Source organism: Streptomyces arenae (assembly GCF_022343545.1).
Classification (GTDB): Bacteria; Actinomycetota; Actinomycetes; order Streptomycetales; family Streptomycetaceae; genus Streptomyces; species Streptomyces humi.
This window is the reverse complement of sequence record NZ_JAKQYH010000094.1, coordinates 1-52,690: the sequence shown is the minus strand read 5'-3', so window position 1 is coordinate 52,690 and position 52,690 is coordinate 1. Positions and strand designations below refer to the sequence as shown.

41 protein-coding genes, 1 tRNA gene and 1 pseudogene are annotated in these 52,690 nt (G+C 73.3%); 21 read left to right on the top strand and 22 right to left on the bottom strand.

The genetic code is table 11. The features are described 5' to 3' along the window. The 4 genes and pseudogenes from MB828_RS44880 to MB828_RS44865 form a co-directional block, all read left to right on the top strand. Positions 1-1,229, top strand: a pseudogene (locus MB828_RS44880) (NAD(P)/FAD-dependent oxidoreductase); the annotation flags it as partial. Further along, on the top strand, positions 1,221-2,621 hold the full coding sequence (locus MB828_RS44875) for a cytochrome P450 (protein ID WP_343236254.1): 1,401 nt from the start codon (positions 1,221-1,223) through the stop codon (positions 2,619-2,621). The pseudogene MB828_RS44880 and the gene MB828_RS44875, both read left to right, overlap by 9 nt. A gap of 346 nt (positions 2,622-2,967) precedes the next feature. After that, a complete protein-coding gene (locus MB828_RS44870; protein ID WP_301653191.1) occupies positions 2,968-4,671 on the top strand; it encodes an MFS transporter in 1,704 nt (567 codons plus the stop codon). A 283-nt stretch (positions 4,672-4,954) separates the two neighbouring features. Continuing rightward, positions 4,955-5,806 carry an endo alpha-1,4 polygalactosaminidase gene (locus MB828_RS44865; RefSeq protein WP_301653190.1) on the top strand — a complete coding sequence of 284 codons (852 nt, stop codon included), beginning with the start codon at positions 4,955-4,957 and terminating at the stop codon, positions 5,804-5,806. A gap of 89 nt (positions 5,807-5,895) precedes the next feature. Here MB828_RS44865 and MB828_RS44860 read toward each other — a convergent pair whose 3' ends face one another. Next, a complete protein-coding gene (locus tag MB828_RS44860) occupies positions 5,896-6,519 on the bottom strand; it encodes a TetR/AcrR family transcriptional regulator (RefSeq protein WP_301653189.1) in 624 nt (207 codons plus the stop codon). A 190-nt stretch (positions 6,520-6,709) separates the two neighbouring features. On the opposite strand from MB828_RS44860, the gene MB828_RS44855 reads away from it, so the two are divergent. From MB828_RS44855 to MB828_RS44840, 4 genes are all read left to right on the top strand, one after another. Further along, positions 6,710-8,200 (top strand): APC family permease, encoded by a 1,491-nt coding sequence (locus MB828_RS44855; protein ID WP_301653188.1) that lies wholly within the window; start codon positions 6,710-6,712, stop codon positions 8,198-8,200. Continuing rightward, positions 8,200-9,300 carry a Zn-dependent alcohol dehydrogenase gene (locus MB828_RS44850; RefSeq protein WP_301653187.1) on the top strand — a complete coding sequence of 367 codons (1,101 nt, stop codon included), beginning with the start codon at positions 8,200-8,202 and terminating at the stop codon, positions 9,298-9,300. Before MB828_RS44855 ends, MB828_RS44850 begins: the two co-directional genes overlap by 1 nt. A gap of 39 nt (positions 9,301-9,339) precedes the next feature. Next, entirely contained in the window at positions 9,340-10,674 is a 1,335-nt protein-coding gene (locus MB828_RS44845; protein WP_301653186.1) for an NAD-dependent succinate-semialdehyde dehydrogenase, read from the top strand. A gap of 368 nt (positions 10,675-11,042) precedes the next feature. Next, positions 11,043-12,206, top strand: coding sequence for a serine/threonine-protein kinase (locus tag MB828_RS44840; RefSeq protein WP_301653195.1), 1,164 nt, complete (start codon positions 11,043-11,045; stop codon positions 12,204-12,206). 38 nt (positions 12,207-12,244) lie between these two features. Here MB828_RS44840 and MB828_RS44835 read toward each other — a convergent pair whose 3' ends face one another. The 3 genes from MB828_RS44835 to MB828_RS44825 all read right to left on the bottom strand — a co-directional run bounded on the left by MB828_RS44835 (position 12,245) and on the right by MB828_RS44825 (position 15,414). Further along, on the bottom strand, positions 12,245-13,090 hold the full coding sequence (locus tag MB828_RS44835) for a class II fructose-bisphosphate aldolase (protein WP_301653185.1): 846 nt from the start codon (positions 13,088-13,090) through the stop codon (positions 12,245-12,247). A 60-nt stretch (positions 13,091-13,150) separates the two neighbouring features. Continuing rightward, entirely contained in the window at positions 13,151-14,041 is an 891-nt protein-coding gene (locus MB828_RS44830) for an SIS domain-containing protein (RefSeq protein ID WP_301653184.1), read from the bottom strand. Between the two features lie 131 nt (positions 14,042-14,172). Next, positions 14,173-15,414 (bottom strand): Gfo/Idh/MocA family protein, encoded by a 1,242-nt coding sequence (locus MB828_RS44825; protein WP_301653183.1) that lies wholly within the window; start codon positions 15,412-15,414, stop codon positions 14,173-14,175. Between the two features lie 376 nt (positions 15,415-15,790). On the opposite strand from MB828_RS44825, the gene MB828_RS44820 reads away from it, so the two are divergent. The 6 genes from MB828_RS44820 to MB828_RS44795 all read left to right on the top strand — a co-directional run bounded on the left by MB828_RS44820 (position 15,791) and on the right by MB828_RS44795 (position 22,762). Further along, complete coding sequence (locus MB828_RS44820; RefSeq protein WP_301653182.1) at positions 15,791-16,609, top strand: endo alpha-1,4 polygalactosaminidase; 819 nt, start codon at positions 15,791-15,793, stop codon at positions 16,607-16,609. Positions 16,610-17,258: 649 nt separating this feature from the next. Beyond that, positions 17,259-18,587, top strand: coding sequence for an ABC transporter substrate-binding protein (locus tag MB828_RS44815; RefSeq protein WP_301653181.1), 1,329 nt, complete (start codon positions 17,259-17,261; stop codon positions 18,585-18,587). A 12-nt stretch (positions 18,588-18,599) separates the two neighbouring features. Continuing rightward, entirely contained in the window at positions 18,600-19,538 is a 939-nt protein-coding gene (locus MB828_RS44810) for a carbohydrate ABC transporter permease (RefSeq protein WP_301653180.1), read from the top strand. Next, positions 19,535-20,428, top strand: a complete 894-nt coding sequence (locus MB828_RS44805) for a carbohydrate ABC transporter permease (protein WP_301653179.1) — start codon at positions 19,535-19,537, stop codon at positions 20,426-20,428. The genes MB828_RS44810 and MB828_RS44805 overlap by 4 nt, the downstream gene beginning before the upstream one ends. A gap of 70 nt (positions 20,429-20,498) precedes the next feature. After that, the gene (locus MB828_RS44800) at positions 20,499-21,455 is read left to right on the top strand and encodes a carbohydrate kinase family protein (protein ID WP_301653178.1); all 957 of its coding nucleotides are present in this window, start codon (positions 20,499-20,501) and stop codon (positions 21,453-21,455) included. Next, the gene (locus tag MB828_RS44795; RefSeq protein WP_301653177.1) at positions 21,452-22,762 is read left to right on the top strand and encodes an alpha-glucosidase/alpha-galactosidase; all 1,311 of its coding nucleotides are present in this window, start codon (positions 21,452-21,454) and stop codon (positions 22,760-22,762) included. Before MB828_RS44800 ends, MB828_RS44795 begins: the two co-directional genes overlap by 4 nt. Positions 22,763-22,818: 56 nt before the next feature. Here MB828_RS44795 and MB828_RS44790 read toward each other — a convergent pair whose 3' ends face one another. From MB828_RS44790 to MB828_RS44745, 10 genes are all read right to left on the bottom strand, one after another. Then, a complete protein-coding gene (locus tag MB828_RS44790; protein WP_301653176.1) occupies positions 22,819-24,006 on the bottom strand; it encodes a vWA domain-containing protein in 1,188 nt (395 codons plus the stop codon). Positions 24,007-24,016: 10 nt separating this feature from the next. After that, on the bottom strand, positions 24,017-25,261 hold the full coding sequence (locus MB828_RS44785) for an AAA family ATPase (protein WP_430381522.1): 1,245 nt from the start codon (positions 25,259-25,261) through the stop codon (positions 24,017-24,019). Then, positions 25,258-26,964, bottom strand: a complete 1,707-nt coding sequence (locus MB828_RS44780; protein WP_301653175.1) for an ankyrin repeat domain-containing protein — start codon at positions 26,962-26,964, stop codon at positions 25,258-25,260. The genes MB828_RS44785 and MB828_RS44780 overlap by 4 nt, the downstream gene beginning before the upstream one ends. A gap of 83 nt (positions 26,965-27,047) precedes the next feature. Next, complete coding sequence (locus MB828_RS44775; protein ID WP_301653174.1) at positions 27,048-28,181, bottom strand: gala protein; 1,134 nt, start codon at positions 28,179-28,181, stop codon at positions 27,048-27,050. A 107-nt stretch (positions 28,182-28,288) separates the two neighbouring features. Continuing rightward, positions 28,289-28,361 (bottom strand) — tRNA-Arg (locus MB828_RS44770). A gap of 52 nt (positions 28,362-28,413) precedes the next feature. Then, positions 28,414-29,004: a TetR/AcrR family transcriptional regulator gene (locus tag MB828_RS44765; RefSeq protein ID WP_133023110.1), complete on the bottom strand. Its 591-nt coding sequence runs from the start codon at positions 29,002-29,004 to the stop codon at positions 28,414-28,416. Positions 29,005-29,019: 15 nt separating this feature from the next. Beyond that, positions 29,020-31,035: a discoidin domain-containing protein gene (locus tag MB828_RS44760; RefSeq protein WP_301653193.1), complete on the bottom strand. Its 2,016-nt coding sequence runs from the start codon at positions 31,033-31,035 to the stop codon at positions 29,020-29,022. 179 nt (positions 31,036-31,214) lie between these two features. Further along, the gene (locus MB828_RS44755) at positions 31,215-32,441 is read right to left on the bottom strand and encodes an aminotransferase class V-fold PLP-dependent enzyme (RefSeq protein ID WP_301653173.1); all 1,227 of its coding nucleotides are present in this window, start codon (positions 32,439-32,441) and stop codon (positions 31,215-31,217) included. Positions 32,442-32,535: 94 nt separating this feature from the next. Next, on the bottom strand, positions 32,536-34,014 hold the full coding sequence (locus MB828_RS44750; protein WP_301653172.1) for a glutamate-cysteine ligase family protein: 1,479 nt from the start codon (positions 34,012-34,014) through the stop codon (positions 32,536-32,538). A 172-nt stretch (positions 34,015-34,186) separates the two neighbouring features. Beyond that, on the bottom strand, positions 34,187-35,674 hold the full coding sequence (locus MB828_RS44745; RefSeq protein WP_301653171.1) for a PucR family transcriptional regulator: 1,488 nt from the start codon (positions 35,672-35,674) through the stop codon (positions 34,187-34,189). Positions 35,675-35,824: 150 nt separating this feature from the next. Here MB828_RS44745 and speB point away from each other — a divergent pair, with 150 nt between their 5' ends. Genes speB through MB828_RS44725 form a run of 4 tightly spaced genes read left to right on the top strand, consistent with a single transcriptional unit; the run spans position 35,825 to position 39,421 of the window. Then, positions 35,825-36,793 carry an agmatinase gene (gene speB / locus MB828_RS44740; protein WP_133023106.1) on the top strand — a complete coding sequence of 323 codons (969 nt, stop codon included), beginning with the start codon at positions 35,825-35,827 and terminating at the stop codon, positions 36,791-36,793. Then, entirely contained in the window at positions 36,790-38,358 is a 1,569-nt protein-coding gene (locus tag MB828_RS44735; protein WP_301653170.1) for a purine-cytosine permease family protein, read from the top strand. The genes speB and MB828_RS44735 overlap by 4 nt, the downstream gene beginning before the upstream one ends. 5 nt (positions 38,359-38,363) lie before the next feature. After that, on the top strand, positions 38,364-39,017 hold the full coding sequence (locus MB828_RS44730; RefSeq protein ID WP_301653169.1) for a cyclase family protein: 654 nt from the start codon (positions 38,364-38,366) through the stop codon (positions 39,015-39,017). Next, the gene (locus MB828_RS44725) at positions 39,014-39,421 is read left to right on the top strand and encodes a YybH family protein (RefSeq protein ID WP_301653168.1); all 408 of its coding nucleotides are present in this window, start codon (positions 39,014-39,016) and stop codon (positions 39,419-39,421) included. Before MB828_RS44730 ends, MB828_RS44725 begins: the two co-directional genes overlap by 4 nt. A gap of 46 nt (positions 39,422-39,467) precedes the next feature. Here MB828_RS44725 and MB828_RS44720 read toward each other — a convergent pair whose 3' ends face one another. Beyond that, a complete protein-coding gene (locus MB828_RS44720) occupies positions 39,468-40,706 on the bottom strand; it encodes a 4-hydroxybenzoate 3-monooxygenase (RefSeq protein ID WP_301653167.1) in 1,239 nt (412 codons plus the stop codon). A 63-nt stretch (positions 40,707-40,769) separates the two neighbouring features. On the opposite strand from MB828_RS44720, the gene MB828_RS44715 reads away from it, so the two are divergent. Then, the gene (locus MB828_RS44715) at positions 40,770-42,020 is read left to right on the top strand and encodes an acyl-CoA dehydrogenase family protein (protein ID WP_343236253.1); all 1,251 of its coding nucleotides are present in this window, start codon (positions 40,770-40,772) and stop codon (positions 42,018-42,020) included. A gap of 35 nt (positions 42,021-42,055) precedes the next feature. Here MB828_RS44715 and MB828_RS44710 read toward each other — a convergent pair whose 3' ends face one another. Then, a complete protein-coding gene (locus tag MB828_RS44710; protein ID WP_301653166.1) occupies positions 42,056-43,816 on the bottom strand; it encodes a PE-PGRS family protein in 1,761 nt (586 codons plus the stop codon). A gap of 525 nt (positions 43,817-44,341) precedes the next feature. Here MB828_RS44710 and MB828_RS44705 point away from each other — a divergent pair. Then, positions 44,342-45,145, top strand: a complete 804-nt coding sequence (locus MB828_RS44705) for an aminoglycoside 3'-phosphotransferase (RefSeq protein ID WP_301653165.1) — start codon at positions 44,342-44,344, stop codon at positions 45,143-45,145. Positions 45,146-45,174: 29 nt separating this feature from the next. On the opposite strand, the gene MB828_RS44700 is transcribed toward MB828_RS44705, so the two are convergent. The 5 genes from MB828_RS44700 to MB828_RS44680 form a co-directional block, all read right to left on the bottom strand. Further along, entirely contained in the window at positions 45,175-45,555 is a 381-nt protein-coding gene (locus MB828_RS44700; RefSeq protein ID WP_133023099.1) for a toxin Doc, read from the bottom strand. Further along, positions 45,555-45,794, bottom strand: coding sequence for a hypothetical protein (locus MB828_RS44695; RefSeq protein WP_046727032.1), 240 nt, complete (start codon positions 45,792-45,794; stop codon positions 45,555-45,557). The genes MB828_RS44700 and MB828_RS44695 overlap by 1 nt, the downstream gene beginning before the upstream one ends. Before the next feature lie 68 nt (positions 45,795-45,862). After that, entirely contained in the window at positions 45,863-46,774 is a 912-nt protein-coding gene (locus MB828_RS44690) for a GlxA family transcriptional regulator (RefSeq protein ID WP_301653164.1), read from the bottom strand. Positions 46,775-46,784: 10 nt separating this feature from the next. Then, the gene (locus MB828_RS44685; RefSeq protein WP_301653163.1) at positions 46,785-47,384 is read right to left on the bottom strand and encodes an isochorismatase family protein; all 600 of its coding nucleotides are present in this window, start codon (positions 47,382-47,384) and stop codon (positions 46,785-46,787) included. 69 nt (positions 47,385-47,453) lie between these two features. After that, positions 47,454-47,897, bottom strand: a complete 444-nt coding sequence (locus tag MB828_RS44680; protein ID WP_301653162.1) for a helix-turn-helix domain-containing protein — start codon at positions 47,895-47,897, stop codon at positions 47,454-47,456. 428 nt (positions 47,898-48,325) lie between these two features. Between MB828_RS44680 and MB828_RS44675 the strand changes: the two genes are divergently transcribed. Further along, complete coding sequence (locus MB828_RS44675; protein WP_301653161.1) at positions 48,326-51,259, top strand: AfsR/SARP family transcriptional regulator; 2,934 nt, start codon at positions 48,326-48,328, stop codon at positions 51,257-51,259. 113 nt (positions 51,260-51,372) lie between these two features. On the opposite strand, the gene MB828_RS44670 is transcribed toward MB828_RS44675, so the two are convergent. Beyond that, the gene (locus MB828_RS44670) at positions 51,373-52,365 is read right to left on the bottom strand and encodes a PP2C family protein-serine/threonine phosphatase (RefSeq protein ID WP_133023220.1); all 993 of its coding nucleotides are present in this window, start codon (positions 52,363-52,365) and stop codon (positions 51,373-51,375) included. Between the last annotated feature and the right edge of the window lie 325 nt (positions 52,366-52,690).

The window sequence follows — 52,690 nt, the reverse complement described above, 5'->3', positions numbered from 1 at the left end:
CGGGCCGCGGAGTGCCTGCGTGACGAGGGGTTCACCGGGTCGCTGACGATGATCGGCGACGAGCTGGGTGAGCCGTACGACCGGCCGCCGTTGTCGAAACAGGTGCTGACGGGGTGGGTGCCCGCCGACGGCACCAGGTTGCCGCGGCGTCGTGACGTCGACGCGAGTGGCTGCTGGGAGTGCCGGCGAGCGGGCTGGATCTGGCCGGCAACCGGGTGTGGCTCGCCGACGGCCGCGAGGTGCCCTTCGACCGGGTGCTGATCGCCACCGGGGTGCGGGCCCGGCCGTGGTTCGTCGAGTCGGAGGCCGCGCTGGACGGGGTGTTCGTGGTGCGGACCCGCGAGCACGCCGAGGGCCTGCGACGGGCGCTCGCCGCGGGGCCGTCCCGGGTGCTGGTCATCGGGGCGGGGTTCACCGGTTCCGAGATCGCCTCCGTCTGCCGGGAGCGGGACATCCCGGTGACCGTCGCCGAACTCGCGCCGTATCCGCTGGTGGGGGCGCTGGGCGCGCTGGTCGGCGAGGTGGCGGCCGACCTCCAGCGGGCGCACGGCGTCGACCTGCGGTGCGGGGTCGAGGTCACCCGGCTGGAGGGCGACGCGCGGGGCCGGCTGCGCAGGGCCCACTTCGACGACGGCAGCACGCTCGACGCCGATGTCGCCGTGGTGGCGCTCGGCAGCATCCGCAACACCGAGTGGCTGCGGGAGTCGGGGCTGGCGGCGGGCAGTTGGGGGATCACCTGCGACACGGGCTGCCGCGCCCTCGACGTCCATGGCCGTGCCCGCGACGACGTCTTCGCCGCCGGGGACGTGGCGCGCTGTCCGAACCCGGTCTACGAGTACCGGCTCATCTCGCTGGAGCACTGGGCCAACGCGGTGGAGCAGGCCGAGGTCGCCGCCCACAACATGGTCCACGGCCAGGCGGACCGCCGGCCGCACCTGTCCGTCCCGCTGTTCTGGTCGATCCAGTTCGGCGTCAACATCAAGTCCGTCGGCGTGCCGGCCTTCGCCGACGAGGTGGTCGTCACCCAGGGCTCGGTCCCCGACCACCGGTTCGTCGCCGCGTACGGCTACCGGGGCCGCGTCACGGCCGCCGTGAGCTTCGACAACGGCAAGTCGCTGAACCACTACCGACGGCTGATCGAGAGGGCCGCGCCCTTCCCGCCGCCCTCCCCGACGCCGGACCGGCCCGTCGACATGAAACCGGTGCCCGCCGGGTTTCCGATGCCCGCCGGGTTCCCGGTAGCCGCCGGGATTCCGGTACCCGCCGACTTCCCCAGCCGCACCCCGGTCGCTCGGGGCGCCGCCACGGTCGTCACCGGCGATGATCCGGATGAGCCCCGCCGCACGACCGCGCACCGGCACCGGGATCCGCGGGTGCCGGGCCGGACGGTCGCGCCCGGGACGCCGCCGGGCACGCTGCAACGGATCTACGATCAGTCCTCCCGGGCCGACCCGTACCCGCTCTACGCCGAGCTGCGGCGGACGCCGGTGGCCCGTCAGGAGGACGGCAGTTACGTCATCAGTACCTATCGCGAGATCACGGACGTACTGAACGACCCGCATCTGAGTTCCGATGTGCGCAACCTGTCGAGTCCGTCGCCCCCGGCTGAGGGCGGAGCGGCGTCCTCGTTCATCCACATGGACGCTCCCGAGCACGACCGGCTGCGGCGGATGGCGATGCGGCACTTCGGTCCCCCGCACACCCCGGGCCTGGTGACCGGGTTCGAAGGGTTCCTCACCGCCACCGTCGGCAACCTGGTCGACGGTCTCGCGGAGAGGGAACGGATCGACGTCGTCGACGATTTCGCCTTCCCGCTCCCCGTGACCGTGACCTGTCACCTGCTCGGCGTGTCACGCGAGGACGAGCCACGGTTCCACCTCTGGGTGAACGACATCATGAACTCGGTCGACTACGACCCCGAGACCGACCCGAAGGAGAAACTGGACCAGGGCGTTCAGGCCCGCGAGGACCTGCGCCGGCGCCTCGGTGAGCTGGTGGCACAGCGGCACGGCCGGCCGGCGGACGATCTGCTGTCACGGCTGGCCAACGACGACGGGCCCGACGGCCGGATGACCGACGAGGAAATCGTCGCCACCGCCAAAGTGCTCCTCGTCGCGGGTCACGAGACCACCGTCAACCTGATCGCCAACGGGATGCTGACGCTGCTGCGCCACCCGCGGGTGCTGCGGCGGCTGCGCGACGAACCGGAGCTGGCCGTGCCGCTGGTCGAGGAACTGCTGCGCTATGAGCCCCCGGTGCAGATCATTCCCTGGCGGGCGGCGTACAGCGACATCGGCGTCGCCGACACCGTCATCCCCAAGGGCTCGGGGATCACGCTGATGCTGGCCTCCGGCAACCGCGACCCGGACCGCTTCCACGATCCCGACCGCTTCGACCCCGACCGGCCCGACAACCAGCACCTCGGCTTCGGCAGCGGCATCCACCACTGCTTCGGCAGCCCTCTGGCCCGCCGGGAGGCCCAGATCGCCCTGACCGAGCTGGTACGACGGCTCGACCACCCCGGCCTGGTCGCCGACCCGCCGCCGTACCGGCGCAGCCCCGTGCTCCGGGGCCCGCTCCATCTGGACGTCGAGCAGGGCGTCGAGCCGGGTGACGGTTGACGCGGTGTCCGAGGGCGGTCGGCGGCGCAGCGGTGCGGTGACCAGCCCGGCGAGCTGCTTCCCTGCCCTGCCCGAGGTGATGCGCCGGACTCCCGCCTGGCGTAGGGCACCGCACAGCCACTGGTGGACGCCGCCGGTGGCGTGACGCGGGTGCCGGTCCGGGCGCGGCCCCGGTGCTCGTGTCGGTGGCGGTTGGGGTGGTGCGCGTGAATGACCTCGTGCAGACCTCTAGGCGTACCGACCAGTCGGTACTAGCCTCTGGCCACGTTCTCGGAGCCGGGCCGCCGCGCACCCTCGGCGCGCCGACGCAGGCACCGGTTTTCCGGGTTTCCCTGGGAGGAGCCGTATGTCCGCCACTACGACGCCGTTCGACGCCAACGGACCTGCGCCCGACGCGGCCACCGCGTCCGCCCGCGGCCCGCTGGCCCGGCTGTACCGCCGCGAACTGGCGGACTACCCGCCCACCGGCCGCCGCATGGCGTACCTCGCGATCGTGGTCGTCACCACGGTCGTCCTGTACTACATGCTCTACATCCAGTACGCGGTGGCGACCTCGATCATCACGCACTTCGGCATGACGTACCGCTACTTCATCTGGGTCTCGGTGATCGGCAACGCGATCGGGGCCTTCGCCTCGCTCGTGGCCGGTCTCGCCGACCGCTGGGGCCGGGCGAACCTGGTGGTCTACGGGCTGCTGACCGCCGCGGCACTGGTCTTCTTCGGGCTGCCCCACGCCGCGAACAAGACCACCTATCTGGTGCTCTTCGCGCTCGTCAGCTTCATCGAGGGCATCGTCCTGGTGGCCACCCCGGCGCTGATCAGGGACTTCTCCCCGCAGCTCGGCCGGGCCACCGCGATGGGGTACTGGACGATGGGTCCGGTCATCGGCTCCCTGGTGGTCACCACCGTCACCAGCAACACCCTCGACAGCGCCACCTGGCAGGACGAACTGCGCTACTCGGCGATCGCCGGGTTCGTCGTCTTCGTCGTCGCCGTCTTCGCGCTGCGCGAGCTGTCCCCGGCGCTGCGCGACCAGATCATGGTGACTCTCCGGGACCGGGCGCTGGTCGAGGCACGCGCCAAGGGGCTGGACACCGAGGCGCTGCGCCGCGGCGAGTGGCGGCAGATGATGCGCCTGGACGTCCTGGGCTCGGCCTTCGCCATCGCCGTGTTCCTGCTGCTGTACTACGCGGCGGTCGGCAACTTCGTCGTCTACTTCGCGACCGTCTTCGGCTACAGCGAGCAGCGCACCAACGCGCTGGCCAACTGGTACTGGGCGGCGAACGCCGTCGCCCTGGTCCTGGTCGGCCTGCTCTCGGACCGGCTGAAGGTGCGCAAGCCCTTCATGATCGTCGGCGGTGTCGGCTCCGTGGTGGTGACCGCGGTCTTCGCCACCCGGGCCACCCATCTGACGACCGACTACTACACCTTCGCCTGGCTGTTCGTCGGCATCGGCGTCTTCAGCGGCATCGCCTACGCGCCCTGGATGGCGAGCTTCACCGAGACGGTCGAGAAGCACAACCCGGCGGCGACCGCGGCCGGTCTGGCGGTGTGGGGGTGGACGGTGCGCATCGTGGTCGCCGTCTCCGCGGCCTTCATCCCGGTGCTGGTCACCTCCGTGACCCCGCTCGTGGAGCACGGCGCCGAGGTGACGGCCGCCTCGGCGCAGGCAGCGCCCGCGCTGGCCGTCGTCAAGGCACACCCGGAGCTCTTCGCCGAGCTCGACAAGTACACCCCGGCCACCGTGCCGCCCGCCCTGCAGGCCCGCGCCGTCCAGGAGGTCGGCGCCGCCGACCTCGCCGTCGTGCGGAAGGCGGCGCCACAGCTGAAGGTGCTCGACGAGTACGGCGCCACAGTCCAGAAGGCGTCGAAGGACGGGCCCGGCGAGTGGCGCACCTGGTGGTGGATCTGCGTCGGCGGACAGGTGCTCTTCCTCCCCTTCGTCTTCGTGATGGCGGGCCGCTGGAGCCCGCGGAAGGCGCGCATGGACGCCGAGGAGCACGAGGTCGCGGTCAGCCGCGAACTGGCCGCCCTCGCCGCCGAGAAGTGACCGACGCGTCCGGCCGTCCGTGGACAGGGCGGCCGGACGCGGCAACGGCCGCGAACGACGCGCGTGCCGCCGGCGCCCCTGATGCCGGCCCAGGGCGCTCAGTGATCAGTGGCGGCGGCTTTGGTATCGTCGGCCCGTCGGACCGCCCAGCGCCGCCGCGGTCCGCGGAACCACGGCATTCCCAGCCGGTGACACGGGACTTCGAACCGTCAGCCCGGCCCCAGTCGCCAGGACCACGCGTGTCCGAGGCGGGGCATGCTCTCTCATCCAGAGGCAGACCGTCATGCGCAAGTCCCGGACCGGCTCCCGCCGTGCCGCCGTACCCCTCGCCGTCGTCCTCGCCGCGGCCTCCCTCTTGGCCGTCGGCTGCTCGGGCACCGGCGCGGGTACCTCCCCGAAGGCCAAGGCGGCGAAGGTGGCCGCACCGCCCGTCCACGCCGGCGTCGACTACCAGCTGGGCGGCGCCTACACCCCGCCGAAGGGCGTCTCGGTGGTCTCCCGCGACCACACGGCGTCGCCCGCCGCGGGCCTGTACAACATCTGCTACGTCAACGCGTTCCAGGCCCAGCCCGACGCGGAGCGGGACTGGGACGCCGATCTCCTGCTGCGGTACCGCTCCGGGAAGGTCGTCATGGACGAGGACTGGGGTGAGGCGATGCTCGACATCAGCACCCCGGGCAAGCGCGCGCGGATCGCCGAGAAGGTGGACGACTGGATCGACTCCTGCGCCGACAAGGGATTCGACGCCGTGGAGCCGGACAACTACGACAGCTACACGCGCGCCCCGCGCGGCCTGCTGACGGCCGCCGACGCCGAGGCGTTCCAGACCCTCCTGGCCCGCCACGCGCACGCCCGGCACCTCGCGATCGCCCAGAAGAACACCCTCGAACTCGCCAAGGACCGCAAGCGGGTGGGTCTGGACTTCGCGGTGGTGGAGGAGTGCGGTCAGTACGGCGAATGCGGGTCCTACGTCGACGCGTTCGGTGACCACGTCATCGTCGTCGAGTACACCGAGAAGGGCATGGCGAAGGCCTGCGCAGGCTGGGGCGACCGGATCAGCGTCGTACGCCGGGACCTGGACGTCACACCGTCCGGCCACGACGGCTACGTACGCGAGACCTGCGACCACCACTGACCACGACCGGTCAGGGGCCGTCGGGCCGGTCGGCGGGCGGGTGCGCGCCGGGACCGCAGGGGGCCGGGGGCGGCGGGCGGCCGGGACGTTCAGTTCGTGAGCAACGTGCCGTTCGGCAGGCCGAGTTCGGTCTCGGCCACGGTGCGTGGCATGTCCGCCGTGGGTGTCCTGCGGTGATCGGCGCTGGTGTTGATGTACGCGCTGGCGCCGTCGATCGCGACGAGGATGCGGGTGGCCGCGCCCCAGGGGTCCGCGCAGGTGAAGGCGCCGGCCGCGGTCCCGGCGGCGATGAGCTCCTCCAGCCGCCTGCACCAGAGCAGTTCCTGCTTGATGACGTGCTCGCGCAGCACCGGACGGTAGCGCGAGAGGTGCCGCGCGTTGAGCCAGAGCCTGCTGACGTCGTCGAACTCGACGCTCGACGTCTGCCCGAAGAAGCTCCGGAAGGCCGGTAGGGGGCCGTCCGGCTCCGGCGGCAGCAGGCCGTCGAGCTCCATCATCGTGGCGTGGGTGAACGCCTCGGCCACCAGTTCGTCCGCCGCGGGGAAGTAGTGGCCCACGAGTCCGGGCTGCACACCGAGCTCGTCGGCGATGCGGCGCAGGGTGATGCACTCCAGTCCCTCGGTGAGCCCGATCAGCGCCGCCGTGGCGACGATCTCGTTGCGGCGTTCGGCGGGCGCCTTGCGGACGCGCTTGCCGGGAGCTCTTGACGTCATGGGGTGAATGCTATTGAGTGGGCGACCAATAAAGCAATTGGTCGCCCGACCAATAAGCGGGATCGGCCGGAGAACCACACTTCGCGGTGCGCGGCGGCGGCGGCCGATCCGCGCCCGGTCCCCGGCGGTCCGGGCCCGGCGGTCTCCGCGGGCCGGGCCGCCCGCGCGGCAGCATCGTCAGGAGACCCATGTGAACGACTCCCCCACCGATGCCGGTGAGCTCGCCGAGTACGGCTACGAGCAGGAGCTGAGACGGACCCTGTCCGCCTGGGCCGTCTTCGCCATCGGCTTCGCGACCATCTCCCCGGTGGTCGGCATCTACGCCGTCGTCCAGCTGGGCTTCGTCTTCGCGGGCCCCGCCTGGATCTGGGCGGTGGTCGTCGCCTTCCTCGGCCAGCTGCTCGTCGCCGTGGTCTACGCGGAGCTGTCCTCCCAGTTCCCGATCACCGGCGGCGTCTACCAGTGGGTGCGCCGGCTGGCCGGGCCCCGGCTGGGCTGGCTGGTCGGCTGGATCTACCTCGCCTCGGCGGTCGCCTCGCTCACCACGGTCGCCTACCTCGGCGCGAGCTGGCTGTACCTGCTCTTCGCCGACGGCGCGCCCTCGGCGGCCGTCCACGTCCTGCTCGGCGTGGTCTTCGTCGCCGTTGCCCTGGGGATCAACCTGGTCGGGGTCGACCCGGTCAAGCACTTCCTGAACGCCGGGATCATCGCGGAGGGTGTCGCTTCGATCGCGGTCAGCGTGTTCCTGCTGCTCTTCGCCCACCACAACGGCTTCGGCATGCTGTTCGACTCCCTCGGTGCGCAGGGCGCCTCCGGTGGCTCGGTGACGGCGGGCTTCCTGACCTGCGTCGCGGTGGCCGGCTGGGCCTTCCTCGGCTTCGACGCCACCACGCAGGTCGCCGAGGAGACCGAACAGCCCCGGCGCAGTGTCCCGCGCGCCCTGCTGCGCGCGTATCTGTTCGTCGCCTTCACCGTGCTGCTGACCGGGCTCGCCGTCACCCTCGCCCTGAAGCGTCCCGGCGACGCGGTGTCCGGCGCGGTCGTCGACCCCGTCTTCGAGGCGGTGACCTCCGGGCTCGGCGGCTGGAGCGAGAAGCCGTTCATCGTCGTCGTACTGATCGCGTTCTTCGCCTGCGCGATCTCCATCCAGACCTACATCGGCCGAGCGGTGTACGCCTTCGCCCGCGACCGCCAGCTGCCGTTCTCGCCGGTGCTGGCCACGGTCGGGGCCCGGCAGATCCCGTACGTCTCCCTCGTCGCCACCGCCGTCCTCGGCGCACTCGGGCTGCTGCTGGGCCTGAACGGCAACGCCGCCGCCACCTTGATCGCGTTCGGCTCCGGCGGGTTCTACTTCGTGTTCCTCGCCGTCGCCGTGGTGGCGCTGGTCGCCCGGCTCAGCGGCCGCTGGAATCCGGCCGACGGCCAGGTACGGCTGGGACGCACCGGGCTGGCGGTGAACGTGCTGGCGGTGGTCTGGCTGCTCTTCGAGGCCGTCAACATCGCCTGGCCGCGCACCGAGCTCGCCCCGGTCGGCGGCAGCTGGATCCAGGTCTGGGCCGTGGTCCTGGTCTTCTCGGCCCTCTTCCTCCTCGGCCTCGGCTACGTCCTGGTCGCCCGGCCCCACACCAGGCTCGCCGCTCCCGCCCCGAGCCCCCGCACCGAAGAAGTGAAGGCCTCCTGATGCCGTCGCAACTCTCCCCGGCCGTCGTCCTCGACCCCGAGACGGGACTGGACCTCCGTGAGGTCGCGGTGCGGCCCGCCGGACCCGGTGAGGTCGAGATCGAGGTCCGCGCGGCCGGTGTCTGCCACTCCGATCTGCACGTGGTGTCCGGCGACTGGCCGGCCGACCGGCCGCTGGTCCTCGGGCACGAGGCGGCGGGCGTGGTCACCCGCGTCGGACCCGGCGTCACCTCCGTGCGGCCCGGCGACCACGCCGTGCTGTCCTGGTTCGCGCCCTGCCGCCGGTGCCGTCGCTGCGTGGCGGGCCAGGCCTGGCTGTGCACCGGCACCAAGGCCGTCGCCAACACGCTGCCCGACGGGACCACGCCGTTCACCGGAACCGACGGCGCGCGGGTCTGGCCGTACCTCGGCCTGGGTGCCTTCACCGGCCGGCTGACGGTCCCGGAGAGCGCCGTGGTACGCGTTCCCGATGAACTTCCCTTCGGTATCGGTGCGTTGCTCGGATGTTCGGTGACCACGGGGGTCGGCGCGGTGGTCAACACGGCCGGGGTCCGGCCCGGCGAGTCGGCTGTCGTGATCGGCACCGGCGGGGTGGGGCTCTCGGTGGTGATGGGTCTGCGGCTGGTCGGTGCCGATCCCATTGTCGCGGTGGACCTCTCCCCCGAACGCCTCGCCGTGGCCCGCCGTTTCGGCGCCACCCACACCCTCGACGGCGCACATGACGATGTCGCGGCCTGGTGCCAGGAGCAACTGGGCGGCGTGGACTACGCGTTCGAAGCCATCGGCAGTCCGAGGGTGATCGAGACACTGCCCCGCATGCTCACCTCGGGCGGCGCCGCCGTGCTGGTCGGCATGGCCGCGACCGGTGCCACCGGCTCCTTCGACCTGTTCGACCTGGCCGACCAGGGCAAGCGCATCCTGGGCTGCAACTACGGCTCCAGCGTGGGTGAGATCGACATCCCGAAGCTGGCCCGCCTCTACCTGTCCGGCCGTCTTCCCCTGGACGAACTGGTCGGCAGGAGCCGCCCGTTGAGCGAGGCCGCGGAGGCCTTCGACGACCTCAGGTCCAACACCGGGGTGCGCACGATCCTCGAACCCTGACCGACTCTCCCGAAGACACACCCCCCACCTGGAGGAACCATGTACGCCGTCACCGACCCGACCACCGGCGAGGTCGTCGAGACCTACCCGACCGCCACCGACGCCGAGGTCGCCGCGGCCGTCGACGCCGCCCACGCCGCCACCGCCTGGGGGCGGTCCGGCTCCGTGGCCGAACGCGCCGCGCTGCTGCGGCGGCTGGGCGACCTGCACGCCGAGCACAGCGCCGAACTCGCCGCGAGCATCGTCCGGGAGATGGGCAAGCCGCTCGCCGAGGCGGAGGGCGAGATCGGCTTCTGCGCCGACATCTACCACTACTACGCCGACCACGCCGAGGAGTTCCTCGCCGACGAACCCCTCGACGTCACCTCCGGCCCCGGCACCGCCGTCGTGCGGCGCGGTCCGGTGGGTGTGCTGCTCGGCATCATGCCGTGGAACTTCCCGGCCTACCAGGTGGCCCGGTTCGCGGCCCCGAACCTCGCCGTCGGCAACACCATCGTCCTCAAGCACGCCCCGCAGTGTCCGGGTACGGCGGCGCTGCTGGAGCGGCTGTTCGCGGAGGCGGGCTTCCCGGCGGGCGCGTACGTCAACGTGTACGCCACCAACGAGCAGATCGCCGACGTGATCGCCGACCCGCGGGTGCACGGCGTCTCCCTCACCGGCTCCGAGCGGGCCGGGGCCGCGGTCGCCGAGATCGCCGGACGGCACCTGAAGAAGGTCGTCCTGGAACTCGGCGGCTCGGACCCGTTCGTGGTGCTCTCCACCGACGACCTGGACTCCGTCGTCGAGGCGGCGGTGGCGGCCCGCCTCGACAACACCGGCCAGGCGTGCAACGCCGCCAAGCGGTTCGTGGTCGTCGCGGACCTGTACGACGCGTTCGTGGAGCGGTTCACGGCCCGGCTGCTCGACTCGGCCACCGGGGCGCCGCTCTCCTCTGCGGCGGCCGCCGAGACCCTGGCCCGGCAGGTCGGCGAGGCCGTGGCGGAGGGTGCCGTCCTGCACGGCTCCGGTGAGCGGAAGGGCGCGTTCTTCCCGGCGGGTGTGCTCACCGGGCTGACCACCGAGCACGCGGCGGCCCGCCAGGAGCTGTTCGGACCGGTCGCGATGGTCTTCCCGGCCGCCGACGAGGACGACGCGGTCCGGATCGCCAACGACACGCCGTACGGCCTCGGTTCCTACGTCTTCACCACCGACCCGGAGCAGGCCGCGCGCGTCGCGGACCGCATCGAGGCCGGCATGGTCTTCGTGAACGGTGTGGGCGCGGAGGGTGCCGAGCTGCCCTTCGGCGGAGTCAAGCGGTCCGGCTTCGGCCGGGAGCTCGGGCGTCTCGGCATCGAGGAGTTCACCAACAAGAAGCTGATCCGCACGGTGGCCTGACCGGCACGGTGGATCCGCGAGCCGTCCGCCCGCGGATCCACCGTCCCCGGGTCCCCCTCCGCGGATCCACCGTCAGCGGATCCACCGTCAGCGGATCCACCGTCGGCGGCCGCGACGGCACAGGCGGCCGTCCGTACACGTTTGGTCAGCCACCCCGGTGTGCACGTCGGTGCCGAGGTCCGCGCGGCGGCCCGCGGGGAGCCCACCGGCGCCGAGCCCGTTGCCGGCGGGCGGTGGTGCGGACGTGGTCTCGGCGGGGCGGCGCGCCAGTAGGGTGGGGAGGCTGTCGTCGTCTCCCAACACCTGGTCTTTCACGGGGAGATGGTGACAGCGGTCACTCGACTCACCGGGTAAGGATGAAGCAACAGGTGCGAATAGCGGGACGGTACCGGCTGATCAGCGTCATCGGGCGGGGCGCGATGGGAGAGGTCTGGCAGGCGTACGACGAAGTGCTCGGCGGCCCGGTGGCGGTCAAGCTCCTGCTCGCCCAGAACTCCGACCCCACCGCCCCCGCCCGCTTCCGCCTGGAGGCCCAGACCGCGGGCCGGCTCCGCCACCCCCATGTGGTCGGCGTCGTCGACTTCGGCGAGCACGAGGGCGGCCTGTTCCTGGTGATGGAACTGGTCGAGGGCGACAGCCTCGCCCGTGTGCTCGCCCACTCCGGTTCCCTGCCGGCCGGGGAGGTGGCTCGTATCGCCGCCCAGTCGGCCGCGGGCCTGGCCGCCGCGCACGAACACGGCATCGTGCACCGGGACATCAAGCCCGGCAACCTGCTGCTCGACGCCGACCGGTCCGTCAAGATCGGCGACTTCGGCATCGCTCGTTTCGTGGACGACCCGGGCGCCCTCACCGCGGCCGGCCAGATCGTCGGGACGAGTCTGTACATCGCCCCCGAGCGCGCCCTCGGCAAGCCGGCCGGGCCCGCGTCCGACGTCTACTCACTGGGCTGCGTGCTGTACCAACTCCTCACCGGACGCCCGCCGTTCCATGCCGAGAGCGCCATCGCCGTCCTCCATCACCACCTCGACACGCCGCCCGTGCCACCGCGCGAACTGGGCGTCGGGATTCCCCCCGCCTTCGAGAACTACCTGCTCGCCCTCCTCGCCAAGCGCCCCGAGGACCGGCCCACGGCGGCTCAGGCGGCCCAGTGGTTCGCCTCGGACGCCTGGCGGGGGCGTCCCGAGCCGCTGCCGGCGGCCGCACCGCGTCCCGTACCTAACTCGCGTGAAGCCCCCTCGGGGGCACTCGCGGCGATGCGGGCCGGCACGGGCGTGCCGCTGGGTTCCGCGACCACGTACGCCTTCCCGGCCGGCGGTTCCGCCGCCGTCCACCGGACGCGGCGGCGACAGCGAAGCGGGCACCGTAGCCTCGGCGTCCCCCGTTCGAGGCTGGTGGGCGCCGTCGCCGCCGTGGCGGTCTTCCTCGCGGCGCTGCTGGTCGGCCTGGCATGGCTGTCCCCCGATCACAGTTCGGCGGACACGCCGTCGGGTGACGGGCCGGGCGGCACGACCTCGGCCCCGGCCACGCCGTAGGCCGTGCAGATCCCGCGGCCCCGGCGGTCGACGCGTCGTCAGCGCGCGCCGGGTGCGCCCAGTGCCGTGAGGCAGTCGGCGACGGCGTCGGTCATGGCGTCCCGGGCCGGGGCCAGATAGCGGCGCGGGTCGACCAGGTCCGGGCTCTCGGCCAGGGTGGCCCGGACCGCGCGGGTGAACGCGACGTTGAGCAGGGTACCGATGTTGATCTTCGTCATGCCGTGTGCCAGGGCGGCCCGCAGTGTCTCGTGCGGCACACCTGACGAACCGTGCAGGACCAGCGGCACGGGCACCGCGTCCCTGATCCGGGCGATCAGTCCGAGGTCGAGCGCGGCGGTCCTGGAGACCATCGCGTGGCTGCTGCCCACCGCGACGGCCAGGGCGTCCACGCCGGTCTCGGCGACGAACCGGGCGGCGTCCCCCGGGTCGGTGCGCACTCCCGGGGTGTGCGCCGATCCCTTGCCGCCGATCTCGCCCAGTTCCGCCTCCACGAACAGGCCCCGGCCGTGCGCCCAGCGGACGGCCTCGCGCGTCGCCGCGATGTTCTCCTCGTCCGGCAGCCGGGACGCGTCGAACATCACCGAACTGGCCCCGCACTCGGCGGTGCGGTGCAACAGGGCGACGTCCTCGACGTGGTCGAGGTGCAGGGCGAGCCGGGCGTCGCTCCTGCCGGCCGCGGCGGTCGTGGCGGTCGCCAGCGGCATGACGTCGCCGCCGTGGTGGCGTACGGCGTTCTGGCTGATCTGGACGATCGCCGGCCGGCCGGTGCGCCGCGCGGCGTCGGCGACGGCCTGGACGTGCTCCAGGGTGATGACGTTGAAGGCGGCTATGCCGGAACCCGACGCGTGGGCTTCGGCGATCAGGTCCGCGCTGCGGCAGAGCATGACGTCCTTTCGGAGTGAGGGGCCCCGGACGGCCGGGGCCGCTGTGTGCCGGGCGCGCGGTCAGGGGGCGGGGCGGTCCAGGATCACGGAGCGGGTCAGGGCGCGCGGCCGGTCCGGATCCAGCCCCTTGCGCACGGCACTCGCCTCGGCGAGCCGCTGCACGCGCACCAGGTCGGCCTGCGGGTCCTCGGGGTGGTCCACGAACAGCGCGCCGGTGGCGTCGACGTCCGCCCGGAGTCCGGCCTCGTCCGGGCCGAAGTGCCAGACCAGGCGGCCGGGCGCGGCGATGGCGATCGGACCGTGCCGGTACTCCAGGGACGGGTAGGACTCCGTCCAGCTCTGGGTCGCCTCACGCATCTTCAGGGACGCCTCGCGGGCGATGCCGTGTGCCCAGCCCCGGCCGAGGAAGGTGATCTGGTCGGCGGTCACCCACTCCTCGGGCAGCGGTGTCTCCAGCACCGTGTGCGCGGCCTCCGCCAGCGGCTCGGCCGGCTCGCCCAGTCCGGCACGCAGGGCGGTGAGCGCGGTGGTCGCGAACACGGTCTGCACGACGGACTTCTCGTCCGCGAAGGACAGGTCGAGGACATGGTCGGCGACCTCGACGACCGGTGTGGAGGTGTCGGCGGTCAGGGCGACCGCGGGGTACCGGCCGCGCCGCCGGTCGAGCAGTTCCAGGATCTCGGTGGTGGTGCCGGACCGGGTGATCGCCACCAGCCGGTCGTAGGCGCGTTCGTGCGGGAACTCGGAGGCCGCGAAGTGGTCCGTCTCGCCGAGGCCGCGCCGCTCGCGGAGCGCGGCGTAGGCCTCGGCCATGAACCAGGAGGTGCCGCAGCCGACGACGGCGACCCGCTCGCCCGGCCGGGGCAGCAGATCCGCGGCGTCGGCCGCCACGGTCGCGGCCTTGAGCCAGGTCTGGGGCTGGCGGGCGATCTCCTCGCCTATGAACGACATGCCGGTGCTCCTCGGTGTCTTGGTGTCTCGGTGTCTCGGTGTCTCGGTGTCTCGGTGTCTCGGTGCGCGGAAGGGCGCGCGTCGGCCGCGTCGGCGGCCTCGGTGGGCTGGATTCGATCGGGACGGGTGGGTCAGGGGGTCCGGGCGGCCGGTCCGCGGGAACCCGGCTGGTGGTGTGCGAAGTAGTCGGCGAGGTCCGGGGCCAGGGCGGGCACCTGTACGGCGGTGCCGCCCGACCGCAGCGAGGTGGTGGCCGCGATGCCCGTGGCGACCGCCTCACGGGCGGCGACAGGCGAGGTGTCGGTGGCTCCGCCGTGCGCGACGAAACGCAGGAACTCGTCGACGAGGGCCTGGTCCGCGCCGCCGTGGCCGGCGTCGGCGGTCTCGAAGGTCCCGGCGTCGAGGGTACGGTCGGCCTCGGGCCGGTAGCCGGAGCGGCGCCGGTTCCACACCTTGACCACCGGCTGGTCGCCCTCGATGCCGTCGCCGAGGTTCTCGATGCGGCCCTCGTCGCCGATGACGGTGTAGTTGCGCCAGTAGTCGGGGGTGAAGTGGCACTGCTGGTAGCTGGTGAGCACCCCGTTGTCGAGGCGGGTCAGCACCATGCTGATGTCCTCGACGTCGACGACGGGGTTGAGGTCGCGCAGTGCGGACGGCGGCCAGACGCCCTCGTCGAACCAGTCCTGCACCCGCCGCGCGCCCTGTGGTCCGGAGCGGCGGTGCGCGTTGGCGCCGTAGACGGCGAGGTCGCCCAGGGCGGTGACGGTACGGGCGGTGCCGCCCGCCAGCCAGTGGATCGCGTCCAGGTCGTGGGCGCCCTTCTGGAGCAACAGGCCGGTGGTGCGGTCCCGTTCGGCGTGCCAGTCCTTGAAGTAGTAGTCGCCGCCGTGGCCGACGAAGTGCCGGCACCACACCGCTCGTACGGTCCCGATCGCGCCTTCGCCGACGAGCCGGCGCATGGTGCGCAGCACGGGCAGGTGCCGCAGGTTGTGCCCGACGTAGAGCCGGGTGCGGGTGCGGGCGGCGGTGGCCAGTACCCGGTCGCAGTCGGCCAGGGTGACGGCCAGCGGTTTCTCGGCGAACACGGCGACGCCGGCTTCGAGGAAGTACCGGGCGGGTGCGGTGTGCAGGTCGTCGGGGGTGAGGACGAAGACGGCGTCGAGGCCGTCCGCGAGCATGTCCTCGTACCGCTCGTGGACCCGTGCGCCGGGGCCGAAGAGCGTGCGGGCGTCGGCACGGCCGCGCGCGGCCGGGTCGGCGCAGGAGACCACGCGGGCCGTTCCCGGCCGGTCGGCCAGGGTGGCCAGTCCGGCGCGCTGGCCGACGCCGACCACGCCCAGGCGCAGTTCGGGAGCGGGCGGCTGATCGCTCATGGGGCATCCCTTCGTCTTCGTGCCGGACCGGGAGAGGTGCTCGGTGCCGTGGGACGCAGGGTCCCGCCGTGGCACCCCAGACGATAGATGCTCGAAACTGCTCGATCAATGCCCCTACCGAGCATCTTCATGCATTCCGGGACGTGGGCTCGTCCGGTGCGTGACGCGTCGGCGCGGCTCGAACCACGGGACACTGCGCGTTCGTTGACATCCTCGTCGGCGCTCGCTTTACTCCCGGACTACGCAGGAGCCCCGCTCCGCGTCAGAGGTACGCCCAGCCGGTATGCGGGCCCCGCGCCGCGAGCCCGGCCCGAGTCGCCAGGACGCCCCAGGCGTCCGAGGCGGGGACGTGCCCTCTTCCCATGGAGCTCGATTCATGAGCCACCTGATGAGCACCACTCCCCGGAAGGCCGTCGGCACGGCCGTCGGCGTCGTCGCCCTGGCCGGCGCCCTGCTCGCGCAGGCGAACCCGTCACAGGCCGCGGCCGTCACCCTGCCGCCCGCCCACGTCGGCTTCGACTACCAGATCGGGGGCGCCTACACCCCGCCGTCCGGCGTCAAGGTCGTCACCCGCGACCACAGCGCCGCGCCGGTGACCGGGCTGTACAACATCTGCTACGTGAACGCCTTCCAGGCCCAGCCGGGCGCCGAGGGCGACTGGGCCCCCGACCTGCTGCTGCGCGACTCCGCGGGCAAGGTCGTCTACGACGAGGACTGGGGCGAGGCACTCCTCGACGTCGGCACCGACGCCAAGCGCAAGCGGATCGCCGACCGGATCGGCGCCCTGGTCGACGGCTGCCGGGACAAGGGCTTCCAGGCCGTCGAGCCGGACAACTACGACAGCTACACCCGCTCGGGCCAGCGCCTGACCGCGAACAACGCGCAGGCGTTCATCAAGCTGCTGTCCGCCCGCGCCCACTCGGACGGCCTGGCCATCGCCCAGAAGAACACCGCTGAACTGGCCGCGAACCGCACCGCCAACGGCCTCGACTTCGCCGTGGCGGAGGAGTGCGGCGCGTACGACGAGTGCGGCGACTACACCAGCGCCTTCGGCAACCACGTCATCGTCATCGAGTACACCGACTCCGGCCGCTCCAAGGCGTGCAGGTCATGGGGCGGCACGCTGAGCATCGTCCAGCGCGACGTCGACGTCTCACCGGCCGGCAGCGGCGGGTACGTCCGCAAGACCTGCTAGCGGGGTTCCACCGGATCCCGCGGCCCGTGGCGGCCCGTGGCGGCCCGTGGCGGCCCGTGGTGGCCCGTGGTGGCCCGTGGTGGCCCGTGGCGGCTCACCCGAGCCGCCACGGGCTGGATGCTCAATCATGCACGTTTCCTCGGTGTTTCGCGCAGATCCAAGCACACCAACCCCTTGACAGGGCAACGGGACGGTCGGTTGACTCCTGGCCAACGCCGCACGCGGTACGCGGCGTCAGAGGTACGCCCAGCCGGTAGCTGACCATGTGCCAGGAGCCCGGACTGAGTCGCCAGGAGCCTGCGGGCGTCCGAGGCGGGGCCGTGCCCACCAGGCTCGGGAGTCCGGCCATGAACCGAACCCGCGTGACCCGCCGCGGCCGGCCGGCCACTGCCGGCGTTCCGTCGACCACGAGACGGACGGCAGTACGACGACGGTTCCGGCACCGGCGCTGAGCACACCCGCCGCCGCGCCGGGCCGACCTGCCGGCCCGTCTCCCCTCCTGCCGGCCTGTCCCCGCTCCTGCCGCACCGGGCCCCTCGCTTCGCACCGCGCGGCCACGGCCGCAACCGCGCACGCCGGCCGCGACCGCACGCCGGAACGCGTCCCCGCACTGACCTCGCCTGTCCCACAGCTCCAACCGGAGGTACCCATGCAAGCGGTCTCCCGCAGCGCGCGGCCCGCCCGCCGCGACGTGCTGCGTGCCGGCGCAGGTTTGGCCACGGCACTGGGGGCGGGTGCGACGGCCGCCGGCTGCGCGGCGGGCCGCGACGACGGCGTCGCCGCCGACGGCACCGTGACCATCGAGATGTGGCACGGGCAGACCGACACCGGCAAGAAGGCCCTGGAGTCCCTGGTCGCCGCCTTCGGCCGCAGCCACCCCCGGATCCGCGTCGAACTCGGCGGCGGTGTGCTCGCCGACGCGATGCTCCAGAAGGTGACGGCCGCCCTCGCCGCCGGCTCCTACCCCGACATCGCCTACGTCTTCGGCTCCGACCTGGCCAGCGTCGCCCGCAGCCCCCAGGTCGTCGACCTCACCGACCTGGTCAGGGCCGCCCCCACGCCGTGGAGCAGCTACTGGGCGCCCGCCCGCAAGGCCGTCACGGTCAACGGCCGGGTGCGCGCCGCACCCGCCGTGCTGGACTCCCTCGCCGTCGTCTGCAACAAGAAGCTCTTCCGGCAGGCCGGCCTGCCGCTGCCCGAGGCGGGCTGGCGGTGGGACGACTTCGTCGCCACCGCCAAGGCCCTCACCGACACCGGCGGCGGACGCTTCGGCACCGGCTGGCCCGGCGTCGGCGACGAGGACACCGTCTGGCGGCTGTGGCCCATGATCTGGGACCTGGGCGGCGACGTGGTCGCCGACGACGGCAGGCACATCGGCTTCGGCGACACCGGCACCCGGGCCCTGGAGGTCGTCGCCGAACTGGCCCGCGACAAGAGCGTCTACGTCGACCCGAAGCCCGGCAGCGAGCAGATGTACCAGGTCTTCATGTCCGGCCGCATGGCGATGGCCGTCACGGGCCCCTGGCAGCTCCCCGACATCCAGCAGGCGAGGATCGACTACCACGTCGTGCCGCTGCCCACCTTCTCCGGCCGGCCGATGACCATCAGCGGACCCGACACCTGGACCGTCTTCGACAACGGCGACGCCCGCAGGAAGGCCGCCAAGACGTTCGTCAGCTGGCTCGCGCAACCCGCCCAGGACGTGCGCTGGGACATCCGGGCGGGCAGCCTGCCGCTCAGCCGCGGCACCCGCGACCTGCCCGCCTGGCAGCACAAGGAGGGCACCACCGAGGGCCTGGGGGTGTTCACCAAGGCCCTGGACTCCGCCCGGGTGCGCCCCGTGCACGCCGCCTACCCGCAGATCTCCCAGGCTCTCGGCCAGGCCGTCGTCGCCGTGCTGCTCGGCCGGAGCAGTCCCGCCAAGGCGATGCGCGCCTGCGCCGCCGACGCCAACGCCGCACTGCTCATCCCGCGTTGAGGAGCCTCCTTCATGTCGCGACTGCCCACCCCGATCACCGTGTCCCGGCCCCCGGACCAGCGCCGCGCCCTGCGCCGCAGACGGGCCGGCGAGGCCGCCATGGCCTGGTCGTTCGTCTCGCCCGCGGTGGTCATCATCCTCGGGCTGAGCGTCGTACCGATCGTCTGGTCGCTGCTGCTGTCCTTCCAGGCCGACGACCTGGTCACGCCGAGCCGTTGGGTCGGGCTGGACAACTACCGGGCCCTCGCCCAGGACCCGCACTTCAGCCAGGCCCTGCGCAACACCCTGCTCTACACCGCACTGTACGTGCCGGCCAGCATGGTGATCGGCCTCGCTCTCGCCCTCGCCCTCAACCGGCGCATCCGCTTCGTCGGTCTCTACCGCACCCTGTTCTTCGTCCCGTTCGTGGTCTCCGCGACCGCTCAGGGCGTGCTGTTCTCCTTCATCCTCGACCCCGAGTTCGGCGCCGCCAACGCCGTGCTCCACCACCTCGGCATCCCGTCCCAGGGCTTCCTCACCGACCCCTCCCAGGCACTGCCGGTGCTGGTCGCCGTCAGCCTGTGGAGCGGCACCGGGTTCTGCCTGGTCATCTACCTCGCCGCGCTCCAGGACGTGCCCGTCTCACTGATCGAGGCCGCCCGGCTGGACGGCGCCGGCCGCGGACAGCTCCTGCGCCACGTCACCCTGCCCGCACTGCGGCCCGTCACGGTGTTCCTGCTGCTGTGGCAGGCCATCCAGTCGCTCCAGGCCTTCGACCTCGTCTACGTCACCACCAAGGGCGGCCCGCTCGGATCCACCACGGTGATCGTCTACTTCATCTGGGAGCAGGCCTTCAAGAACGCCACCGCCGGATACGGGGCCGCCTCCGCCTATGTCCTGGCCGTGGCCCTGGGACTGATCGGCCTGATCCTCCAGGTCGTCCGCCGCCGCCTCCAGGGAGCCTCCGCATGACCGCCGTCTCCGCCCGGCCCGACACCGCGCCCGCGGCCTCGTCCGCCGCCCGCCCCGGCACCCGACGCCACCGGTCCCGGCTGCCGTTCAGCCCCTGGCACCTGCTGCTCGCCCCCATGGCCCTGCTCTTCGCGGTGCCGCTGATCTGGCTGGCCCTCAGTTCGGTGATGAGCAACGCGGAGATCAACCGCTTCCCGCCCGCGCTCTGGCCCTCGCGTCTTGATCTGGGTGGCTACCGCTACGTGCTGGGCAACGCGATGTTCCCGCGCTGGTTCGCCAACTCCCTCGTCGTCAGCCTGGTCACCGTCGTCGCCAACCTGGTGCTCGGTACCCTCGGCGGCTACGCCTTCGCCCGGATGCGGTTCGCCGGCTCCCGGCTGCTGCTCGGCCTGATGCTGGCGACGATGGCGATACCGTTCCAGCTGACGATGATCCCCACCTTCCTGGTGATGAAGCAGCTCGGTCTCATCGACACCCTCGGCGCGCTGATCGTGCCGTCCCTGGTCACCCCGTTCTCGGTGTTCCTGCTCCGCCAGTTCTTCCTCTCGCTGCCCCGGGAGCTGGAGGAGGCGGCCTGGATCGACGGGTGTTCGCGGCTGCGCGTGCTGTGGCGGATCGTGCTCCCGCTGTCCCGGCCCGCCCTCAGCACCGTCGCCGTGCTCACCTTCCTGAGCACCTGGAACGACCTCACCTGGCCGCTGATCGCCATCAACCACGACACCCAGTACACGCTCCAGCTCGGTCTGACGACGTTCCAGGGACAGCACCACACCCAGTGGGCCGCGGTGATGGCCGGGAACGTCATCACCGTGCTGCCCGTCCTGCTCGCCTTCCTCGGCGCGCAGAAGGCCTTCATCCAGTCCATCACCTCCACCGGTCTCAAGGGCTGACCCCGCGGGCCACCCCGGCACACCACAGCGAGACACCACAGCGAGACACCACCAGGCAGGAACCTCCGCGATGCCGCACACCTTCGACCTGCTCGTGATCGGTGACGCCAACCCGGACGTCGTCATCGGTCCCCTCGACACCCCGCTCGCCTTCGGCCAGCGCGAACAACTGGTGCCCTCCGGCACCCTCACCGTCGGGGGCTCCGGCGCAATCGTCGCCTGCGGGGCCGCCCGCCTGGGCCTGCGGGTCGCCTTCGCCGGCCGGGTGGGCGACGACGACGCCGGCCGCTACATGCGCGGCCGCCTCGACGCCCTCGGCGTCGACACCGGGGCGCTGACCCTCGATCCGCACCGGCCCACCCCGCTGACCGTAGCCGTCACCCGCGGTGACGACCGGGCCATCCTGACCGCCCCCGGCACCCTGGCCGCCACCACCGCGGACGACGTGCCGCCCGCCTTGCTGGCCGCCGCCCGGCATGTCCACTCCACCTCGTACTTCCTGCTGCCCCGGCTCGCCGCCGCGCTCCCGGACCTGCTGCGCACCGCACGCCGGCACGGCGCCACCACTTCCGTCGACACCAACGACGACCCGGCCGGCCGCTGGGAACCCACCGGTCTGGACGCCGTGCTGGCCCACACCGACTTCCTGCTGCCCAACGCGGCCGAGGCTCGCCGGCTGGCCCGGACCGACGCCGCGGACCCGGCCGAGGCAGCCGCCCGGCTCGCCGCCCGAGGGCCGGTCACCGTCGTCAAGAACGGCGCCGACGGTGCGCTCTGTCACGACGGCGAACGCCTCGTCAGCACCCGGGGCATCGCGGTCGAGCCCGTCGACGCGGTCGGCGCCGGCGACAGCTTCGACGCCGGTTTCATCGCCGGTCTGCTGCACGGGATGTCCCTGCCGGACGCGCTCCGCCTCGCCGCGGTGTGCGGCGCCCTGTCCACCCGGGCCAGCGGCGGCACCGGCGCCCAGCCCACCTGGGACGAAGCCCTCACCCGCCTTCCCGAGACCGAGGAAACCCCCGTATGACCACCCCCAAGATCGTCTTCGTCGGCGCCGGCAGCGTCGTCTTCACCCAGGGTCTGCTCGCGGACCTGCTCGCCTTCGAGGAACTGAAGTCCGCGCACGTCGCACTGCACGACATCGACGCCGAGCGCCTGGCCACGGCGCACGCCGCCGCCGTGCGCATCGCGGACACCCTGGGCGCCCGACCCACGGTCACCGCGCACGCCGACCGCCGCGAGGCCCTGGCGGACGCCGACTTCGTCATCGACATCGTGCAGATCGGCATGGCCGAGGCCACCCGCACCGACTTCGAGGTGCCCGCCCGCTACGGACTGCGCCAGACCATCGGGGACACCCTCGGCATCGGCGGCATCTTCCGCGCCCTGCGCACCTTCCCGTTCCTCAGGGAGCTGGGCCGCGACATCGCCGAGGTCTGCCCACAGGCCTGGCTGCTCAACTACACCAACCCGATGGCCATGAACGTCCAGTACCTCACCGAGGCCACCGGCCTGACCCGGGTGGTGGGCCTGTGCCACTCGGTCTACTGGACGATGCGTGACCTGGCCGACCTGGTCAAGGTCCCCTACGAGGAGATCAGTTACCACGCAGCAGGGGTCAACCACCAGGCGTGGGTGCTGCGTTTCGAGCACCAGGGCCGCAGCCTCTATCCGAGGCTGGACGAACTGATCGCCGCCGACGACCAGTTGCGGCGCCGGGTCCGCGTCGACATGTACCGCAGGCTCGGCCACTACCCCACCGAGACCAGTGAGCACTCCTCCGAGTACGTGCCCTGGTACCTGCACCACACCAGCGAGGTCGAGCGGCTGCGGCTGCCGGTCGGCGAGTACCTGAAGATCGTCGACGAGAACACGGCCGAGTACGGCAGGACCCGCGACGCGCTGGCCGCCGGCGCCCCGATCACCGTCGAGGGCACGATGGAGTACGCGCCCCAGATCATCCACAGCATGGTCACCGGCACCCCGCGCACGGTCTACGGCAACGTCCCGAACCGCGGTCTGATCGACAACCTGCCCGCGCACGGCGTCGTCGAGGTGCCGTGCCTGGTGGACTCGATGGGTGTGCAGCCCACCCGGGTGGGCTCCCTCCCGCCCCAGCTGGCGGCGCTCAACCGCACGTACCTCAGCGCGAACGACCTGGTGGTGCGCGCGGCGATCGAGGACGAGCCGCGGCACGTCAGGCATGCGGCGATGACCGACCCGGCCACCGCCGCGGCCCTGACGGTCGAGGACATCTGGCGCCTGTGCGACGACATGGTGACCGCCCACGGCGACCTGCTCCAGCCGGGGCTGCGGGTCCGCCTCGGCTCCTGAGGACCGGTGCCCGGCGGTCCGGCGGCCGCCCCTGGCCGCACGGCGGTCTCTCCGCGTCAGCCGGGGACGCGGACCGTCTCCACCCAGTCCGGCGGCTGGGGCGCGTCGGTGCCGATCAGGGCCGCGACGAGGCGGCACGGCGGGCTCTCGTCCGGCCACGGGGTGTACCCGTCGGTGAGGACGACGACGACGCCCGGGCGGTCCGGAGCCGCCAGTGCCGCCTCGATGCCGACCCGCATGTCGGTGCCGCCACCGCCGCCCAGGGTGATCTGCTCGGTCGCCGTCACCCGGGACACCGCGTGCACGTCGGCGTCGCACGCGAGCACGCTCACCCGGTTGCCGCGGATGCCCACCTCGCGCAGCACGCCCGTCACCTCCGCGAGGGCGGCGCCCAGTTCGGCCTCCCCCATCGAACCGGAGGTGTCGATGACGACGGCCACCCGGGGCAGCGGTCGGCGCAGGCTGGGCAGGACCACACCGCGCAGCGCCGGAGTCCGGCGCGAGGGGCGGCGGTAGGTGTAGTCGACCGCTCCGGCGGCCCAGGCGGCGGCTTCCCGGACCGCGCCGGTCAGCGCCCGCCGCCAGTCCACGGTGGGTTCGAGGATCTCCTCCGCCCAGCGCTGCCAGCCCGCGGGCAGGGTGCCGCGGCCGCGCCGGTGGGCACGCATCGCCTCGGCGGTCCGCCGGCGCAGGGCCTGTGCCTCGACCTCGCCGATCCGCGCGGGACCGGCGGAGTCGGACAGTTCCCAGGGCACGGGCCTGCCGTGGGCGCCCGATCCGCAGTCCGGTGTCCGCACGTGCGCGGGCAGCGCGTCGACGTACGCCTCGAACAACTGCCCTTCGGGGAGTCCGAAGAGACGGGGTTCCACGCGGCCCTCGGGCAGCCGCAGGCCGTCGGCGAGCAGGTCGTCGTTGATCTCGCAGTCCTGCGCGACGTTGACGCGGTGCGGGTCGCGCTGGGTGGCGGCGGGCAGCCGGTCGGCCCGGCCGTGGTGGTCGCGCAGCAGGTGAGCCGCCTCGTGCACCCAGACACCCGCGAGTTCGGGCACCGGAGTCGCGTCGACGAAGGCGGGCGACACGTAGCAGCGCCAGTGCCGGTCCACGCCCATCGTCGGCACGCCGTCGCTCGGGACGACGGTCAGGGCGTACAGCGCGGACGCCAGGTAGGGCCGGTCGGTGGCCGCACGGTAGCGGGCGGCCAGCAGTCTGGTCAGGTCCAGGGCGGCGCGGGGGTGCTGTGTCATCCCCGCGCCCTCACCGGCCGGCGCCGGGCAGCGCCCCGGACATCCGCAACAGGTCCAGGAAGGCGTCGATGCCGGGCGGTACGGGCCAGTCCAGGTGCCGCATCAGGGCGAGGTCGGTGGCGGCGCGGGCGGCCACGTCCGGTACGCCGGCGTCCACGGCCTTCGCCAGTACCGCCCAGCCCGCCTCCCAGCGGGGCCGGGTGAGGTCGTCCTGGATGGCGGCGACCACGGCGATGAGGAAGGCGAGTTGGCGGTCGCCCCGGTCGGGCAGGGCGAAGGAGTCCGGGTCGGCGAGGACCCGGTCGGGGTCGGGCAGGTCGAGGTGTTCGAGGTAGGACAGCAGCTCGATGCCGGCGCCGTCGCCGACGGCGCCGGTGAGCGCGGCGGCAAGGGCCTCGCGGCCGGCGCCCGCCGCGTACCCGGTGGCGAGCAGCCTGAGGGCCATCTCCCAGGTCCGGGGCGACGGCCAGGACCGGCCGCGGCTCTCGGCGTCGCCGGGGATGTGGTGGACCAGGCCGGGCCGTGCGGTGAGGAACCCGGAGACCGCGCCGCGCGCCCGGGCGACCGCGCCGGGCACCCGGCCCGCGTCGACGACGGGTACGGCCACCTCCGGCCAGGTGCCGGCCATGCCGCGGGCGACCGTGCGGGGGTCGTGGGTCCATTCGAGGTGGACGAACCGGTTGGCGAGCGGCGGGCTGAGGTGCCAGCCGTCCGCGGCGCTGGAGGGCGGGTTGGCGGCGGCGACGATGCGCACCGCGTCGGGCAGGACCAGGCTGCCGACGCGCCGTTCGAGCACCACGCGCAGCAGGGCCGCCTGTACGGCCGGCGGCGCGGAGGAGAGTTCGTCGAAGAAGAGCAGGCCCTGTCCGGCGCGGGCGAGGCGGACGGCCCAGTCCGGCGGTGCCATCGGCACACCGGTGACGGCGGGGTCGTCGCCGACGACGGGCAGTCCGGCGAAGTCGGAGGGCTCGTGCACGCTGGCGATGACGGTCTCCAGCGCCAGGCCGAGTCCGGCGGCGAGCTGTTCCAGGGCGGCCGACTTGCCGATGCCAGGTTCGCCCCACAGCAGCACGGGCTGATTGGCCGTCACGGCGAGGGCCAGGGCCTCCAGTTGCGGGTTCGCGGCGGGCTCGGTGCGCCGCGTGCGCAGCCTGCGGTTGAGGTCGTCGGCGGCCGCCAGCGGGCCGGCGGACGCGCCGGGGGCGGGGGCGGAGGGCGCGCCGGAAGCGGTGCGGTCGGTGCGGTCGGTGGTCACAGGACCGGCTCTTCCTCGTCGTCGGGGTCGTCCGAGTCGTACTGCTCCCGCTCGTCCAGGTACTCGTCCCACCAGTCGGCGCCGATCCCCGGGTGCTCCGCCTCCACGCGCTCACGGAGGAAGGCGAGGTCGGGCCGTTTGTAGCGGCGGACGAGCTGGGCGAGGGACAGTTCGGACTCGTCGATCGCGTCGAGCCGTGCCCCGGCGGCGACCAGGGCCTCCACGAGCGCCTTGGAACCGAGGTCGTTGACCGCCGTGAACAGCGGGGTGCGCTCGCGCCGGTCGCGGGCCTCCAGGTCCGCTCCCCCTGCCAGCAGCCGGGGCAGCAGGGTCTCGTGGTCCAGGAGGTTCAGCACGTGCAGCAGGGTGCGGCCGCCGGCGTCCCGCACCCGGGGGTCCACACCGGCGTCCAGGAGGGCCAGGACGCCGGGGGTGTCGCCGTGCTGGGCTCGCTGGAACAGTTCGCTGCGCTGGGCTCGCAGTGCCTTGGGCAGGCGGCCCTTGCCGGACGTCCAGGTCTGCTCCACGGCGAAGCAGCCGGCGACGGCACCGCCGAAGGCGCGCAGGGCCCGTTCGCGCTGCTGTTCGTCGTCGCTGTGCGGCATGCTCAGCGGGCCGCCTGGCCGGAAGCCGACCTCGTGCCATTCACCGCGGCACCTGACCCGCACCGGTACGGGGGCCGTCGGCGCGGGCGGGCCGCCCTGGCCCGCCGGGACCTGGAGGGCGGGGAACAGCGCCTCGCGGACCAGCGGGTGGAGGTGCTCCGCGGCGATCTCGCCGTCCCGCAGGAGATCGAGGTCGGGGAGCCTGCGCCAGAGGGCCTCGGCGAGGAAGGGCAGGCCCTCGGCGTCCTCCCGGTCGACGGCGCGGACCAGCAGCCCGGTGCCGTCGGCGGGCTCCAGCAGGAGGTACGTCCGCCAGTGCGCGGCGATGAGGAACCGGTCGCCGGCGCCCGCGGCCCGCTGCCCGCGGACCTCCGGCTCCAGGCGGCTGTGGTTCAGCGGGATCCCGCTCAGCAGCCGCTCCGGGTCCGCCTGGTACCAGCCGGACTTCTGCGGAGGCGTCAGGTCCAGCGTGATGCCGGCCGCGGCGAAGGCGGCCGGTGACCCGTCCCTCCGGTGCGTCAGCGTGATCCGTTCGGTCCGGGCCGCGGGGTCGTCGGCGCCGGGTTCGGCCGTCGGGAACTCGTCCGTGCCCAGGGCAGTGCCGTCGGCGTGGAAGAACGGCGACCGGTCCGGGCCGCCTCCGCATCGCTCGCGCAGTTCCGCGGCGTGCCGTGCGTCCCAGAGGTGCCGGGCGAGGCGCCAGTCCTCGGTGGAGGCTCCGAAGACGCCGGCGGCCTGCTCGTCCCGGAGGGTCCGGAACCGCAGCGCGATCCGCTGAGGTCCGTCGGCCATGGGTCCGGTGGTGACGTGCAGGTACGGCGTGGCCCGCGGGCCCTCGTCCTGGGTTCCCGGCCGGTAGCGCGCGAGGACGACCGTACGGTCCGTGGCGAGCGTGGTCCGGCCGCCCAGGTTGCGCGGCAGGTGCCAGCGCAGCAGGTCGGGGGCGAGGTGCCGGAGGTCGGCCACGAGGGCGGCGGCGGTGTCGTCGCCGCAGTGCTCGGCGACCTCGGACAGGTCGAAGGCGATGTCCACGTTGGCCGCCGCGCAGGCGCCGCGCCAGTCACCGGCCAGCCGGCGCTCGGTGGCTCGCTCGATCATCCACCGGGGCACGGCGTAACGGCGTGCCCGGCGTCTGCCGGATGCCTCGTCCGGCGGGAGGCAGCGGAGTTCGGCCGGGGCTCTCACCGGTAGACACTTCCTATCGCGCGCAGGTCGGGATGTGCCGCGCCGAGGGGCCGCAGCCGCCGGGTGAAGGACCGCTTCACCTTGCGGGGCAGGCCGGGGCCGAGGCCGACGTACTCCAGGGCTGAGTCGTCGGGCACCGCGGCCAGCAGGGTCTTGGCGCCCCGGCCGGTCAGGCCGGTGTGGCACAGCTCCAGCCGGCGCAGCGGGCTGCCCGGCAGCGCGGCGGCCAGCGCGTGGGCGCCGTCGTCGCCGGTGGTGTTCGCGGGGGCGCCGAGGCTGCGTTCGGACAGGGGGCGGCCCAGGTCGAGGACCTCGATGCCGGCCAAGGAGCCGGCGAGGGCGCGGGCGCCGGCGGGGCCGATGCCGTTGCCGCCGAGGCCGAGGCGGACCGGGCGTACCGGGTCGGCCGCGGCCGCGAGGATCGCGGCGCCCTCGTCGCCGAGGTGGTTGGCGGGCAGGTACAGCTCGCGTACGCCCGCATCCCGGATCAGCGCCGCGAGCAGTGGGGCGGCGTCCGCGGTCAGGCCGTTGCCGCCGAGGAAGAGGCGTTCCACCGGGGCGGGACGGCCGGTGAGGGCGTCGAGCAGGGCGCGCAGGCCGTCGGTGGTCACCCCGGTGTTGACCAGGTCGAGGGTGCGCAGCGCGGTGTTGCGCCGGAGCAGCGCGGCGAGTGCGTGGGCGCCCTCGTCGCCGACCGGGTTGCGCTTGAGCCAGAGGGCCCGGACGGTGTCGTCGGCCGAGAGGGCGCCGGCGAGCGCGGCGGTGCCCCGCGGGCCGATGCGGTTGCAGCCGAGGTAGAGGGTGCGCAGGCCGTGGCCGTCGGCGAGCGCGTCGGCGACCGTGCGGGCTCCCTCGTCCCCGATGGCGTTGGTGCCGAGCAGGACGTGCGCGGCGTGCGGGGAGGCCGCGGCGACGGGCATCAGCAGGCGCGCACCGGCCGCTCCCAGGCCCTGCTTGCACAGGTCGACCCGGCCGTCCGCGCGGACGGTGCCGAGCGGGAACGTCTCGTCGGTGCCCAGGGGGGACGCGGACCGCAGGCGGTCGAGCAGTGGTTCCAGGGCGGCGGGGTCGCTGATCGGGATGTCCGGGTGCTCGATCGCGGGGCAGCGTACGGGTGTCGGCTGCGTCATCACCACTCCACCGGTCCGTGGCCGGCGCCCGGGCCGCCGGGGGCGCCTCGCCCGCCGCCCGCCCAGGACGAACCGACGCCTGTCGACTTTCCTCCACGAATAGGCGGCAGAACCGGTCGGATTCGAACCGACGTCCTCCAGCTCGATGCTTGGGCGCGACGACCTCTGCGCTACAGCCCTGCCGCGGTGATCATAGCGGAGTTTCGGCCATGTGTTCGGCGTCGGCCGTGGGTCAGGCCACCAGTCCCGCGATGTGGGCGGTGACCGTGTCGAGGATGTCGGTCCAGGCCGACTCGTCGCCCAGGACCAGGTAGTTGAGGGTCAGCCCGTCGGTCACGGCGGCCAGGTAGCGGGCCAGTACGGAGACGGGGACGCGGAGTTCGAGGCCGCGGCTGCCGCGCAGCCGCTCGATGAGTTCGGCGTAGGCGGTGCCGTACAGCTCGTACTGTCGTCGGGCCAGGTGCTCGAACCCCGGCTCGCGCAGGGCGTACTGGGTGAGTTCGTAGGTGAGCATGTGCTCGTCGGGGTGGTCGCGGACGTGGTCCCAGTACGCCTCGAAGCCGGCCCGGACGGTCTCCGCCAGGGTGGCCCTGGGCCGCAGCGCCTCCCGCACCACGGCCACCGAGTGGTCGGTGAGGGCGGTGATGACGGACTCGATCAGGGCCTGCTTGGAGTCGAAGCAGTAGTGGAAGACGCTCAGCGAGACGCCCGCCTCGGCGGCGATGGCCCGGGTCGTCGCCTTGGCGACGCCGTCCCGGGCCATCGTCCTGATGGCCGCTTCCGTCAGCTGTTCGCGCCGTTGTGCCGACGGCATGCGTGCCATCCGTGAACTCCCGCCTCAGGCGCTGTGGACCCCGACCTCGTACAGCGAGTATCCCCAGTCGGTGCCGCGGTCGAGACCGTGGACCCGGACGTAGCGGGCCGGGGTCCCGGTGAACCGGGCCGTGTCCAGGCCGCCGTCACCGCTCGTGGTGGACCAGACGGACTGCCAGTTCGTGCCGTCGGTGGAGAGTTCGACGCGGTACGCCTTGCCGTACGCGCGCTCCCAGCCGAGCGTCACCCGGGAGACCAGGTGGGTGGAGCCCAGGTCGACCTGCCACCACTGGTCGTCGCTCCAGTCGCTGGCCCAGCGGGTGGAGTCGTCGCCGTCGGCGGCACGCCCCGGCCGGTAGCTGGTGAACGGGTTCCACTCGGACGAACTGGCCGACGCCGGCTGCCCCTCGGCGAGGTTCACCGAGGCCTGGTGCTCTTCGGTGGCGCCCCAGGTGTCCAGGTAGGACTCGGCGCCGCGGAACAGGTCGTTCACCACGTCCTGGCCGCCGACCTGCCGGATGTCCTCGATCCAGTCGGGGATCATCCCGGCGTGGGCCGCGCCGTCGGTGTTGATGTCGAAGGTGCGCTCGCCGGAGGTCTGCCGGTCGATGACGGAGCCGCCGTCGACGCTCCTGAAGGGGTACGTCACCTTGTTCGCGGCGTCCGCTCCGCGCGGGGCCGGGTGGTCGCCGATGCCGTTGAAGTCGGTGCCGTAGCCGTAGCCCACGCCGTACTTGTCGCGCAGCGCCCTGGTCCGGGCGGCTTCCGCGACGAAGCCCTCGGAGCCGTGCATGTACTGGGCGACGAAGCCGCCGAGGGCGTAGACCCGCTCGGTCCAGTCCAGGTCCATCCAGCTGTGCGAGGAGATCACGCCGGGGTAGGACGCCGACTCCAGGATGTCGAGGGCCTGGCCCACGGCCTTGACGCCCATGTGGTCGATCTCCAGCATCATCTTGCGTTTCATCATGCCGCGCACGGCGTACTCGCCGAGTTCGGTGAGACCGCGCTTGTTGCACCGGGCGTCCGAGTCGTACGAGGGGACGTCCACGCCGGCCGGGAGGTCCGACTCCGCCGCCGAGGAGGCGCTCCCGATGGGGTTGTCGTGCTGCGGGCCGGTGCACTTCTCGGTCGCCCAGAAGGTGCCGGTGGACAGGAACTGGCCGACGTTGATGGCCGTTCCGAGGCCGCCGGAGTCGAAGCGGACGCCGCACAGCGCGTTGTCGAACTTGTGGCACAGGAACATCGAGCGGACGCCCAGCGCGTAGAGCTCGTCGAGTCCCTTGTCGATGTCCTCCTTGTCGCACTGCGGGATGTCGAGGACCTGCTTGCAGCCGAAGGGTTCGGAGGTCTCCACCCCGAGGACGACGGCGAGTTTGCCCTCCTCTATGACCTGCCGCGCCTGCGCGCTGTCGGTGACGATCCGGAACCAGCCCTTGCCGGTGCCGCCGTACATCTTGTCGATGTACGCCTGGAGCGCGTAGGTCATCCTCGCCTGGAGCCGGATCGACGTCATCTCGTCACAACCGCGGTCCTTGAACGGGTAGACCGAGCAGATCATGCCGTTGGTGACGAGGTCGTTGACGAGCACGCGCTGGCCGCCGCGCCAGGCCCGCTCCACCCAGGCGTAGTAGTCGGCCTGGTGGGTCATCGAGTCGTACGCGGGCCAGTCCTTGAACGTGGGCCAGCCGACCGGGTCGTGCTTGCCGTCGCCGCCGTGGGTGATGTAGTCGAAGATCGCGAGGCTGCCGTCGGGGTAGTGCTCGGGGCAGTCCTTCAGGGCGTCGGCGACACCGGCGTCGGAGAAGACCTTGCCGCAGATCAGGCGTCCGCCGAAGGCCTCGTTGCCGAACAGGTGGTTGTGCGCGTCGACGAACCCGCGCACCTCCCCTGCCGAGTTCGTACCGGTGAACGGCTCGCCGGTGACGTCGATCCCGACGTCCGGGGCGGGCCGTGCGCTGGGGATCCACCAGTCGCTGCCGGCCGCCGAACTCGGCGTGGGCCCGAGGGCCATGGCCAGTACCAGGAGCAGCAGCGACAGCATGGTGACGTCCCTGCGTCTGCGGTACGAGCGTCGAAACGGCGTCACGGCCCACGTCCCTCGGTCGGCGGGAGCGCGCGGTTGACGAACCCATGACGTTGTCATGAACCGCGCAATACCTGGGACGAGGATCGGGCCGCGCACCTACCGAGTCAAGTGTCCGGGACGCTTGACCTGATGACTCAACGGCCGTACTCCCGGGCCCAGTCGGCGAGTACCGGGACGCATCGCTCGGCGAAGTGCTCGTAGTCGGCCGGGGTGTTGTAGACGTGCGCGGACACGCGCAGGTAGCCGATGCCGTCGAAGCTGGTGAAGGCGGCCTCGACGGCGAGTTCGCGGGCCGCCCGGTCGCGCAGTGCGTCGGCCTCGATCCGGCTCCGCCCGAGGCCGTCGGGCAGCCGCACCAGGCGCATGCCGGGCACCGGCATCCCGACGCCGGCGCGGCTGTCCTCGCCGGTGAGGCGGGTGACGGCGGCGCCGATGACATGGGCGGCGTGGTCCGCGAGCCGGTCCATGTGCCGGCGGGCGGCGGACCAGCCCCAGGTGTCCTCGACGAACGCGAGGGACGTCGGCGCCGCCAGGTAGGAGGTGGCGTCGAGGGTGCCCTGGTGGTCGAAGCGGACGGGATACGGCTCCGCGGCCCCCCAGGAGTCGATCAGCGGGCACAGCCGGTCCCGTAGCGGCCCGCGGGCGACCAGGGCCGCGGTGCCGCGCGGGGCACAGCCCCATTTGTGCAGGTTCCCGGTCCAGAAGTCGTACGTCGCGCCGGCCAGCGGGGCGGCGAGCAGACCGGGCGCGTGGGCGCCGTCGACGAGCATCGGCACGCCCCGGCGGCGTGCCTCCGCGCCGATGCGCTCGACCGGCAGCCGGCGCGCGGTCGCCGAGGTGATCTGGTCGACCACGACGAGGTCGGTGGCCTCGCCGAGTTCGGCCACGACGGCCTCGTACGCCTCCTCCTCGTCGGCGCCGAGCGGTACCCGCGCCGTGCGCACCCGGCCGCCCCAGCGGCGGGCCAGCCGCTCGGCTCCCATGGTGACGGCCCCGTAGCCGTGGTCGGTGACGACGATCTCCCCGCCGGCACGGCGTTCGAGCGCGTCGTAGACCACGCTGGCGCCGGCGCTGGCGTTCGGCACCAGGGCGAGGTCGCCGGCGTCGACGCGCAGGAAACGGGCGAGGTCGGCGCGGGTGGCGGCGAGCCGGTCCGGCAGTTCCGGGAACCACACCACCGGCGCGCGCTCCATCTCGGCGCGCAGCTCCGCCTGCCGCTGCTGTGCCACCAGCGGGACGGCACCGAACGATCCGTGGTTCAGGTGCAGCAGGGCGGGGTCCAGCGACCACGCCTCGGCGGCGGGCCTGCCGTCGGGCAGCAGCAGGGGGTGCGGCGCGAGGGCCACCTCGGTCTCGGTCACGCGGCGGGCCTCCGGAAGCGGGTCTGGTCTCCCGGCATCCTGGCACGGCGGTGACCCGCGGCCGCGCGCCGGGGTCGCCGCACCGCGGCGGCGTTCAGTCCACGGGCCAGGTGTGCGCGGCCGCGTTCAGATGCATGTAGTCCATGTACGCGGCGGTCATCCGGCGCAGGGCCTCCCGGCGGTCGTGGACACCGGACCGTTCCAGGTGGTGGACCGTCTCCGCCTGCCACAGGGCGCCGTTGCGGCCGTCGACGCAGCGCCGCTCGATGATGCCGAGCATCGGCTCGCGCCAGGAGGCGTCCAGCCCCGCCAGCTCCAGGCCCCGGTGCGCCAGGGGCAGCAGTCGTCGCAACACCAGTTCGGTGACCGGCACTTCGCCCGTCCCTGGCCAGTACAGGCGGGCGTCGATGCCGTCGCGGGCGGCCGCGTGCAGGTTCTCCTCGGCGACCGCGAAGGACATCCGCGACCAGACCGGGCGGTCCTCGTCCACGAGGGCACGGGTCAGGCCGTAGTACAGGGCGGCGTTGGCGATGGTGTCGGCGACGGTGGGGCCGGCGGGCAGCACGCGGTTCTCGATGCGCAGGTGCGGGCCGCTGTCGGTGACGGCGTAGACCGGGCGGTTCCAGCGGTAGATCGTGCCGTTGTGCAGGGTGAGTTCGCCCAGCTGCGGCACCCCGCCGACGGCGAGGGTCCGCTGCGGGTCCTCCTCGTCGCACAGGGGCAGCAGCGCCGGGAAGTAGCGGACGTTCTCCTCGAACAGGTCGAAGACACTGGTGATCCAGCGTTCGCCGAACCACACCCGCGGCCGTACCCCCTGGGCCTTGATCTCCTCGGGGCGGGTGTCGGTGGCCTGTTCGAACAAGGGGATGCGGGTCTCACGCCACAGTTCCCTGCCGAAGAGGAAGGGCGAGTTGGCGGCGAGGGCGATCTGCACGCCCGCGACGGCCTGGGCCGCGTTCCAGTAGTCCGCGAACTCCTTCGGGGCGACCTGGAGGTGGAACTGCGTGCTGGTGCAGGCGGCCTCGGGGGTGATCGCCTCGGCGTACATGGAGAGGCGGTCCACGCCCTCGAGCCGGATCCGCAGGTCCTCCCCGCGGGCCGCGAAGATCTGCTCGTTGAGCAGCCGGTAGCGGGGATCACCGGACAGGGACGTCTCACCCACGTCCGACTCCCCGAGCGTCGGCAGGATCCCGATCATGATGAGGTGGGCGCCCACGGTCGCGGCGCGGTCCTCGGCATGGTTGAGCGCGTCCCGGATGGTCTGCTCCCAGGCACCGGGGCCGCCGGACGTCAGCTGCCGGGGCGGGATGTCGATCTCCAGGTTGAAGCGGCCCAGCTCGCTCGACCAGGCGGGGTCGGCGATCGCCTGGAGCACCTCGGTGTTGCGCATCGCCGGGAGCCCGTCGTCGTCCACCAGGTTCAGCTCGATCTCCATGCCGACCTGGGGGCGCTCGCTCTCGAAGCCCGATCCGCGCAGCATCTGCGCCAGTACGTCGAGGCAGCCGTGCATCTTCTCGCGGTACCGGCGCCGGTCCTCGCGGGTGAACACCCGGGCCGGAACATCACGTCCCATCGGCCCCTCCCGAGTTCCCTCGGCGGACGTTTCTCGTCCCAGCGTCGCACCTCGCCGGGGTCCCGGACACTCGTCGGGCGCTCCGCTCACCCCGCGCACCCGCAGGGCGGTCGCAGAGTGACCGGGGCGGGCCGTGACGAAGGCGGACCCGGCGGACCCGGCGGGTCTGGCGCTACGGCCCCTCGGCCGCCACGCCCAGTTCGGTCGCCGCGCGCACCGCGAACCAGACCTCGGTGAAGGCGGCGGTGGTGGCCAGGTCGCGGCCGGTCACCTCGCCGAAGCGGCGCAGCCGGTAGGAGAGGGTGTTGGGGTGGATGTGGAGCGCCGCGGCGGCGTCCTCGGTCCGGCGGTCGCGCTCCATCCAGGTGCGGACGGACACCAGCAGCTGTGATCCGTGGGCCTCGTCGTAGCGCAGGGCCTCGCCGAGTACCTGCTCGACCAGCGCGGCCAGCAGCCGGCGGTCCTCGGGCAGCCAGCGTCCGGTGGCGTCCTCGCCGTAGTGGACGAGCGGCTTGCCCGCCTCCGCGGCGCGTCCGGCCGCCCACTCCGCCTCCTGGCGGGCCACCCGCAGCGGCTCGCCGACGGTGAAGGGGCGGCTCACCCCGCACACCGCGCCGGGCAGGCCGGCCAGGGCCTCGGTGAAGCCGGGTTCGGCCAGGACCAGCCGGTCGTCGCCGCGGCGCAGGGTCAGGTGGGGGTGGTCGGAGAGCGCCACACCCAGCTGCTCGTCCGGGGCGCTGCGGACCACCGCGAGGACGACCGGCCGCCGCGCGTCCAGGCCGTGGTGGGCCAGCCGGCGCTGGGCGCCGGCCGGGTCGAGGGTGTCCTGGAGCATCTCGGCGAGGGTCTCCGCCCCTTCCCGGCGGAGCACCTCGCGCTCCTGGCGGACCATCGCGAGCCGCAGGGCCGCGACGGTGGCCAGGTGCTGGACGACGGCCAGTCCGGCGGGGCGGGCACCGGCCTGTTCCAGGGCGACCAGGTAGCCGGCGGCGCCGCCCGGCCCGAGGACCGGGAGCACGAAGCCACCGGGTACGGTCGGCGGGGCGTCCGGGTCGTCGGGCAGCACCGAGAGGTCCGCGGGCGCCGCGACGCCGGGCAGCAGGGGCCGCCCCTGGGTGGTGCACAGGAAGATCCGGTAGCCGCTGAGCTGTTCCAGGCGGTCGAAGAGCGCGGGGATGTCCAGGTTCTCCTCGGCCATCCAGCGCAGCGCGCCGAACACCTGGAGCTGGGCGCCCAGCCGTTCGGCGGACTTCTCGCTGACGGCGGCGGCGACCTCCTGCGCGATGGTGACGAAGGGGACCGTGAGCGGGACCTCCAGGACCGGGAAGCCGCGCTCCTCGGCCGCGGCGAGGAAGGCCTGCCGCAGCGGCGGGGTGCGCAGCTGGGTGCTGAGCACCAGCGCCGCGACGCCCGCGTCGTCCAGCCGCTCCAGGTAGCGCCGCTGGGCCTCGCCGGCGCGGGGCACGGCGAGGCCGACGGTCATGATGACCTCCGAGCCCTGGAGCCAGGGGGTCGGGTCCTCCAGTTCGCTGACGTGCGCCCAGGAGACCGTCCGGCCCAGGCCGCCACCGCCCGCGAGCAGGCGCATCTGCAACGCCGGGAAGGACAGCAGGTCGCCGACGGTCAGGACGGAACGCGATGTGGCTTTGTGGTCGGACACAAGACAACTGTAGTTCTTGGTGCCGTCAACAATTGACCCTGGCCTGCGGCCGTCCGCAGACTGAGGCATCCCCCCGTTAGCGGAACCACTCACTCCGCCTCGGGGCCCGCCCACCCGGCGTGTCCGCCCCATACGACAGGAAGGTGCCCGATGACGACCCAGCCCCGTGGACCCGTGGACTCCTCGCGCGTCCCCCGCTACGCGGGACCGGCGACCTTCGCCCGGCTGCCGCGGCTGGACGAGGTGCCCCGCGCGGACATCGCCGTCGTCGGCGTCCCCTTCGACACCGGCGTCTCCTACCGGCCCGGCGCCCGGTTCGCCCCGGCCGCGGTGCGCGAGGCGTCCCGGCTGCTGCGCCCGTACCACCCGGGCCTCGACGTGTCGCCGTTCGCGGCGGCGCAGGTCGCCGACGCCGGAGACATCCCGGTGAACCCCTTCGACATCAACGAGGCGATCGGCACCGTCGAGGAGGAGGCGTCCCGCCTCCAGTCCGACGGCACGAAGCTGGTCACCATCGGCGGCGACCACACCATCGCGCTGCCGCTGCTGCGCGCGGTCGCCAAGAAGCACGGCCCGGTCGCCGTGCTCCACTTCGACGCCCACCTCGACACCTGGGACACCTACTTCGGCGCCGAGTACACCCACGGCACCCCGTTCCGGCGCGCCGTCGAGGAGGGCATCGTCGACACCGAGGCGCTCAGCCACGTCGGCACCCGCGGCCCGCTGTACGGCAAGCGGGACCTGGAGGAGGACCGCCGCCTCGGGTTCGGCATCGTCACCTCGTCCGACGTGCTGCGCCGTGGCGTCGACGAGACGGTGGACGCGCTGCGGCAGCGCATCGGCGACCGCCCGCTGTACGTGTCCGTCGACATCGACGTCCTCGACCCCGCACACGCCCCCGGCACCGGCACCCCGGAAGCCGGCGGCATGACCTCGCGTGAGCTGCTGGAGATCCTGCGCGGCCTCGCCGGGCTCAACCTCGTCGGCGGCGACGTCGTCGAGGTCGCCCCCGCCTACGACCACGCCGACATCACCTCCGTCGCCGCGTCGCACGTCGCCTACGACCTGATCAGCCTGTTCACCCTGGACTCCGCCGGCCCTCGCGAGGAGCAGACATGACCACCAACCCCCAAGCGGAGCAGCACGACGCCCCGTCGCTGACCGAGATCGAGACGTACGGGGTGGAGCGCATCCCGGACGCCGACCGCACCGCCCGGCCGCTCGACCTGTTCCGGGTCGCCTTCGGCGGCGCGAACACCTTCGCCACCTGCGTCCTCGGCGCCTTCCCGATCCTGTTCGGGCTGTCCTTCTGGCAGGGCCTGGCCGCCACCGGCCTCGGGCTCGCCGTCGGCGCGGTGATCCTCGCGCCGCTGGCCCTGTTCGGTCCGCTCAACGGCACCAGCAACTCGGTGTCCTCCTCCGCCCACCTGGGCGTGCACGGCCGGGTCGTCGGCTCCTTCCTCTCCCTGCTGACGGCGATCGCCTTCTTCTCCATCTCCGTGTGGTCCTCCGGCGACGCCCTGGTGGGCGGTGCGCACCGGATGTTCCACCTGCCGACCAACGACGGTGTCTACGCGCTCGCGTACGGGCTGTTCGCGGCGCTGGTGCTGACGGTGTGCATCTACGGCTTCCGGTTCATGCTCTTCGTGAACAAGATCGCGGTAGCCGCCGCGTCCCTGCTCTTCGTACTCGGCCTGTTCGCGTTCGGGGGCGACTTCGACGCCGGCTACCAGGGCAGCTTCCACTCGCTGAGCACGCCCGGCTTCTGGCCGGCGTTCATCGGCTCCGCGCTGATCGTGCTGTCCAACCCGGTCTCCTTCGGGGCGTTCCTCGGCGACTGGGCCCGCTACATCCCCGCCGACACCCCGCGCCGCCGGGTGATGGGCGCGGCCTTCCTCTCCCAGATCGCGACGATCCTGCCGTTCTTCTTCGGCCTGGCGACCGCCTCGATCATCGCCGCGAAGGCGGGCAAGTTCCTCGACCCGAGCGCCCCGGACTACGTCGGCGGTCTGCTGGCCATCTCGCCGTCCTGGTACTTCCTGCCCGTGTGTCTGCTCGCGCTGATCGGCGGCATGTCCACCGGCACCACCTCGCTGTACGGCACCGGCCTCGACTTCGCGAGCGTCTTCACCCGGTTCAGCCGGGTGCAGGCCACGGTCTTCATCGGCGTCCTGTCGATCTCCTTCATCTTCGTCGGCCGGTTCGCCGCGAACCTGACCCAGTCGATCTCCACCTTCGCGACGCTGATCATCGTCTGCACCGCGCCGTGGATGGTCATCATGACGCTGGGCTTCCTCACCCGTCGCGGCTGGTACGACCCCGACTCGCTCCAGGTCTTCAACCGCCGTCAGCGCGGCGGACGGTACTGGTTCACGCACGGCTGGAACTGGCGCGGCATGGCCGCCTGGCTGGCCTCCGCCCTGCTCGCGGTCCAGTTCGTGAACCTCCCCGGCCAGTTCGTGGGGGCGCTGGGCGACCTCGCGGGCGGCGTGGACATCTCCCTGCCGGTCGGGCTGGGCCTGGCCGCGGTCAGCTACCTGGCGCTGCTGTGGCTGTTCCCCGAGCCCCGCGCCGTCTTCGGCCCCGAGGGGCCGCGGCTGGTACGGGCCGTCGACACCCCGGTGCCGCCGATCACCGCCGCCGACGGCGCGCCGGCCGGCGTTCCCGAGCCGGCCGAGGTGTGACCGGGATGCGGCTGATCGACCTGTCGGTGCCGCTGCGCACCGGCATGCCGGTCTACCCCGGCGACCCGCAGGTGGACATCCGGCCCGCGCTGACCGCGGCCCGGGACGGCGTCAACGTCCTCCGGGTGCACATCGGCTCGCAGTCCGGTACGCACGTGGACGCCCCCTCCCACATCGAGGACGGCCTGTCCGCGCTGGACCAGCTGCCGCTGGACCGTTTCGACGGCCCCGCGCACGTCGTCGACGCCCGGGGTCTGCCGCCCCGGGCGGCCATCGGGGCGGACCTGCTGGCCGCCGTGCCCGAGGGCCGGATCGTGCTGGTCGCCACCGGCTGGTCCGCCCACTGGGGCACCGCCGCCTACCACGACCACCCGTACCTCACCCCGGAGGCGGCCGAGCTGCTCGTCGCCCGTGGTGTGCGCACCGTCGGCGTCGACGCGCTCAGCGTCGACCCCACGCCCGGCGAGACCCTTCCCGCCCACCGGGTGCTGTGCGGCGCGGACGCCGTCATCGCCGAGAACCTCACCAACCTCGCCGAGGTCCTCGACGCCCAGCTGGCCGGCCACGCCGTGCACGTCAGCCTCTTCCCCCTGCACCTGCCCGGCGCGGACGGCGCACCCGTCCGCGCCGTGGCCCGGATCCCGGAGCCGCAGCCATGAACAACGACCACGACACCGTCCTCGCCGCGGCCGACGCGCTGATCGCCGCCTTCGCCGAGGGCCGCACCGACGACTACTTCGCCGCCTTCGCGGCCGACGCGAGCTTCGTCTTCCACACCACCGACCGGCGTCTGGACTCCACGGAGGAGTACCGCGGCCTGTGGCACAGGTGGAGCGAGGAGGACGGCTTCCGCGTCCTCGCCTGCGACTCGAAGGGCCGGCGGCTCCAGCTTCTCGGCGACACCGCCGTGTTCACCCACTCGGTGACCACGCGGGTCGCCACCCGGGCCGGGGAGGAGACGCTGCACGAACGCGAGACCATCGTCTTCCACCGCACCGGCGACGGCACCTGGCTCGCCGTCCACGAGCACCTGTCCCCCGACCCGGCGGCCACGGCCGGCTGACCGGGACGAAGCGCCCCGAAGCCCTTCCGTGAGCCCGCGGGTGCGGTCAGCCGCTGGTGGCGGCAGGAGGGTTCGGGGCCGGGTCCAGGCCGGTCATCTGCTCCGCGAAGGCCTGCGCGGCCGTGGGAGAGGTGAAGAGGCGGTGCAGGCGGGCGCGGGCGAGGTTGCGCAGGAACGGCCCGCGATGGGTGTCGTCGCCGGCGTCGTGGACCGTCCGGGTCAGCCAGTGGGAGAACTCCTGGTCGTTCCAGACGCGCCGCAGGCAGCGCCGCGAGTAGCTGCGCAGCGCGGTGTCGTCCTGGTCGCGGACGTGGTCGCGGACGGCACGGGCGAAGAGATCGGCGTCGTACAGGGCGAGGTTCATGCCCTTGCCGCCCATGGGGGACACGATGTGGGCGGCGTCCCCGACCAGGAACAGCCGGCCGTACTGCATGGGGTCGTGGACGAGGCTGCGCAGCCGGAAGGTCTCCCGGTCGGTGATCGGGCCGGCGGTCAGGGCGGGGTCCGCGAGCCTGGTGCGCAGCGCGTCCCAGACGCGGTGGTCCGGCCAGGCCTCGGGCCGGTCGTCGGGCGGGCACTGGAGGTAGTAGCGGCTGCGCCGCGGCCCGCGGGGGAAATGCGCGGCGAAACCCTGCGGGCTGACGGCGAGCAGCGGGTGGGCGGGAGGCGGGGCGTCGGCGAGGACGGTGAGCCAGCCGACGCCGTGGTCGAAGCCGTGGGCGCTGAGGACACCCTCGGGGACGGCGGCGCGGGTGACACCGTGGTCACCGTCGCAGCCGGCGACGAAGTCGCAGGTGATCGTGTGCGGGGTGCCGTCGGCGGAGCGGTAGCGGACGGTGGGGCGGTCTCCGGTCAGGTCGTGCAGGGAGACGTCGGCCACCTCGTAGCGGATGTCGCCGCCTTCGGCGAGATGGGCGGCGGTGAGGTTGGCGACCAGGAGCTGCTGCGGGCAGAGCCGTGCCCCGGGCCCCTCGGAGCCGTCGGTGTCGTCCACGAGGTGGGTCTCGCCGTCCACCCGGAACTCCAGGATGCCGTCGTGCGGGGCGCCGCCCAGCACCAGGTCGGCCAGCCCCCAGGACTCGAACATCCGCACGGCGCGGCTCTCCACGATGCCCGCCCGCTGCCGCTGCGCCACGTACTCGCGGCTGCCGCGCTCCAGCACGACGCAGTCCACTCCGCAGGTGCGCAGCAGGTTGGCGACGGTCAGCCCGGCCGGGCCCGCCCCGACCACCACCACCGTCGTGGACTGCGATGCCCCGCCCGACTCGCTTTCCCGCAGGACCACTTGGCACCTCCCGGTTCAGCGTAGCCGAAGAGTGCACCTGAACTCCGTTGCCACGACGAGGCGTTGACAGACGTCCGGATCGGCGCGACGGTGATGTCCCGTCCGTGGGCCGAGTCCGGAGGTCGTCCGTTGGCCGGTTCGTCAGCACCTGGTTCGGGCACCGGTCTGGTCGAACGCGTCCGCGCGCTCCAGCCGCTGATCCGCTCGCACGCCCTGCGCACGGAGCAGGAACGGCGGGTGACGGGCGAGGTCGTCGAAGCACTCACGGGTGCCGGGATCCACCGTATGAACGTCCCGCGTCGTCACGGGGGTTACCAGTCCTCGCTGCGGACCCAGGTCGACGCGCTGAGCGCGGTCTCCGCCGCGTGCGGGTCGGCCGGATTCATGGCGCTGATCCAGGCCGGGTGCGCCTTCATCGCGGCCCTGTTCCCCGACGAGGCCCAGGACGAGATCTTCACCGGCCCCGACGTCCGGGTGGGCGGCACCCTCGTCCCGGGTTCGAGGGCAGCGGCGGTGGAGGGCGGTTACGTGGTGAGCGGGAACTCCCCGTTCGCGACCGGCTGCCAGGACGCCGACTGGCATCTGCTGACCGCGCTGGCCGACACCGGGGAGGGTCCGCCGGAGATGCTGTGGCTGGCGATCCCGATGGCGGAGCTCAAGGTGCTGGACGACTGGAACGTCACCGGTCTGGCCGGCAGCGGGAGCAACACCGTCGTCGCCCAGGACGTGCACGTGCCCGCCCATCGCGTCCTGCCGGTGGGGCCGTTGCTGTCGGGCGCGTTCCCGTCGCGGCGCAACGGCGGCGACCCGTTCTACCGGATGCCGGTGCTGCTGCTGTTCTGCGCCTGGACGGCCGCGAACGCCCTCGGTCTGGCACGGGCGGCTCTGACGGAGTTCGGTGAGCGCATCCATCAGCGGGGCATCACGTACACCTTCTACGAGCGCCAGCACGAGGCACCGGTGACGCATCTCCAGTTCGCGGAGGCCGAGATGAAGGTGTCGGCCGCGGAACTGCTCGCCGCCGACCTCATCGGGCTGATTGAGTCCAAGGCAGCCGAGGGCGAGCCGTACACGACGCGGGAGCGGGCCCGGATCCGGGCGCAGTGCGGGTACCTGACCCGGTCGTGCAAGGAGGCCGCCGACCTGATCGGGTCCGCTTCGGGCGCCTCCTCCCTGCACCGGGAGGCGCCCGTCCAGCGGATCGTGCGGGACCTGAACGCCCTGAGCCTGCACTCGTTCGTCAACCCCGCCGCCAACCTGGAGCTGTACGGCAGGGTGTTGTCAGGCCTCGACGCCGGGACGCCTTTCCTGTAGGACGACGCCCGGGCCGGGGGCCACGGGGACGTGGGTCACGGCTTCGGGCGGGGGCCGACCAGTTCCTCGTACAGGGCCCGGCGTTCCTGCGAGCCCTCCTCCGTCCGGGCGAGTGCCTTCTCCCAGTCCTGCTGGATCTCGTCCAGGTAGGCACGCCAGTCCCCGTCGGCGTGGGACGCTCCCATCTCCCGCAGGTCGACGAAGCGTTCGTTCTTGCCGAGACCGCCGGAGCCCACCTTGTCGCCCTTGTGGCCGTGCAGGACGGACTCCGGGTTCGAGGTGGCCTCGGTGGACCGGAAGTCGTGCTCGTAGCCGACCGGGCTGTCGGCGTGCGGCTTGATGGTCTCGATGCCGATCTGGAGCGAACCGTCGCGTTCCATGGTGGGGCGGTGGTAGACCAGCAGGATGTGGCCGTAGGAACCGTTCGGCAGGACCATGTCGCCGTTCCAGTCCTTCGAGCCCAGGCCGCCGCCCGAGATGTCCTGCCCCCACAGCTTCGGGCTGGCCGCGCCGACCGCGAGCTTGTTGGTGACGGACGCCAGGATGCCGCCCTTCTCCTTGAACTTGCCCGGCTGGTCGCCCTTGTTGGCTCCGATGGAGGTGCGGTGGGTGGCGAAGTCGCGCTCCGAGACGTCCTCGGCGGTCTCGCCCTTGGTGGCGTCCTTGGTGACGCCCAGGAAGTGAGGCAGCCAGTAGGCCGCTTCGTCCTTCGAACTGAGCGCCGGGATGCGGACGTTGACGCGGCCGCCGTGTGCCAGGGCGCGGATGACGTCCTGTTCGTGATCCACCTTGTGCGTGCCCAGCGCCGGGTCGTAGAGCTTCAGGCCGTTGCGCAGGACCAGCAGGATCTTCGTGAGCATCTCGCGGGCCCTGGTGTCCTTGCGGACGTAGTCGGGCGCCTTCTCCTTGCCGTCCTTGCCGATCGGGCTGCCCGGTGCCGGCACGGTACCGGCGTGCCGGCGCTCGGGGGCGATGCCCGCCGGATACAGGGAGTCGATGGCGGTGTCGCGGATCTGCTGGTCCCGTTCGGCTTCCAGGAGCTTGCGGTCGTCGACCGAGGTGCCGGATGCCTGGGTGAGCATGAACCGGCCGAGCGTGTAGTCGGGGCTGATCGGCGGTGCGGCGGCCGCGCGCACGGCCGGGTGGTTCGCGCGGACGGCCAGCGTGGCGGTGAGGACCCGCTTGCCCGCGCTCAGTCGCAGCCAGTCCTTGAAGTCTCCCTTGAGGTAGGCCTCGGCGTCCGCGTAGGTGCCGATGCCCACGGCCTTGAGCCACTTCGGGTTGACGTCGGAGAGCTGCCGGATGTCGCTCAGGTCCTGGTCGTTGAACGCCTCGCCGCGCAGCACGCGCCGGTCCAGGGTCTTGCGGAGCCGCGTGGGGCCCTCGACCAGCCACTGTTCCGGCCACCAGGTGCCCGGGGCGAAGATGTTCCGCTTCGACTTCGTCTGGACGGTGTGCAGTTCGATCGAGCTGCTGAGCCTGGCGATGATCTCCTTGCCCGACCCGCCGGCGTCCTCGGCACGGCCGGATTCCTCGGTGCGTCCGGCGTCCTCGGTGTGTCCGGCGTCCTCGGCGGTGGACCGGCCGGCCGTGTCCGACGCCGTCACACGCTGGACGGTGGGGGCGCCGGGCCGGGCCTGGTCGTGGGCGTGCGCCTGGCCGGTGTCCTCGCCCGAGGCGACGCGCCGGATGTGCTGCAACCACGCGCCGTTCAGGTCCGTCGGCGGTGTGACCGCGCGTGGCGTGTCCGGGCCCCGCTCGCCAGGGTGGTGGTGATCCCGTGTGACGGAGCGCATGGACCGTCCTCCTCGCCGACTCTCTGCTGCCCAGCTCTCTGTTCTAGGCCGGCGGGCCGGCGGTGCGGAAGGGCCGCAGGGGCAGACCCCGGTGCCTAACGGTCCCCCGTCCGCTCCTCCCCCGACGGGGTCCGGTGCCCCGTCAGCAGACGTACCACGGCCGCGTTCCCGGCGGTCCGCTGCAAGGAGTCGAGGCGCGCGGCGGCGGCGCTGTCGGGCGGCGCCGCCACCACCCGGCTCCGGCGGGACCGCGTCCCGGGGTCCGCACGACCGCCCGCCGTACCGGGTCCCTGCGGCGCGGTGGCACTCGTCCCGGTGGTCACGTCACGCCCCCGTCTCGGCCTTTTCCTCAGGGCACCACCTGTGCGGCCCTCAGGGTTCTCCCGTCGTTCAACTTACCGCCGCCGGCACCCGCGTCACCGCCACCGGCACCCGCGCGGACCGGCGGCCGTACGGGAACCGCCGCCCGCGGCGGCGCCGGGAACAGGCCGACCCGCCGATGTCCGGCTGGGCGAGAATGGGCGGATGATCGCCGAACCGCCCCGGGACCCCCTCGAGTTGCCGCCTGCCGTCGTCGACCTCGCGGCGGGGCGCCCGACGCGGGCCGTGTGGCGGAACGAGGTCGGCGGACTGACGTTCCAGGTCGGTCTGGGCGAACAGCGGTGGTTCGTGAAGTGGGCACCGGCCGGCAGCGGTGTCGACCTCGCGGCCGAGGTGACACGGCTGCGCTGGGCGGCGAGGTTCACCGCGGTGCCGCACGTACTCGACGAGGGCGCCGACGACACCGGGTCCTGGATCGTCACGCTCGGCCTGCCCGGAAGCTCGGCGGTGGACGACCGGTGGAAGCGCGACCCCGGCACGGCGGTACGCGCGGTCGGGGCCGGGCTGCGGGCGCTCCATGACACGCTGCCGGTCGCGGACTGCCCGTTCACATGGTCGGCCGAGAGCCGCCTGGAAGCGGTGCGGTCACGCGCGTCGGCAGGGCGGCTCGACCCGGCGGCCTGGTCCCGGGACTTCCGGCACCTCGGTACCGTCGAGCGGGCGCTGGGCGCGGTCGCGGAGGTTCCGCCGGTGGACGGGTTCGTCGTCTGTCATGGCGACGCCTGCGCCCCCAACACCCTGGTCGGTGACGACGGCACGCACACCGGGCACGTCGACCTCGGCGCGCTGGGTGTCGCCGACCGCTGGGCCGACCTCGCCGTCGCCACCTGGAGCACCCGCTGGAACTACGGGCCGGGCTGGGAGGACCCGCTGCTCGAGGCCTACGGGGTCGAGCCGGACCGCGAGCGGACCGCGTACTACCGGCTGCTGTGGGAGCTGTCCGACTGAGCGGCGGCCCGCGCGTCCGGCCGAGGGTGTCACAGCTTCCAGTCGCGCAGCCGGTCGGCGACGTCCTGGACGCCGATACGGGTGTCGCGGACCTTGCGCACCAGATCGGACAGGGCGCCATAGGGCGGGTCGATGCCCTCGCCGGCCTGCGCCATGTACTGGGCGGCGATGAACGCGGCGTACAGGCTGTTGCGGTGCGGAAGCGGCTCCAGGCGCACGATCGTGTGCAGCAGCGCCGCCGCACGCCACGCCGCGTCCGGGTCGGCCGCCGCGAGCGTGGGCAGCCGGGTCCTGTGCCGGGACACCGCGGCCACCAGCGCCGAGTAGTCCGAGACGGTCAGGTCCTCGTGGCCGAGGGCGTTCTCCTGGACGTCCAGCAGCCAGGAGACGTCTATGTAGAGAGGCGGCATCAGGCGGCGGCAGCTCCGTCGCCGCGCTCGGCGGGCGGCACTTCGTCGGGGAATGCCTCGTCGAACTCGCCGCGCAGCCGGTCGGCCCATTCCGTCGCGCCGGCGACGAACCGCTTGCGCTGCATCTCGCGGACTCCGAGGTCGTGCAGGTACTGCTTGAGGCTCTTGCCCTCGGCGGCCGCCGCGGCCCGGACGCCCTCGAGTTCCTCGTCGGTGAAAGACACGTTCAGGGAAGGCATGACAGCGATGGTACCTACTTGGTGCCAGGCGGGTAAAGCCGGGCGGCAGGGCGCGCTGCCGGGCCCGGTCAGTGCTCGCGGGCACGCAGGCGGCGCAGCATGCGGGGATCCTCGAAGCCGACCGCGCGGGCGGCCGCGTCGACCGTGGCACCGTGGCCGATCAGGTGCTCGGCGCGTTCGAGGCGGAGGGTCTGCTGGTAGCGCAGCGGGGTGAGACCGCCGGTGGCGCGAGTGAAGAGGCGGGTGAGGGTGCGTTCGCTGACGCCGACGGCCGCGGCCAGGGCGGACAGCGGCAGGGGCCGGTCGAAGCGGGCGTCGAGCAGGTCCTGGGCGCGGTGGACGGTGTCGTCGAGGTGGGAGCGGTGTCTGAGCATGGCGCTGGCCTGCGGCTCGTGGCCGTTGCGCCGGGCGTAGACGACCATGTCCCGGGCCACCTGGGCGGCGACCGCGGGGCCGTGCCGGGTGGCGACCAGATGCAGGGCCAGGTCGATGCCGCTGGCGATGCCGGCCGAGGTGACCACCCGGTCGTCGGCGGTGTACAGCACGTCGGGGACGACCGTCGCCCCGGGGTATCGGCGGGCGAGTTCGTCCTGCACGTCGTGGTGGGTGGTGCAGCGGCGGCCGTCGAGCAGGCCGGCCCGGCCGAGCGCCTCGGCTCCGGCGCAGACGCTGGCGACGGTGCCGCCCCTGGCGTGGTGGTCCCGGAGCGACCGCAGGACGGCCGGGCCGAGGGCGGGGCCACCGGCGAGGGTGCGGGCCCGCCAGCCGGGGACCACGATCAGGTCGTCGGGGCCGAGTTCGGGCCAGTCGCACCGGGCCACCAGCGGCAGGCCCTGGGCGGTGGTGACCAGCGGCTGCTCGGCGACGTAGCTGAGTGTGCAGGGGTGCCCGAAGTCGGCGGCCGTGGCGAAGACCTGCGCGGGACCCGCCAGATCCAGCAGATGGACTCCGGGCACCAGGAGGAAGACGATGTGGTTCACGATCCGGTCATCATGCCCGGGCTCCGGCCGCGGCTTCCAGTTCCGCCACGGTGGCGATGGTCGCGAAGCGTCCTGCCAGGGCGTACTCGGTGCGCCTGATGATCTCCTCGGCGCTCAGGGTGCGGGGGTCCGACAGCAGTTCGGCGACGCTCCGGCCGGCCGGGGCGTCACGGTGCGGTACGGGGTTGGTGGCGGTGGCGTCGACGACGAAGGTGACCTGGTAGCCGAGGTCGCTCGCGACGCGGGCGGTGGTCTCCACGCACTGCTCGGTCCGGATGCCGCACACGGTCAGTTCGCGGATGCCGTGTGCGGTGAGGAGTTGTTGCAGGTTGGTGGTGGTGAACGCGTTGTGCGAGGTCTTGTGGACCAGCGGTTCCGTGTCCAGGCGCCGCAACTCCTCCATCAGCCGGACGTGGCCGAGGGCGGGGTCGAAGACATCGCCGCTGCCGGGCTCGGAGTGCAGCACCCACACCACCAGGTCGCCCGCCCGGCGGGCGAGCCGCACCAGGCGGTCCACCCGTTCGGCGATCTTCGGGTCGGAGATGGTCTCCCACAGCGGGCGGGCGCGGAACGATTCCTGGACGTCGATGACGACGAGTGCTCGGGTCATGCCCCAAGCCTGACCGGCGTGGCGGGCTCGGCGACAGGCCTCATCGGGTCCGCGTGCGGACCGATCCGGTCACGGGAGAGGGCCGCCGCCGAGGGGCGTCGGGAGGTCCGTTCCCGGTGTGCCGGGCTGTTCGGTTACCTTCGCCAGTTCGGGCAGGGTGAGGTTCAGGGCGCGCAGCAGCGCCGCCGTCTGTCGTCCGTCACCGGTCCAGGTGTTCCGCCGTTCGGCCCGTTCGTACTCGGCGGTGTCCATCCCGATGGCGTGGGCCAGCTTCGCCGTGCTGAACCGGCGGGCGAGACGGTGCTCCGCGAGGGTGCGCGGATCCTCGATCTCCATCAGGTCCGTGGTCCCGCACCAGAGCACGTCCGCGAGGACGAACAACTCGTCCTCCGTGGGCCGGTACTCGCCGACCTCCCATGCGTGGATCATCGAGATGTCGACGGGGACCCCGCACGCGTTCATCTGTTCCGTCACCTGCTGGGGCGAGAGACCCAGACTCTGTCTGGCCGACATGGCGACGACGGGTGAGAACGGCGGTCTGTTCACTGGTCGGGCCTTTCCTGATGCCGGTGTCGCGGACCGCGGCCCCGGTCACGATCTTGAGCAGAGTCTGGCCGCTGGGCGCCCCGGGCCGCGACACGTGCGCCGCACTCCTGCGCGGACGCACCCCACCCCTGCCTCACCGGCCGCCGTGCGGGCCGCCGCGCTGCCCCGAAGGGCACGGCCGGCCCGCGCTCCGGGGCAGCAGGGGGCGCGGAGGCACCCCGTGCGAGCGGCCGGGGGACCAGCCCGTGCGCCGCCGTTCCGCAGGTGCGGTGCGCCGCCGTGCCTGGCGGCTCCCCGTCCCAACAGACTGAAGTCCGTGTCCTGAGACTGGGGTTCGACTGTGGCTGGGAACGTCGTCGATAGGTTGTCACCCCGCGCCAGAATGTGTGCGTGGGGTGAAGACGAACCGCGCGGGGAGTGTGGGCATCGTGGTGGAACTGCGTCTTCTCGGTCCGGTGGAACTCTCCGTACAGGGCCGGACCATCGAGGTCGGTCCACCGCAGCGTCGTACCGTGCTCGCCGCGCTGGCGGTGGATTCCGGCCGCCCCGTACCGGTCGACGTGCTGATCATGAGGGTCTGGGGCGCCGAGGCACCGGACGGGGCGCGGCGCGCGCTGCACGCGCACGTGGCCCGGCTGCGCCGGCTGTGCGAGCGGACCGCCCCGGCCGGGGCCCCGCTGCGCCTGGTGCGCCGCTCGGGCGGCTACCTGCTGGAGGCCCTTCCGGAGCAGGTGGACGTCCACCGGTTCCGGCAGCTGGCCGACCGGGCCCGGGAAGCGGGGCGGCCCGACGCGGAACGGGCGGCGCTACTGCGCGAGGCGCTGGGGGTGTGGCGCGGTGAACCGCTGGCCGGCCTGAGCGGGCCGTGGGTGGCGCGGGTGCGCGAGGCGTGGCGACGGCAGCACGTGGACGCCGCCGTGGCCTGGGCGCACGCCGAGGCGCGGGTCAGCGACCCCGTCTCGGTGATCGGTCCGCTCACCGAACTCCTGGACGAGTACCCGCTGGTGGAGCCGTTGGCCGAGGCGCTGATGCGGGCGCTGCGGGCCGCCGGGCGCGGCGCCGAGGCCCTGGACGCCTACGCGGCCGTCCGCCGACGGCTCGCCGAGGAACTGGGCGTCGACCCCGGTGCGGAACTACGGAAGATCCACGAGGCGATCCTGCGGGGAGGCGCCGCCGAACCCGTCGTACCAGTGCCGTCCGGGACCCCGGAGCGGGTCGCTCCCCCGGCGCGGCCGCCGTCCGGCGCGGTCGCCTGGCCGGGCGCTCTTCCCGGTCAACTGCCCATGGGCGTGCAGGGTTTCACCGGGCGGGACCATGAACTCGCGGAGCTGGAGGACATCTTCGCCGCCGCGGCGGGCCAGCCGTCCGCGGTGGTGATCACGGCGGTGTCGGGCACGGCCGGGGTGGGCAAGACCGCGCTGGCCCTGCACTGGGCGCGTCGAGCCCAGCATGCCTTTCCCGACGGCCAGTTGTTCGTGAACCTGCGCGGGTTCGCGCCCGGCGGCTCGGTGATGGGCCCGGCGGAGGCGGTACGCGGGTTCCTCGACGCCCTTGGGGTGCCGCCCGCCCGGATCCCGGTCGGCCTGGAGGCTCAAGTGGGGCTGTATCGCAGTCTTCTGACGGGACGCCGGGTACTCGTGGTGCTGGACAACGTGCGCGACGCCGAGCAGGTGCGTCCGCTGCTGCCGGGGGCCCCGGGCTGTCTGGCGCTGATCACCAGCCGGCGGTCGCTGACCGGGCTGGTCGCCACCGAGGGGGCACGACTGGTGACCCTCGGCCTGCTCGGTCCCCGCGAGGCACGGGAGTTGCTGGTCGTCCGGCTCGGCGCGCACCGGGTCACGGCCGATCCGGACGCCGTGCGGGAGATCATCGGCCGGTGCGCGGGACTGCCCCTCGCGCTGGCGGTCGTCGCCGCCCGGGCCGCCGCCCAGCCGGACCTGCCGCTGGCGGCTCTCGCCGCGGAACTGCGCCGCGCCGACGGACGACTGGACGCGCTCGACGGCGGGGAGGCCAGCAGCGAGGTACGGGCGGTGTTCTCCTGGTCGTACCAGGCGCTCGACCCCCAGACCGCCCGGCTCTTCCGATTACTGGCGCTGCATCCCGGACCGAGCGCCGCGCTCCCGGCGATCGCAGCCCTGGCCGGCCTGCCGGCCGCCCGCGCCGGGGCCCTGGTGCGGGACCTGGTCCGCGGCCATCTGCTCACCGAACAGCCCGCGGGCCGCTACGCCTTCCACGACCTGCTGCGCGCCTACGCCGCCGAACTCGTCGCCGCGCACGACGACGAGGAGGCCCGGCGGAACGCCGCGCGCCGCGTGTTCGACCACTACCTGCACACCGCCCGCCGGGCGGACGCCCTGGTGACCCCACGTGCCGAACCGGCGCCCCGGCCGGACGCCCAGGAGGGCGCCCTGGTCGAGGAGTTGTCGGACCACCGGCAGGCGCAGGCGTGGTTCGCGGCCGAACGTCCGGTCCTGCTCGCCGCCGTGGAACAGGCACGCGACACCGGTTTTCCCGGCCACAGCTGGCGGCTCGCCTCGGCGCTGACGACCTACCTCGACCGGCACGGCCACTGGCGCGCGTTGTCGGCCGCGCACACCACGGCGCTGGCCGCCGCCCGGCGCGGCGGTGACGCCGTCGGGCAGGCCGAGGCCCTGCGCGGGCTCGGGCTCGCCGCCGACCGGCTGGACCGCCCCGACGAGGCCCGCGCCCACTACCTGGGCGCGCTGGAACTGTTCGGCGAGGCCGGCAGTCACGCCGGGCAGGCCCGTGTCCACCAGCACCTTTCCAGGTTGTCCGAGGCGCAGGGCCGGCACCGGCAGGCGCTCGGCCACGCCCACGACAGCCTCGCCCACCACCGGGCCGCCGGCGACCTGGCCGGGCAGTCCGCGGCGCTGAACCACATCGGCTGGATCCTCGCCCAGCTCGGTGACCACCAGGAGGCCCTGGCACACTGCCGGCGGGCCCTCGAACCGGCCCGGCGGACGGGCGACCTCAACGGACAGGCCCACATCCAGGACAGCCTCGGCTACATCCACGACCGGCTGGGCCGGCACGCCGAGGCCCTCGACCACTACGAGCAGGCCGTCGTGCTGTTCCACCAGACCGGCGACCGGCACGGCGAGGCCGCGGCCCTGCTCTGTCTCGGCGACCTCCACGACACCGCCGGACGTCCGCTGCCCGCGCGCACGGCATGGGCCCGGGCGCTGGCCCTCACCGCCGAACTCGGAGTCCCGGAGCTGGATCCGCTGCGGGTACGCCTGCGGGAACGCCTCGACGCCGACGCCGCGCGCGCTCCCGCCGCGCACCGCCCGCGCCCCGCACCGGCCTGAGCGGGGACCGGCCGCCCGGCACCCGGCACCCGGCACCCGGCGCCCGGCACCCGGCACCCGGCACCCGGCGTCCGGCGCCCGTGGCGGACCCGGCGCCGATGCGGAGGCGGTCCTCAGCGGTAGCGGAGCAGCAGCATGGCGGCGTCGTCCTGGAGGGGGCCGTCGACGTGCTGGAGCAGGTCCTGGCGCAGGGTCTCCAGGGCGGTCTCGGGATCGTGCTCCTTGAGCAGGTGGGCGCGTTCGGCGAGGGGGTAGAAACGGCCGCCGCGGTCGCGGGCCTCGATGATCCCGTCGGTGTACAGCAGCAGTTGGTCTCCGGGGCGGAAGCTCTCCCGGTACGGCTGCGGCCTCTCGGTGCCGTGGGCGCCGAGGCCGAGCGGCAGCGCGTAGGTCCCCGGTTCGGGCAGGTCGACCGTGCCGTCGTCGCGGACCAGCATAGGCGCGGGATGGCCGAAGTTCAGGAAGGTCACCTGGTGGGCGCTGACCTCGGCGAGGACGGCGGTGACGAACCGCTCGCCGTCCAGCTGCCGGTCGACGGAGCGGGCCAGTCTGCCGCCGACCTCCTCCAGGCCCGCCTCGTCGAGGGCGGCCTCGCGGAACGCCCCGAGGACCAGTGCCGCGGTCTCCACCGCCTCCAGCCCCTTGCCCTGGACGTCCCCGACGATCACCCGTACGCCCTGCGGCGCGGCGACCACCTCGTACAGGTCGCCGCCGATACGGGCCTCGGCCACGGCGGACGTGTAGGAGACGGCCGCCCGCAGCCGGCCGGCGAGCTTCGGCACGGGCTTGAGCAGCACCCGCTGCGCGGCCTCCGCGATCGACCGGACGCTCTCCAGTTCGGCCTCCCGCCTGCGGCGCATGGACACGGCCACCAGACCGGCGACGGTGACCCCCACGACCGAGCCGAGGGCCATGGCGCCGCGCCGCATGTCGGTCAGGTCGTCGACCCAGCCGAGGGCGAGGCAGAGCAGCAGGGAGAGCGCGCCGACGCACGCGGTGCGCTTCCAGCCGCCCACGAGCGGGGCGAAGGCGGGGCCCACCGACACCAGCGGCAGGAAACCCAGCGACGGACCGGCCACCACGTCCGCGACGACGACCGCGCCCATCACCGCGAAGGGCAGCACGGACAACACCCGCTGCTGCCGGCTGTGTTGACGGCTCTGTACGGACACGTCCCCCGACCCCCTCCCCGCGCGGCCTGACCGGCACGGCGCATCATCGCAGACGTACCCGCTGTTGTCCGTGAATAGGCGACAGGTCCGCCGGTACGGCGTCGCCCTGGTGCGAACCGGACGCGCGTGCGGCGCGCGGGTCAGCGCCCGTCGCCCCGCGAGCGGCCGCGGGACGGGCGGGGGGCGCGGCGGGGGCGCCGGGCGGCGCCCCGCGAGCGGCCGCGGGACGGGCGGGGGGCGCGGCGGGGGCGCCGGGCGG

Excerpts from the sequence above, each read along its gene's own strand:
- MB828_RS44875 (WP_343236254.1), top strand. The coding sequence starts at position 1,221 with ATGCCCGCCGGGTTCCCGGTAGCCGCCGGGATTCCGGTACCCGCCGAC.
- MB828_RS44870 (WP_301653191.1), top strand. The coding sequence starts at position 2,968 with ATGTCCGCCACTACGACGCCGTTCGACGCCAACGGACCTGCGCCCGAC.
- MB828_RS44865 (WP_301653190.1), top strand. The coding sequence starts at position 4,955 with ATGCGCAAGTCCCGGACCGGCTCCCGCCGTGCCGCCGTACCCCTCGCC.
- MB828_RS44860 (WP_301653189.1), bottom strand. The coding sequence starts at position 6,519 with ATGACGTCAAGAGCTCCCGGCAAGCGCGTCCGCAAGGCGCCCGCCGAA.
- MB828_RS44850 (WP_301653187.1), top strand. The coding sequence starts at position 8,200 with ATGCCGTCGCAACTCTCCCCGGCCGTCGTCCTCGACCCCGAGACGGGA.
- MB828_RS44845 (WP_301653186.1), top strand. The coding sequence starts at position 9,340 with ATGTACGCCGTCACCGACCCGACCACCGGCGAGGTCGTCGAGACCTAC.
- MB828_RS44835 (WP_301653185.1), bottom strand. The coding sequence starts at position 13,090 with ATGCTCTGCCGCAGCGCGGACCTGATCGCCGAAGCCCACGCGTCGGGT.
- MB828_RS44830 (WP_301653184.1), bottom strand. The coding sequence starts at position 14,041 with ATGTCGTTCATAGGCGAGGAGATCGCCCGCCAGCCCCAGACCTGGCTC.
- MB828_RS44825 (WP_301653183.1), bottom strand. The coding sequence starts at position 15,414 with ATGAGCGATCAGCCGCCCGCTCCCGAACTGCGCCTGGGCGTGGTCGGC.
- MB828_RS44820 (WP_301653182.1), top strand. The coding sequence starts at position 15,791 with ATGAGCCACCTGATGAGCACCACTCCCCGGAAGGCCGTCGGCACGGCC.
- MB828_RS44815 (WP_301653181.1), top strand. The coding sequence starts at position 17,259 with ATGCAAGCGGTCTCCCGCAGCGCGCGGCCCGCCCGCCGCGACGTGCTG.
- MB828_RS44810 (WP_301653180.1), top strand. The coding sequence starts at position 18,600 with ATGTCGCGACTGCCCACCCCGATCACCGTGTCCCGGCCCCCGGACCAG.
- MB828_RS44805 (WP_301653179.1), top strand. The coding sequence starts at position 19,535 with ATGACCGCCGTCTCCGCCCGGCCCGACACCGCGCCCGCGGCCTCGTCC.
- MB828_RS44800 (WP_301653178.1), top strand. The coding sequence starts at position 20,499 with ATGCCGCACACCTTCGACCTGCTCGTGATCGGTGACGCCAACCCGGAC.
- MB828_RS44795 (WP_301653177.1), top strand. The coding sequence starts at position 21,452 with ATGACCACCCCCAAGATCGTCTTCGTCGGCGCCGGCAGCGTCGTCTTC.
- MB828_RS44790 (WP_301653176.1), bottom strand. The coding sequence starts at position 24,006 with ATGACACAGCACCCCCGCGCCGCCCTGGACCTGACCAGACTGCTGGCC.
- MB828_RS44780 (WP_301653175.1), bottom strand. The coding sequence starts at position 26,964 with ATGATCGAGCGAGCCACCGAGCGCCGGCTGGCCGGTGACTGGCGCGGC.
- MB828_RS44775 (WP_301653174.1), bottom strand. The coding sequence starts at position 28,181 with ATGACGCAGCCGACACCCGTACGCTGCCCCGCGATCGAGCACCCGGAC.
- MB828_RS44765 (WP_133023110.1), bottom strand. The coding sequence starts at position 29,004 with ATGGCACGCATGCCGTCGGCACAACGGCGCGAACAGCTGACGGAAGCG.
- MB828_RS44760 (WP_301653193.1), bottom strand. The coding sequence starts at position 31,035 with ATGCTGTCGCTGCTGCTCCTGGTACTGGCCATGGCCCTCGGGCCCACG.
- MB828_RS44750 (WP_301653172.1), bottom strand. The coding sequence starts at position 34,014 with ATGGGACGTGATGTTCCGGCCCGGGTGTTCACCCGCGAGGACCGGCGC.
- speB (WP_133023106.1), top strand. The coding sequence starts at position 35,825 with ATGACGACCCAGCCCCGTGGACCCGTGGACTCCTCGCGCGTCCCCCGC.
- MB828_RS44735 (WP_301653170.1), top strand. The coding sequence starts at position 36,790 with ATGACCACCAACCCCCAAGCGGAGCAGCACGACGCCCCGTCGCTGACC.
- MB828_RS44730 (WP_301653169.1), top strand. The coding sequence starts at position 38,364 with ATGCGGCTGATCGACCTGTCGGTGCCGCTGCGCACCGGCATGCCGGTC.
- MB828_RS44725 (WP_301653168.1), top strand. The coding sequence starts at position 39,014 with ATGAACAACGACCACGACACCGTCCTCGCCGCGGCCGACGCGCTGATC.
- MB828_RS44710 (WP_301653166.1), bottom strand. The coding sequence starts at position 43,816 with ATGCGCTCCGTCACACGGGATCACCACCACCCTGGCGAGCGGGGCCCG.
- MB828_RS44705 (WP_301653165.1), top strand. The coding sequence starts at position 44,342 with ATGATCGCCGAACCGCCCCGGGACCCCCTCGAGTTGCCGCCTGCCGTC.
- MB828_RS44700 (WP_133023099.1), bottom strand. The coding sequence starts at position 45,555 with ATGCCGCCTCTCTACATAGACGTCTCCTGGCTGCTGGACGTCCAGGAG.
- MB828_RS44695 (WP_046727032.1), bottom strand. The coding sequence starts at position 45,794 with ATGCCTTCCCTGAACGTGTCTTTCACCGACGAGGAACTCGAGGGCGTC.
- MB828_RS44685 (WP_301653163.1), bottom strand. The coding sequence starts at position 47,384 with ATGACCCGAGCACTCGTCGTCATCGACGTCCAGGAATCGTTCCGCGCC.
- MB828_RS44680 (WP_301653162.1), bottom strand. The coding sequence starts at position 47,897 with ATGTCGGCCAGACAGAGTCTGGGTCTCTCGCCCCAGCAGGTGACGGAA.
- MB828_RS44670 (WP_133023220.1), bottom strand. The coding sequence starts at position 52,365 with ATGGGCGCGGTCGTCGTCGCGGACGTGGTGGCCGGTCCGTCGCTGGGT.